Below are 54,432 nucleotides of genomic sequence, written 5' to 3' on the forward strand. Positions count from 1 at the left end.
TAAAGAGCGTGCCGATCAACCCGGTGTTTTGAGTTGTCTCAAGCGAGGTGCGTATTCTACCGAGTCGCACCGCCGTGTCAAGCATTTTGTTTCAGAATTTTGCAATCAACTTCCTGAAACCCGCTTCACACTCAGTTGAAGATATCCACTATTTATGATTTAAGATCAACAGCTTGAATTGTCATCAACCGACTTGTTTCGTGTCACTCTCTGCGATCACGTCCCAAGCGAGGCGCGAATATTACAGAGGACATCAGAGGAGGTCAACAGGTCTTTGAAAATAATTTTCAAAGACCTGTTAAGAGGTTCGTTACAGGTAGAACAGATGGTGCTTTTTCTTGCCCAGCTTGACCAGGAAGAATCGCTCATAGCGCGCATTGGCAACAGAGAAGAGCTCAGCGGTCGCCATGTTCAGCTCAGCACCACAACTCAGATCATTAATCTGTACCGCGTTACGCTGCAACGCATCTTTTACCTGCTTGCCATTAGTCGCCACACCAGCATCAACCAGTAAACTGGTCAACGGCAACTCAGTCAGATTGTCCGGCAATTGTGTCGCTGGCAGGCCATCCAATTGCAACTGCTCAAAGTCAGCCTGACTCAACGCCCCCAAATCACCAGAGAACAATGCCTCAGTAATGCGACGCGCCGCTTCCAGCGCTTGCTCACCATGTACCAGGCGCGTCACTTCTTCCGCCAGAATGCGTTGCGCTTGTGGACGTCCTTCTGCCGCTTTATCTTCAGCTTCAATCGCATCGATCTGCGACACGTCCAGGAAAGTAAAGAACTTCAGAAAACGATATACATCAGCATCAGGTGTCTGTAACCAGAACTGATAGAATGCATAAGGTGAAGTCTTGTTCGGAGACAACCAGACAGCACCGCCTTCTGTTTTACCAAACTTGGTACCATCGGATTTTGTAATCAGCGGCAATGTCAGGCCATGCACCTGGGCACCGTTCATACGTCGGGTCAGATCAATGCCACTGGTAATATTACCCCACTGATCCGAGCCTCCGATCTGCAAAGTACAACCGTAACGCTGATTCAGCACCTGGTAATCATATGACTGCAAAATCTGGTAAGTGAACTCAGTAAAGGAGATTCCCGAATCTTCACGCTCAATGCGCTGTTTTACCGACTCTTTGGCAATCATTTTGTTGACCGTAAAGTGCTTGCCGATATCCCGCAGAAAACTCAGGACATCTACACTGGCAGTCCAGTCATAGTTGTTTGCCAGCAACGCCCCGGTCTCGTCATCAAAACGAATAAACTGACTGATCTGCTGCTTAAGTTTTTCACTCCACTGTTGCACGATTTCAGCAGAATTCAGCTGTCGCTCCTGCGCCTTGAAGCTGGGGTCACCAATCATACCGGTCGCACCACCCACCAGCGCAATCGGTCGATGACCGAACTGCTGAAAGCGCTTTAACATCAGCAAAGGCACCAGATGGCCAAGATGCAAACTGTCTGCCGTCGGATCGAAGCCACAATAAAGCGTTACAACCTGCTCACTCAGATGAGCAGACAAAGCTGCTTCATCTGTAGTTTGTGCAATCAGGCCGCGTGCTTTCAAATCTTCAATCAAAGGTTGTCTGTTCATCATCCATCTGTCCGGAAAAAAAATTATTCAGAACCGCGCATTCTAACGCTTGAGACAGCACAAAGACAAACAGGTTACTGCCGCTCACCACGCTTTCTGTTAGCATTCACCTGAATAACCTTGGCCCTGAACAGAGGATATGGACATGCCACCTGCAGATTATTTTATCGGCCTGATGTCGGGCACCAGTCTGGACTCGATTGATGCGGTACTGGTTTCCTTTGAACAGGGCTCGCTGACACTGCATGACAGCCAATCCACACCTCTGCCTGCATCCCTGCGCCAACAGATACTGGCACTCAACACATCCGGCACGGATGAAATTGAGCAGCTTGCCGAACTGGACCCTGAGCTGGGGCGCCTGTTTGCCGACGCCTGCCTGGCGTTACTGCACAGACACCAACTCAAACCCGCCCAAATACGTGCTATCGGCAGTCATGGTCAGACCCTGCGCCACCGCCCGACCAAAGGCTACAGTCTGCAAGTCGGCGATCCGAATGTGATTGCCGAACAGACCGGCATCACGACCGTAGCAGATTTTCGCCGTCGTGATCTGGCTGCAGGCGGCCAGGGCGCGCCTCTGGTGCCTGCATTTCACCATCAGTGTTTTCACAGCCCGAACCACAATCGTGTTCTGATCAATATTGGCGGCATGGCGAACATCACACTACTGCCCGCAGACCCGGAGAAACCCGTCATTGGCTATGACACAGGCCCCGGCAATGTACTGATCGATACCTGGATACAGCAACAGCGTGACCTGCCTTATGACAAGGATGGCGCCTGGGCGGCCAGCGGCAAGGTCATCGATAGTTTACTGAACCGCTGGTTAAGTGATCCATTTTTCAGCGCACCCTACCCCAAGAGCACAGGCCGGGAGCTGTTTAACGAGCGCTGGCTGCAGCGTCACATCCAGCCTCAGATGCAAGCAGAGGATATTCAGGCAACCCTGACAGAGCTCACGGCACGTTCCATAGCCATAGCAATTCAACAACATGATTTAATCTCACCCGAGGTGTATCTCTGCGGCGGCGGCAGTCACAACAACAGCTTGAAGCAACGCCTTGAGCAGCATCTCGGATTCGGTACTCAGTCAACAGCGGTACTGGGATTGCATCCGGACTGGGTCGAGGCTTGTGCCTTTGCCTGGCTGGCCTATCGTACCATCAACCACCAGAGCGGAAATCTGGCGGCTGTTACGGGAGCCAGAGGGGAACGTATACTGGGTGGCATCTACCTGGCCTGAGCCAGACGGGAGATGCCACCTCGACAAGGATCACATCAGATCGAGAAGGAAGAACCACAACCACAAGTGGTCGCAGCATTGGGGTTTTTGACACTAAATTGCGCGCCATGAAGACCTTCCTGATAGTCAACTTCAGCGCCGACCAGATACTGAAAGCTCATGGGATCGACCAGCAACGTTACACCATCGGTGACAATCGCTGTATCATCTTCTGCCTGCTGTTCATCAAAGGTGAAGCCATAGGAAAAGCCTGCACAGCCACCGCCGGTAATATAGACCCGCAACTTCAGGTTATCATTTTCCTCTTCATCCATCAGCGCCCTCACCTTTGCAGCAGCAGAAGCGGTGAACCGAAGATCAACATCATGCATTGTCTGTGACATCACTTACTCACTCTTGAAACAGGCTGGCATTCTGCCTTAACCAAGCATTTTGGTCAACTATTGATGCCATTATGTTCAAAGCGTGCAGGTGCATCAAGGCATCAATGCAACCTGCTGCAAACCTTCAGTTTCCGGACGCTCAAACATGATATTCATTACCTGAATCGCCTGCCCCGCGGCTCCTTTCACCAGGTTATCAATCACCGCAAGCACCACTACCGTGTCATCTTCCTGTGGACGATGTACACTGATGCGGCAGAAATTCGAACCTTTCACACTGCGAGTTTCAGGACAGCTGCCAGCAGGCATCACATCGACAAACGGCTCATTGGCAAAGCGCTCTTCGAACAGCTCCTGCAAACCCGGATCAACCGGATCACGCAACACAGAATAGAGTGTTGTATGAATACCCCGAATCATCGGCATCAGGTGAGGCACAAACGTCAGTCCCACCGGACGACCTGCCATAGCCGTCAACCCCTGACGGATCTCTGGCAGATGGCGGTGCCCTGGCACACCATAAGCTTTGACACTTTCACTGGCCTCACACAGAAGCGTACCAACACTGGCTCCCCGACCGGCACCACTCACGCCGGACTTACAGTCAGCAATCAGCCGCCGCGTATCCACCAGTTGTTTTTCCAGCAATGGCAGGAAGCCCAGTTGAGCCGCTGTTGGATAACAACCGGCACAACCGATCAGTTGAGCTTCACGAATGGCAGCACGATTCACCTCGGGCAAACCATAGACGGCTTTTTCAACCAGATCAGGACAGGTGTGCGTATGGTTATACCACTGCTCCCACAGCGGTACATCCTTGATTCTGAAATCTGCACCCAGATCGATAACTTTAACGCCACGCGCCAGCAGTTCAGGGGTCATATTCATGGCAACGCCATGCGGGGTCGCAAAAAATACGACATCACACTTGGACAGGGTTTCGATATCGGGCACGCTGAATGCCAGATCAAGATGACCACGCAGGCTCGGGAACATATCTGCAACGGGAATACCGTCTTCAGATCGGGATGTAATCGCTTCGACTTTAACGCCCGGATGCGCTGACAAAATCCGCAGCAGCTCAACACCTGTATAGCCGGTTCCACCTACAATACCTGCTTTAATCACCCTAAACCTCCAATTTACCCGGTTCCGCGAAGAGATCTTCCGCTGACCGCCAAGCCGACAAAAATGCTATGATACTCACCCTGTGTTGCAATAACTATCACTCTAGACGCTAGATTTCAAATAGGATCAGACCTGCATCATTAAAGCTGCTACTGGTTTAACGTATACTCTTGCAAATGACAGTTATTCTTAACGCTTTTGTTTTAATTCCATAAAGGATCGGTGACATGTCCAGATCAGAATCACTTTTTCAGGCAGCCCAGGTACACATTCCAGGCGGTGTGAACTCCCCGGTACGCGCATTCAAGGGTGTTGGTGGCACCCCGATATTTTTCAAAAGCGGCCAGGGTGCCTATATCTTCGATGAAGATGATCGCCGTTACATCGACTATATCGGCTCCTGGGGCCCCATGATTCTGGGACATGCGTTTCCGCCCGTCATTGAAGCCGTCCGCAAGACCCTTGATAACGGTCTGGGCTTTGGTGCACCGACTGCCATCGAAACAACCATGGCTGACAAGGTCTGCGAACTGGTGCCATCGATGGAAATGGTACGCATGGTCAGCTCAGGTACTGAAGCGACCATGAGCGCTATCCGCCTGGCACGCGGTTACACTGGCCGGGATAAAATCGTCAAGTTCGAAGGCTGTTATCACGGTCATTCTGACTCCCTGCTGGTCAAGGCCGGCTCAGGGGCACTGACACTCGGTGAGCCAAATTCACCGGGAGTCCCTGAAGCGCTGGCAGCACACACCATCACCCTGACGTTCAACGACATTGAATCAGTCAAACAAGCCTTTGCAGAAGTGGGTGATCAGGTGGCCTGTATTATCGTGGAACCGGTCGCCGGTAACATGAACTGCATCCCGCCCGTGCCCGGCTTTCTGGAAGGCTTACGTGAGATCTGCGACCAGTATGGCAGCGTGTTGATTTTTGATGAAGTCATGACCGGCTTTCGTGTGGCACTGGGAGGTGCTCAGGCACACTATGGTGTCACACCCGACCTGACCACTCTGGGCAAGGTAATCGGCGGCGGCTTGCCGGTAGGTGCCTTTGGCGGCAAAAAAGCGATCATGTCTCACATCGCCCCTCTGGGACCGGTATATCAGGCAGGCACTCTGTCCGGTAATCCGCTGGCGATGGCCGCAGGTCTGGCGATGCTGAATGCCTTGTGTGAGCCTGGTATTCATGAACAACTGGCAGCCAAGTCCGAATATCTGACAGCCGGTCTTCAGGCTCTGGCCGACAAGCATGGCATCCCCTTCACAACCACCTGCGTAGGCGGGATGTTCGGCTTGTTCTTCACTTCGGCAGAAAGCATCACCTCATTTGCAGAGGCAACAGCGTGTGATACTGCGCGCTTTGGACGCTTCTTCCACGGCATGCTGGAGCAAGGCGTCTACCTGGCACCCTCTGCATTTGAAGCGGGCTTTTTATCTAACGCACATACTGAAGCCGATCTGGATGCCACCCTTGCGGCAGCTGATCAGGTGTTTGCCCAACTCAGTTAAGAGAGCAGAGTATGCTGGAAAGTCTGACAAGCCTGATCCTGTTATGCACCAGCCTGTTCTCGGCAATCTGGTTGCTGCACCGGCATAAGCAGGCAGTTGAAGCGCACCACTACCGGGTGCGTGTCTTTGCGCTGAGCTGCCTGTTTATCAGCAGCTATGCGCTGTGCCAGCTGCTGCTGCGCGATCCGGGCAGCCATACCGGCACCTTGCTGCAAATGACCGAGAACCTGAGCATCTATGTGGCACTGCCTTTTATTGCCACAGTGTTCGTTGCCCTGGCCAAAGGCTGGCACTGGTCGATGGCTGGCTGGGGACGCTGGCTGCTGGGATTAATCGCGTTCTTTGAGCTTACCCGGCGTACCGACTATGGTATCAGCTACAGCTATACTCTTTCGATACTGGTGCTGCTCGCCCTGCTGTTCAGCCTGCTGCTGATCAAACCCGTTACAGCCCGGCTGTTGCTGGCCGCAGGCACCCTGCTGCTGGCAGGCGGCACCCTGCTGTTCAGCCCCTTGCCATTACTAATGCCGCAGGGACACAGCGCCGGGTTCATGCTGCTACTGGCGTTCAGCTTGCCTTTATTGAGCGCCAGCCTGGACCAGCAGCTCCAGTCCAGGCCCGTGCCGAATCAGTAACGAGATGCTTGCTGGCGGGCATCATCAGCGCCCGCCAGATCTCCGGCTTCAGTCCGGATCTGACTGATCAGCGCCCAGAGGCGGCGCAAGGATGCATTCTGACCGGAAGCTACATCAATCCCCCGTAGAGCAACCTGTTCTGCATCCATAAACTGTCCCAACTGACGTTTCACATCAGCCAACTGGTAATAGACTTCTGGTTCACGTGGCGCTATACGCTGAGCCCGCTCAAGGCGCGTCTGCGCCGCACGCAGATCACCCTGAGCCGTTTCCTGTTTGGCGGTATCCAGCAATGCCACCACCGCAGCATTATCCACACTCGCTGGAGACTCGGCAGGAGACGGTGCTGATGGGGAGGAAGCTGGAGCTGTAGGCGTAACCGGAGACGGCTGCCAGACCTCATCCGCTGGCGGCAGAATCTCCCGCTGTGCACGCACTATCGGCTCCACCTCCAGTGGGCGCACGCCAAGACCCGGATCCATAGGTGTTACCACGACACCCGACGGCTCTGTTTGCACGGGCTGCTGAACCGCAGCCGCACCACTGGACCGATCTTCCACCGGAATGTTACTAAAGGGGTTTGAAGTGGCGCAGCCTGTCAGCAACAACCCTCCTGCCAGAGCAACACCCAATTTTCCACTGTTCATTCAAGACTCCTTAGCGAAACAAGTTTCTGAACCAGCCACCTGATTCGGTTTCTTCAGGGGCTGACGGCCCCGGACGTACAGAAAACTGACCACAATCAACACTGGCAACAGGTTCAGTGCCCTGAATAAAGGGCAACTGCCGCGAACCTTCACAGATCGGGTCAGACAAACGTCCGGATCGCTCATCAATCCACTGCGTGGTAATACTGGCCGGGCGGCGCGAGACCAAAGGCTCCGGTTTCTCCTGACGCATAAACGCAGTCCATACCGGTAGTGCGCCCCCGGTTGATGCAAAGGGCAACGGCCGGTTATCGTCACGACCAACCCAAACAACAGCCAGGCGATTCCCGGTAAAACCGGCGAACCAGCTATCACGCTGATCATTACTGGTTCCGGTCTTGCCGGCAAAATTCAGTTCGGACGGCAACTGCTGATAAGCACTGCGCGCCGTACCACTACGTCCGACTTCCTGCATCGCATGACGGATCAGATAAATAGGCTCAGCCGCAACCTGCTGACGCAACTGGAAAGGGTAACGAGACAGCTCTTCACCCTCAGCTGTCGTCACCATCCGGATCGAACGTAACGGCATACGGAATCCATCCGCCGCCAGGGTTTGATACACCTCCGCTATTTCCAGCGGCGTCATTTCCTGGGCACCCAGCATCAATGAAGGTAACGCCTGAATGTTACGCTCAACACCCAGACGACGCAGCACGTCGATGACTTTTGACAAGCCGATTTCCAGCCCCAGATTGACCGATGACTGATTAAAGGAACGCGCCAGCGCGGTAATCAATAACACATCACCGTGACTTTGACGGTCAAAATTTTGCGGTGACCAGATATCACCATTTGGCAACCGCAGTTCGACGGGCTCATCTCTGACGATGCTGGCCAGCGTATACCCTTGCTCAATAGCCGCCAGAAAAATTGCAGGCTTAATCAGGGAACCCACAGCCCGGCGTGCATCCAGCGCCCGGTTAAAGCCTTCAAACTGAGTTTCTTTGCCGCCCACCAGCGCCAGCACTTCTCCGGTACGCGGATCGGTGACTACCATGGCACCCTGCAGTTCACCGGCACGCTCACCATGCCGACTCTGCAACTCATTGAGCACATCCGAAATCGATGCATCCGCATGTGATTGTGCCAAAGGGTCCAGCGAGGTATAGATCAGCAAGCCTTCGGTGCTGAGATCCTCGTCACGATACTCCTTGAGCAACTGTCGCTTCACCAGATCCAGATAGGCGGGGTAGCTGCCCGTGTGCATCCGGCGGCTTTGACGGACCCCCAGTGGCTCTGCCACAGCCGCATCACGCTCGGCCGCACTGATATAGCCATGTTCAGCCAACAGATTGATAACCAGATCACGGCGTGCCTGAGCCCGCTCCGGGTTACGACGCGGATCATAGAAGGACGGTCCTTTAACCAGAGCCACCAGCAAGGCGACCTGATGCAATTCCAGCTCAGATGCCGGACGCCCGAAATAGAACTGACTGGCCAACCCGAAGCCATGCACGGCACGTATACCGGATTGTCCCAGATAGACCTCATTCAAATAGGCTTCCAGTATCTCATCCTTGTCATAGCGGAAGTCCATGGCCAGCGCCATGGGCAACTCCAGCAATTTACGTGACAGTGTACGATCCGATGTCAGGTAGAAGTTTTTAATCAACTGCTGTGTCAGTGTGCTGCCACCCTGTACAAAGCGCCCTGCCCGTGCATTTACCACCGCTGCTCGCAACATACCCTTGGGCGACACACCGTGATGCTGGTAAAACTCACGATCTTCCACCACCAGCAAGGCATCCTTGAGATAAGGTGGTGCATCCTGTAAACGGATCAGGTCACGATCTTCATTGGAGCGGGGATAAATACCACCGATCAGCGCTGGTTCCAGTCGTACCAGCGCGACATCCTGCTGCTGCAGCTCATCGTGGATACGCTGAATACGACCATTGCCGAACTCGATCAACAGACGCCGGGAAGGCTCAACTTCGTCGGGGAAGGCGAAGCCGCGCGTCATGACCCGCACCCGCGCACTGGCGAACTCTACGCTGCCCGGACCGGTCACCGCACTGACCGTACGGTACCCCAGCAATCCCAGCTCCTGTCTCAACTGTTCAGGTGACAGGCCTTGTCCGGCATACATTTCCAATGGACGTGCGTAAACCTTCGCGGGCAGCTCCCAGCGCTTCCCCTCGAATTTTTCACGCACCTGGCCGTCGACATAGATCAACAGCACCGCACAAAACACGACAAATAACAGGCCCAGCTTTAACAGCAGACCCAGTAAATACCCTGTAATCGAGCGACGCTTTTGTGGCTGACGTCGACGTGACTGACTTTTTTGGACTCTCTTTTTTGGCATCGGGCAAGTATAATCGCTGTCAACTTGGTGCAACAGCAGAAAAGTAATGTTTTATAAACTGATCAGCACTCTACAGAATCCGGAGCATTTCCCGCACCCTTGCGGGACAATCGAAGTGATCGAAACGCCCATCTCATGGATCGTTTTGACCGGTGATTTCGCCTATAAATTCAAAAAACCGGTAAATTTCGGTTTTTTGGACTTCACCACACTGGATCAGCGACGTACCTATTGCGAAGAAGAGCTGAGACTGAATCAGCGCCTGGCACCCGACATCTATCTGGATGTTGTCCCGGTCAGCGGCACAGAAGACGCACCCCGACTGGGTGATGCATCTGCGCCTTTTGAGTATGCAGTCCGCATGGCGCAGTTTGATCCGGAACAACGACTGGACCGCCAACTGGACCGGCAACTGTTTGAAGCCAGCTGGATCGACATGCTGGCTGAGCAGATCGCCGAGTTTCATCAACGCATCCCGATTGTGGCCCAGGACAGCCCCTGGGGTGAGCCGGATACACTGTGGGAATTTATCGCCGATAACTACCGCGTATGTGCCACCCAGATAGACAATCTGGATGACTCCTCTCGTCTGCACCGACTGCTCAACTGGACAGCGGCCAGCTTTCGCGAACTGGAAAAAAATCTGCGCAACCGCAAGCGTAAAGGTCACATACGCGAATGCCATGGCGACCTGCATCTGGGCAATATCACCCTGTTTCATAACGCTCTGCGTCTGTTCGACTGTATCGAATTCAATCTGCAGTTCCGCTGGATCGATACTTTTTCAGATCTGGCATTCCTGCTCATGGATCTGGAAGCCAACAACCAGCCTCGCTGGGCTAACCGCTGTCTGAACTATTATCTGGAACTGACAGGCGACTATCGTGGCGTACCGCTGCTGAATCTCTATAAAGCCTATCGTTCCATGGTCAGAGCCAAGGTTGCCTTGATCGGCGAACAGCCCGACTGGGACACCTTCCGGCACTATCTGCAGCTCACTGAGCAATACAGCCGCAGTAATCCACCCGTGCTGTATCTGATGCATGGTGTCTCAGGCAGCGGCAAAAGTTACCTGAGCAGCCAGTTGGTTGAAGCCATCGGTGCCATCCGGCTGCGCTCGGATTGTGAGCGCAAGCGCCTGCATCGTGAACTCAGCCGCCAGGGCGAAAATCTGGAGCTGTACGGTGCCGATATGAATATGCGTACATTTCATCACACATCCGACCTGGCAAAAATGCTGCTGAAAGCGGGACAGACAGTAGTGGTTGATGCCACCCTGATCCGCAAACGTACTCGCAGCAACTACATTGCCCTGGCTGAAAGCCTGGGTATTCCGGTACGCATCATCAGTTGCAGTTGCAAGCTGCACCTGATCGAGGCCCGCCTGGCACGACGCCTGGCTGATGGAAAAGACCCATCTGATGCAGACATAGATGTGATGCACCAACAGCTCACCTCCGGCCAGCCTCTGACACCTGAAGAGCAGATGCTGACACTGCCGGTTGATACCGAGAATGATGAAGCCATCGAGCAACTGCTGGCCCAGTTACGGGCTCAGAATCTGCTGAACCAGTAACAGGATAAGCATGCAGCTGATTTGTCACACCGATGCCCTGAACGAGGGTGAAGCGCGCGGCTTTGAAACCGCAGGACGAGCACTGCTGGTGGTCCGTCGCCAACACCAGTTTTACGTCTATGAAAACCGCTGCCCGCACCGGGGCATTCGCCTGGAATGGCAAGCAGACCAATTTCTGGATTATGAAAAGCAGTTTATCCAGTGCGCCACGCACGGCGCACTGTTTCGTATTGAAGATGGCGAGTGTATTGCCGGCCCCTGTCCGGGAGAGCGCCTGATACCCTGCCAATTTCTACAGCAAGACAACTGTCTTTACCTTATCCCCTGATCCGCTGCGCCAGACGCTGCAAGGCTTTCTCGATCTGATCCAGCCTGGTGGTGTAGGAAAAACGCACATAGCGTGACGCATTAAACTGACCAAAGTCTGCACCTGGCGTCACCGCGATATGATTTTCTTCCAGTAAAGACCAGCAAAAGGCAAAACTGTCATCCGTCAGATGCGAAGCATCAGCATACACATAGAACGCACCTTCCGGCATGGCGGGAATCGCAAATCCCAGATCACGCAGACCTTGCACCAGGAAATCTCGCCGTCCTTCAAATGCGGCACGGCGGGCTTCAAAAATTTCCAGACTCTGGGGCGTAAAGGCTGCCAACGCCGCATACTGTGAAACTGTTGGCGGTGAAATAAACAGATTCTGCGCCATCCGCTCCATAACCTTGATCGCACCTTCCGGAGCCACCAGCCAACCCAGACGCCAGCCTGTCATACCGAAATACTTGGAAAAACTGTTTACCACAAAGCATTCCGGATCAACCTGCAAGGCCGTCATGGCATCCACACCATAGGTCAGGCCATGGTAGAGCTCATCGACGATCAACTGCCCACCCAACTGCCGCACTCGCTGTGCTATAGCCTGCATTTCATCTACCGGCACCAGTGTACCGGTAGGATTGGACGGTGATGCCAGTAATACACCGCGGGTTTCCGGCTGCCAGTGCTCTGCAATCAGTGCATTGGTTAATTGAAATTTTTCAGCAGGACCGGTCGGCACCAGCTGCGCAGACGCATTCAGAAAATGCAGGAACTGACGGTTACAGGGGTAACCGGGATCACTCGTCATAATCCGCTGCCCGGCATCGACTAACGAGGCAAAGGCCAACAACAGCGCACCGGAAGCCCCCGGTGTCACCAATACCTGTTCGGGGCTGATCTGCACACCATAACGCTGATCATAAAAAGCCGCGATCCGCTCACGCAGTTCAGGTATGCCTGAGGCAGGAGTATATTGTGTCAATCCGGCACGCACAGCCTGTATAGCTGCCTCAGCCACTGGCTCCGCGGTGGCAAAATCAGGCTCACCAACCTCAAGGTGCACAACATCACAACCTGCCGCTTCCAATTCTCTGGCACGCTTTAACAGATCCATGACTTTAAAGGATTCAATACTGGCAGCACGCCGGGAGCTTTTTGTATCGTTCGATGCCATCCTGCTCTACACCCTGAAAAAACAAACAATTGTACAATAAGTATCGCAGTTTACCCGTTCAGCAAACGGAATTGAACGAAGAAACTGATGTCAAACACTGGTGTATTGAGTCATCATCTGGTAATTTCAGCGCCTTTTAAAATCTCCGGAAAGCGAAATACCAGAGAAACAGCCCTTGAACAGGGGCAAATCTGACTTAACGGAGTTTTTCACTTTCAGTCTGATGTGAGGCGACGTCATGCCAGCGAACAATGAATCTCAGATTACTCACCCGGCCCCCTACCAGGCCAGCGAAGGTGAGGAGTACATGAACGATGCGCAGAAAGAGCACTTCCGCGAGATACTGTTAGCCTGGAAACAGGAACTGATGGAAGAAGTCGACAGCACCATCACGCACCTGAAGGAAGAGGCCACCAATTTCGCCGATCCAACAGATCGTGCCAGCCAGGAAGAAGAGTTCAGCCTGGAGCTGCGCACCCGTGATCGCGAGCGCAAACTGATCCGCAAGATCGATGAAGCACTGGATCGTATCGACGATGATGACTACGGCTACTGCGAAGCCTGTGGTGTCGAGATCGGTATCCGTCGTCTGGAAGCACGTCCAACCGCAACGCTCTGCATCGACTGCAAAACCCTGGCTGAAATCAAGGAAAAACAGCTCGGCGGTTAATCGGCAGTATCATTTTGAGCTACACGGGCCGTTTCGCACCTTCTCCGACCGGCCCCCTGCACTTCGGATCATTACTGGCCGCCCTGGCAAGTTATCTGGATGCGAAACAGCAGCAGGGGCGCTGGCTGCTTCGTATTGAGAACCTCGACCCTCCACGTGAAATGCCCGGTGCCACCGACTCGATTCTCCGAACACTGGACAAGTTTGGCCTGCACTGGGATGGTGAGGTTATTCAACAAAGCCAGCGTAATGACTATTATAACAGCCTGGTCTGCCAGCTTCAGACTGACAAACTGGCCTATCGCTGCAGCTGTTCACGCTCTCAACTCAAACAACGTCATGCCTTGCATTGTTATGATGGCCGCTGCTGGCAGCATCCACCACCCAGTGATCAGCCCCATGCCATCCGGGCGCGGTTTATGCGCAAGACACTGCGTTTTTCAGATCGGATTCTGGGCGAACAATCGCTGCAACCCGAACACCAGGGCGACTTTATTATTTTCCGCAGGGACCAGTTGTTTGCCTATCAACTGGCAGTAGTAGCAGATGATGCGGCCCAGGGCGTCACGCATGTTGTCCGTGGGGCAGATCTGCTTCAGGAAACCTTTGCCCAGCTGCAACTACAGCAACACCTGTCACTGCCAACACCCAGTTATGCACACCTGCCCCTGGCCTTGAACCCCGCGGGACAGAAGCTCAGCAAGCAGAACCTGGCCCCGGCAATCGAGTCCCGTCCGGTGATACCAACCCTGCTGAAGGCATTGCGTTTTCTGCAACAACCCTTGCCACCTGAGCCATTCAGCCTGACCGTTGAAAGCCTGTTACAATGGGCCGTGCGCCATTGGTCTGTCGAGCAGATACCCGGAACGCCCGCCATTCACCTGGAGGATTAAGATGCATCAGCACCGTGTACTTCTGCTTCTGCTTCTGCTTCTGCTGGGGGTCATACTTCTGCCGCCTATCGTCCATGCAACCCTGTACCAGGGCCCGGTCTGGCTACCCTTTGCACTCTGGGCCAGCATCATTCTGCTGACCGGCCTATTCAATCACACAGGCAAACGACTATGACACTGAACCTCTCGGCACTGCTGTTGATCGGTGTCAGCTACCTGCTACTCCTGTTTGCCACCGCCTACGCGACAGAGCGTGGCTGGATACCGGCGCAGATCATTCGCCACCCCCTCACCCATGTACTGTCTCTGGCTGTTTACGCCAGCGCCTGGACCTTTTACGGTGCTTTCAGCATCGCTACAGAAGCCGGGTTCACCTTTCTGGCCTCCTATTTAGGTGCGACTGCTACCTTTGTGCTGGCCCCATTGATCCTGCTACCGATACTGCGCATTGCCCGCAGCCACCAACTGAGCTCTCTGGCTGATCTGTTTGCCTTCCGCTATCAGAGTGCCCGAACCGGCAGCTTTATTACGCTGCTGGTACTGATCATCAGCATGCCCTTGATCGCTATTCAGATTCAGGCATTTTCCGACAGCCTGAGTCATTTTGATGAACGCGTATCCAGCCATCATGTAGCAATCATTTTCTGCTTGATCATCTCGGTATTTTCAATGCTGTTCGGTGCTCGCCAACCCTCAATTCGCAGCCGCCATGATGGCCTGATGGTTGCGATCGCACTGGAGTCTGTCGTCAAAATCAGTGCGCTGCTGATGATGGCTGCAGTCATTGTTTTCTCACTGTTTGAGAGCCCAACCGCGCTGACTCAATGGCTCAGCGACCACCCGGAACAGCTGCAACGCCTGCAGGCTCTGCCATCAGGTAACAACTGGCAAATTCTTCTACTTGCTTTTTTTGCGGCAGCCTTTATCACCCCCCACATGTTTCATTTGATGTTCAGTGAAAACGCCTCCGAACGCAGCCTACGGCTGGCCAGCTGGGTGATGCCGCTGCTACTGCTGCTGATGGCCATCTGTCTTCCGGTGTTACTCTGGGGTGCGGTCAGGCTTGATGTAGCCCAACCCGCTGACTTTTTGCTGATTCGACTGGGACAGGCACTGCAACAGGACTGGTTTGTGATTGCAGCATTCCTCGGCGGACTGTCGGCATCCAGTGGCGCTATCATCGTCGCCAATGTTGCGCTGGCGTCCATGCTGCAAAACCACGTACTACTCCCGCTTATCAAACTTCCCGATACCGACCGTTTTTACAGCTGGCTGTTATGGATGCGCCGCAGCTTGATCCTGTTGGTGATGATCGGCAGCTATCTGGTATACCTCTTTGTCGGCAACCGCTTCCCGCTGGCACAACTGGGCCTGATCACCTTTATCGGCTTTTTGCAGTTTTTACCCGGCCTGCTGGCAACACTCTATTGGCAAAAAGCCAGCCGCAGCGGCTTTTTGCTGGGTCTGTGTGGCGGCATGGCAATCTGGTTCCTGGCCATTCTGGCACCTCTGCTCAGCACACAGCTGGAGGTGATCTCCCCGGCATTGCTCGATCAATGGTACTGGTGGGCCATTATCTCTCTGACCATTAACATATTACTGCTGGTGTTTGGCTCCTGGCTGGTGAAGCCCTCGGCAGAAGAGGAAGAAATGGCGGTTGCCTGCGTCCTCAACGCACTGCCCCGCCCCCAGTCCAATTTCAATCCGGACAATGACTCGATCGAAGATCTGCTCTTCAGGCTCAGTACCCGTCTGGGCGCCACCTCAGCCCAACGTGAAATTGAACGAGCCCTGCAACTGCTTGATCTGCCGATGACCAACAAACTGCGTCCTCTGGATCTGCTGCGTCTGCGCAACATTCTGGAAAACAACCTCTCCGGCATCCTCGGTCCGGCAGAAGCCACGGCACTCCTGCGCCCTCAACCGCTCTCCAGTGGCAACGCATTTCGTGGCCGAGAGATTCACCTGCTGGAAGAACAGCTGGAAAGTTACAGTGAACGCCTGTCAGGACTGGCTGCTGAATTGGACAAAATTCGCCGTTACCACCGCTCTACACTGCAACACCTGCCCATTGGGGTTTGCACACTGAATGAGCGCCAGCACATTTTATTCTGGAATCAGGCAATGGTGGATTACACCGGCATTCTTCCTGAAGCGGTACTGGGTCTGAAGCCTCAAGAACTGCCTCAGCCCTGGGCACAACTTCTCAGTCATTTCAGCCAGCAAAATACCACCTATCAACCTGCAATACGTGTTGAGCTGGAAGAGCAGCAAGCCTGGTTCAGCCTGCATAAAACCGACCTTGAAGACGGGCAGCAAGGACGCATCATTCTGATTGAAGATGAAACAGAGCATAAGCTGCTGGCCAACCGACTGGCACACAGTGAACGCCTGACCTCGATTGGACGTTTTGCTGCCGGTGTCGCACACGAAATCGGCAATCCGGTGACCGGCATTGCCTGCCTGGCACAGAATCTGAAACTGGAAACAGAGCAACCCGAAGTACTGGAAACCGGTGAAGCCATTCTGGAGCAGACTCAACGAATCAGTCGCATTGTTCAGTCCCTGATACGCTTTGCACATACCGGACAAACCGAAAACATCGACCACCTGAGTGCCATCTCGCTGAATCGCTGCATTGAGGAAGCTGTCGACCTGATGCGCTTTGATGAAACCCGCCGTTCGGTCAGGATCCTGACACAATTGCAGCCAGACCTGTGGTGCACCGGTGACTATCAGCTGCTGTTACAAGTGTTCGTAAACCTGCTTAACAATGCCTGCGATGCTTCTCCGGATCAGGGTAAAATCGAGATCAGTGCACAGATTGAAGAGAGCTGGGTCGAAGTACAGATTGTCGATGAAGGCAGCGGAATCAGTGCAGAGAATCAGGAGCGCATTTTTGAGCCCTTTTTCACCACCAAAGAGCCTGGAAAAGGAACCGGACTGGGGTTAGCATTGGTCTACAATATAATTACTGAACATTGTGGTAACATTGAGTTCATCAGCCCTGCCGACAAAAAACAGAAAAAAGGCACTCAGGTAATTATTCAGCTTCCCGTCTGGACGGAACATGATTCCCCGTCCGGTCAGGGATTAGAGTAACAGGTCCCAATATGAGCCGAATTCTGATTGTTGAGGATGAAAAGGTCATCCGTGCCGCGCTGAAGCGCCTGCTCCTGAAACATGGCTATGAAGTCGATGACGCTGGCAGTGTCGCCGAAGCCTTGCCCCTGGCAGAAAAACACACCTACCAACTGATCATCAGTGATTTGCGCTTGCCCGGCGCACAGGGTACGGATCTGATTCCGTACGCGGGGACAACCCCGGTGCTGATCATGACCAGCTATGCCAGTATGCGCTCCGCTATCGATGCTATCAAGCTGGGGGCCGCCGACTATATTGCCAAGCCGTTTGATCATGACGAAATGCTCAATGTCATTGCCAAACTGATTCAGCCTCAGACAACCATTGAACCGCTCGAGTCGACACCCGAGAACGGCCTGCGTCCGTTGTTAAACGGGTCCTGCCAGGCCATTCAGGATCTGATCAAGCGCATCAACAAAGTGGCACAAACCGATGCTACAGTGTTGATCCTGGGTGAGTCCGGTACGGGTAAGGAACTGGCGGCCAAAAGCATTCATCAACTCAGCCAGCGTGCCGGATCACCGATGATCTGTGTCAACTGTGCAGCCATTCCCGAGACCCTGATTGAATCTGAACTCTTCGGACATGAAAAAGGTGCCTTCACCGGTGCCGACACCACACGCAGTGGTCTGATTGAAGCCGCCGATGGTGGTACGCTGTTTCTGGATGAAATAGGAGAGCTGCCACTGGAAGCCCAGGCCCGATTACTGCGTTTCCTGCAGGAAGGCGAGATCCGACGTGTTGGCTCGGTACACCCCAAACGCGTCAATGTCCGCCTGATTGCAGCGACCCATCGTGATTTGAAAAACCTGGCTCAGGCAGGGCAATTCCGCGAAGACCTCTATTACCGTCTTTACGTCATGGAACTGCGCATGCCGCCGCTCAGAGAACGTGGTGATGATATACTGGAGCTCGCCCAGGTATTCCTGCGTGAGCAATGCCTGAAGCACAATGTCAGCCTGAGCTTCAGCCCTGAGGCCTTGAACACCATGCGTCAACATCACTGGCCAGGCAACGTCCGCGAACTGCAAAATGCGATTGAACGCGCAGTCATCCTCGCAGACGGTCACAGCATCACAGCGGAACTGCTGGGACTGGAGCCAGAATACGCGTCAACACCGCCCAAAGCGCAGACCCCATCCACCAGCCAGCCAGATAAAGCCGAACACACACTGGATGACTATTTTCTGAAGTTCGTACTGGAACATCAACATCACATGAATGAGACAGATCTGGCCAAGAGCCTGGGCGTCAGTCGAAAATGCCTGTGGGAAAAACGGCAAAAACTCGGGATTCCGCGTAAAGGCCGCAATGCGGCCCAAGCCTAATACTTAAGTCTAACTCGATGAAAAATAAGTTGTTTTTAGTGTTACCTTTCTACACACTTAGGTAACACTCGCTGTGCAGAAGGGTAACACTCCCGATCAACCACCTGATACAAGATCGGACAAAAAACAACAAATCCCTTAAGAATTAAATAATTAAAAAAACTGGCACGCAATCTGCTCTATTACAGAGCAATAATAAGAAGAATTTCATCTCGGCAGCCATAAAAATAAAAACGCCGAAAGAAAACCGACTGACACGCCTTGAATAAAAATAACAACGAGGCTTCGCTGATTGCAGAGTGACAACAACACTCAGGACAGTGCTCAAACAACAACAAGCTTTGTTGCACTCTGCTCTCAGCACCCCACTCATTTTCTGCAACAAATACTCACCAACTGGCAGCAAACTAACACCCTGAAGCGCTAAGCTGGTATCATCACATCCACAATTTTCATCCTGTCATTTCTGGAAGAATAACACCTGATGCAAGAGTTGCTTATAATTCTGCTGTTGATCGTTTGTGCTGCACTGGCCTATCGCCTGATGCCCCGGCACAAGACGCCAGCCGATGATCAAACCCCGGGCAAAACAACAGCCAATACCACAGCGCCAGAACAGGTATCGACTCAGGTTGTTGCAGAGTACCTGCCACTGGGACACAAACGGATTATTCCCGAGAAGGCCCATCGCATCCCTCGCCAGCGCCTGGATGACAATGCCATGAAGGTGGTTTATCGCCTGCATGATGCCGGACACGACAGTTTTCTGGTCGGTGGCTGTATCCGTGACCTGTTACTGGGACAGAAGCCCAAAGATTTTGATGTAGCGACCTCGGCACATCCTGAGGAAGCGGTTGAACTGTTTCACCGGGGCCGCCTGATCGGGCGACGCTTCAAACTGTTGCATGTCCGCTTTGGCCGGGAACTGATTGAAGTGGCTACCTTCAGGGCAGGCCATGACAGTGAAGACAATGATGATGGCGAGCAGGGACGACAGGCAGCCAACGGCATGATTCTGCGTGATAATGTCTACGGTACCATTGAAGAGGACGCCTTGCGGCGTGATTTTACTGTCAATGCACTGTATTACTGCGCCAAAGACTACAGTATTTACGACTTTGCCAATGGCTATCCTGACCTGCAGCAGCGCATCATCCGCATGATCGGTGACCCGGCGTTGCGTTACCGGGAGGACCCGGTACGCATGCTGCGTGCCGCACGCTTTGCCGCCAAACTGGGGTTTGAAATTGAGCCGGCGACCGCTGCGCCCATTCATGAACTCTCCGGATTGCTGGCCCGCATAGCACCCGCACGACTGTTTGATGAAGCACTAAAACTATTGCAGTCCGGCTATGGCGCCGCCGCCTATCGGCAACTGCAACGCTTTGATCTGTTCCGTTATCTCTTCCCGCTCACACATGCACAGCTGGAAGCATCGGACTGGCCGATTGCCGCACTGATTCAGCAGGTACTGAAAAATACTGACCGTCGTCTGGAACAGGGCAAGAGTGTGACACCTGCCTTCATGTTTGCAGCATTGCTTTGGTACCCGCTCTACCAACGCTACCTGGAAATTCTGGATGAAGATGAACTGCCGCCACTCCAGGCCCTGCATGAAGCAGCCAACCAGATTCTGTCAGCCCAGGTCAAAGCCACAGCAATACCAAGACGCTTCTCAGCACCGATGCGTGAGATCTGGGAGCTACAGCTTCGCCTGCCGCGCTATCAGGGCAAACGTGCTGACCAGCTACTCAGCCACCCCCGTTTCAGAGCCGCTTATGACCTGGTTCTGCTGCGTGAATCCGCCGGAGAAGACCTCCAGGGGTTAGGACAGTGGTGGACTGACTACCAGCATGGCAATGAAGGCCAGCGCCGTGACATGCTCAGTGACGTCAGTACGGATGAGCGTCCCCGCAAACGACGTCGTCGACGCCGCAAACCAAGCAGCGGTTCACATGACTGACATTCGCTGTTTTATCGGTCTTGGCAGCAATCTGGAAGACCCCTTGCAACAGGTACAGCGTGCACTGCAGGAGCTGGGTGAGCAGCCGGATATACACCTGCAACGTCACTCGCCGCTGTATCGCTCTGATCCGGTTGGTCCCGCAGGACAGCCGGACTATATCAATGCCGTAGCCGAAATATGGACGTCACTGGAGCCTCTGGCACTGCTGGACCGACTCCAGTGGCTGGAACTTTGCCATCAGCGCGTGCGCCTGCAACACTGGGGACCTCGCACGCTTGACCTGGACCTGCTACTCTATGGTGACTTAATACTCGACACTGAGCGTTTGACCGTACCTCATCCCTATATGACCCAACGCAGCTTTGTTCTCTATCCGCTGGCGGATCTGGAACCTGAGCTGACTCTGCCCAATGGCCGCACATTAAATCAATATCTAGCGGATTGTCCAATGGGCACTCTGGAGCAGTTACCGCTATAATATGGCGTTTACTTGCAGATCGAATTAGTCTGGAACCCCTCTATGAGTAACATCACACTTCACACACTGACAAGTCTGAAACAGAAAGGCAGCAAGTTTTCAGTATTGACTGCATACGATGCAACCTTTGCACACCTGATCAGCTCCGTGGGTGTCGAAATGATTTTGGTCGGTGATTCACTGGGTATGGTCCTTCAGGGCCATGACAGCACCCTGCCCGTCACCCTGGATGAAATGGCCTACCATACGGCTGCTGTTGCCCGTGGTAACCAGGGCGCCATGATCATGGCTGACCTGCCTTTCATGAGCTATGCCACGCCTGAGCAGTGCATGCAGAGTGCCGGCAAGCTGATGCAGGCAGGTGCACAGGTTATCAAACTCGAAGGTGGTGCCTGGCTGGCTGAGAGCATCAGTCTGCTGGCCGATCGTGGCGTCCCTGTATGCGCGCACCTGGGTCTTACCCCTCAGGCTGTCAATCGCCTGGGCGGTTATCGTGTACAGGGTAAAGATAGCGCCAGTGCACAACAAATGATCGAAGATGCACGGTTACTGGAACAGGCAGGCGCCAGCCTGTTGCTGCTTGAATGTGTTCCCAGTTTGCTGGCAGCAGAAATCACCCGCAACGCTGATGTCCCGGTCATAGGCATTGGTGCAGGACCTGATACCGATGCTCAGGTGCTGGTCATGCACGATATGCTCGGCATCACGCCAGGCCGCAAACCTCGCTTTACTCGCAACTTCATGGATGGCGCCAGCAGTATTGAAGATGCATTTCGCCGCTACGACACCGCCGTCAAGCAAGGCAGCTTCCCGAACCAGGACGAGAGTTTCTAACCCGCATGCAAACCTTTGACTCTATTGCCAGACTACGGGACGAACTGCGTCAGCACCGCCTCGCCGGACGCAGCATTGCACTGGTTCCCACCATGGGTAACCTGCATGCGGGCCATATCCGCCTGATCGAAACAGCTGCACAATCAGCTGACGTCGTTGTTGCCAGTATCTTCGTCAACCCCCTGCAGTTCGGGCGCAACGAAGACCTCAGCAGCTACCCGCGCACACTGCAAGAAGATCAGCGTAAACTGCAGGCGGCAGGCTGCCATCTGCTGTTTGCACCCGATGAGCAGGAGATGTACCCACGCGGTCGCGACAGTCAAACCCGTGTTGAGGTCCCGGTACTCTCTGACCTGTACTGCGGTGAAGCCCGTCCCGGCCACTTCAGCGGCGTCACGACAGTAGTCTGCAAGCTTTTCAATATTGTCCAGCCGGATATCGCCGTGTTTGGCGAAAAGGACTATCAGCAACTGCGCATTGTCCGCAAGATGGTCAATGATCTGTGCATGCCGATCGATATTCTCTCCGTACCGGTGGTGCGTGCCGATTCAGGCCTGGCGCTCAGCTCCCGTAATGGCTACCTGTCACATCAGGAGCTGGAAAAAGCACCGGCACTGCAAGCCATTATTCGCCAGGCGGCAGAGGCCCTGCACCAGGGCCGACGTGACTTCAGTGAACTGGAACATGAAGCGATTCTGCAGCTGGAAGCTGCCGGATTCAAACGTGACTACTTCCGCATAGTTCGCCGCAGTGATCTGTCACCTGCCACTCAGGATGATGCCGCACTGGTCATTCTGGCTGCCGCCTGGATGGGGCCGGCCCGACTGATCGACAATATGGAACTGGATCTCTGATCCAGTTCCATCCCCCACCCCGACAATGGTCTATGCGTCAGCAGCTTGACGCACTAAGTGATTTCCCTCAGACTGAAATCAGTAGTCATCTATCGTGGCACAGGCTATTCTAGTCTGAAGCCCGAACATTCAGTCAAACCTATGAGGAATACCCATGCGTGAAGTTGTAATCGTTGCGGCTGGTCGAACAGCTGTTGGTGCGTTCAATGGTACCCTGGCCTCCCAACCGGCTGCCATGCTTGGCGCCACTGTCATTAAAGGCCTGCTGGAAAAGCACTCTATCGATCCGGCAAATATTGATGAAGTTATCATGGGCCAGGTACTGACAGCTGGCTGTGGACAGAACCCCGCACGTCAGGCTCTGATTCATGCCGGTATCCCTCAGGAAGTGCCCGCATTGACCATCAATAAAGTGTGCGGTTCCGGCCTCAAAGCCATTCAAATGGCGGTTCAGGCCATTCGCTGCGGCGACACTGACATGATCGTTGCTGGCGGACAGGAAAACATGTCCATGTCTCCACACCTGCTGCCAAATTCCCGTAACGGAGCACGCATGGGTGACTGGAAAATGGTTGATTCGATGATCACCGATGGTTTGTGGGATGCGTTCAACAACTACCACATGGGTATCACCACCGAAAATATCGTCGACAAATACGGCTTTACCCGTGAAGAGCAGGATACCTTTGCAGTGGCTTCACAGAACAAGGCAGAAGCGGCTGTCACCTCAGGTCGCTTCAAGGATGAAATCATCCCTGTCACCATCCCGCAGCGCAAAGGTGATCCACTGGTCTTTGACACAGATGAGCAACCACGCCTCGGCTGCACCCTGGATGCACTGGCCAAACTGCGCCCGGCCTTCAAGAAAGACGGCACGGTGACAGCAGGTAACAGCTCAACCATTAACGATGGCGCTGCCGCGGTGATTGTCTGCTCTGCTGAAAAAGCGGCTGAGCTGGGCCTGAAGCCTCTGGCACGTATCAAGGCTTACGCTTCAGCTGGCGTTGATCCTGCCATCATGGGAACCGGCCCTATTTGTGCGACTCAGAAAGCACTGGAAAAAGCGGGCTGGAGTGTTGCTGATCTGGAACTGGTCGAAGCCAATGAAGCCTTTGCCGCTCAGGCCATGTCCGTAAACAAGGATCTGGGCTGGAATACAGACATCGTCAACGTCAACGGTGGTGCAATTGCTCTGGGTCACCCGATTGGCGCGTCCGGTTGCCGTATTTTTGTCAGCCTGCTGCATGAAATGAACAAGCGTGATGCCAAAAAAGGCCTGGCGACCCTGTGTATCGGGGGCGGTATGGGTACTGCACTGGCCGTTGAGCGCGATTAATAGAACCTGCCGTATCGCGCAATGCGATACGGCTCGCTCAATCTCAGGGGCGCGTGACTATCGCGCCCTTGCCAACCCCCTCGTAAGCCCGCACTTCAACAACAGAGTCGGGATACTCTTCCGCAACTTTCTCCGCCAGATGCTGTGCAATCTGCTCAACAGTGGTTTCAGTATCCATCATGTAACAGCGACTGACCGGCAAAGTCAGCTGAAAGTCACCCTGAGGTGCCTGATAGCGAAACACAGCCTGCCCTTCTTCAACTGCCTGCAAGTGCGCGCGCGTACCTAAATAGATATCCTCAAACTGCTGTGCCCAGAAGAGCTCCAGATCCTGACGGCGTTTCTGGTCTACCCGGATCTGTACACGGGAACGGTGGCCATGCGCAATCCGCTGACAGTTACCCTTATGCTGCTGCAAACCATGACTGTAGTGGTAAAACGCACCCTCAATCGATTCCGCAACAAAACGCAGCGCCAGTGACTCCACCTGTTCCGGGAACAGTGCCAGTAACTGATCTTCACACCAGCGTGCCACAGCCTGTTGCTGAATAGTGTCAACCGGAATCAATGCAATTGCCTGCTCCGGTGCCTGGCACACAAAGGTACCGCCATCCGGATAAGGCCAGCTGACGCGCGTCTGTCCGTCAAATTGCTCAACAGCCAGGCCCGGCATGCCCGTTGCAACCACCAGCATATGATCTACATGCGCATCCAGCCAGGTCTTGATGCGTTTTTTCACCACACCAAAATCACAGATCATGCCCTGCTCATCGAGCTTACCTTCCAGCACCAACTGCACTTCCCAGGACTCCCCCATTAAACCGCGCTGCGGGTGCAGGTAGGAGAAATCCACATGAGTCAGGTTATCAACGAATAGCTTCACACAGGCCTCTTCAGCATCGCTTGAATAAGCCTTTATTCTAGCGGAAAGCCCGGTGTATTTCATGATACAAACTGTAAGGGATACCTGGCTGCCGGGTTGCGTTATAATCACGCTTTTTCAGCAATAGGGTACGCTATGCGTCTGGATAAATACCTGGCCCAAACCACCGGGTTGTCACGCAAAGAAGTCAAAAAACGCTTGCACGCCGGACTGGTTGAGGTGAACGGCCAGCCAGAACGTGACAGCGGCCGTCATGTCGGCAGCGAAGATCAGGTGTTTCTGGATGGTGAATCCCTGTCAGAGCCCAAACCTCGCTACATCATGCTGCATAAGCCAGAGGGCTTCGTCTGTTCCAATGATGATCCAACCCATGTCACTGCGCTGACCCTGATCGACCTGCCCGCCGCCGAACGGCTGATCATTGCAGGGCGCCTGGATCTGGATACAACCGGCCTGCTGTTACTCACTGATGACGGCCAATGGTCACACCGTATCACCTCTCCCAGACATAAATTGTCCAAACGCTACCGTGTGCAGCTGGCAGAGCCCCTGATTGCCGATGCCGAAGCACAAATTGAACGTGGCATTTTGCTGAAACACGAAGCCAAACGGACCAAGCCAGCTCAGCTCCAGCGCCTGAGTGACACTGAAGCGCTGCTGACCTTGACTGAAGGCCGCTATCATCAGGTCAAGCGCATGTTCGCTGCACTGGGCAATCGGGTTGTGGCACTGCACCGCGAACAGGTCGGCAGTATCCTGCTCGACCCGGATCTGGCCCCCGGTGAATACCGTGACCTGACAGACGCTGAAGTCGCCTCTGTTTACACCGAGCCTTCCCGCTGATGAACCCGACAGATCCGGCAACAACACTATTGCATCAATATATTGCACAAGCACCGGCAGATAGCCTCTGGTGGGTGGATGAGAATATTCTGCTGATTCCAGAACAGCGCCCGGGAATTCGTGCCATCACCAATCGCTATGACCTGTATCAGCAACTCAAAGCGCGACAGTGGCAGGTCACATTCAACGACTTCGATAGCGGACAGATCCTGCCCGCCAGTCTTTCCTGCGTGTTACTGCGCTTGCCGAAAGAAAAAGCCCTGGTGCACTACCTCATCAATCAAACAGCACGTCTGTTGAGACCCGGTGGTGAGCTCTGGCTGATTGGAGACAAAAGTGAAGGGGTACGTGGATTCAACAAGCGTGCTGCCGAACGTTTAGGCGGCCCGTTATCCGAACACAAGGTCAGTGCCGGCCTGTGGTTTGCCCGTATCAGCCATGATCCGCAACAGGCCGGTAACGATCTCGACGATCAGCATTACACCGAAACACGTCCGGTCACAGACCGTCATGGCTACAGTTTTATCAGCAAACCGGGTTTGTATGGCTGGCAAAAGGTCGATCCTGGCAGTGCGTTTCTGATAGCCGAGCTACCCACCATGCTGAATCAGCCATTCCCCCTCTCAGGCCGTGTGCTGGACCTGGGCTGCGGCTTTGGCTACCTCAGTCTGCAAACTGCCGGCACCCAGACCCAACTCACCTGTACCGACAATAACGCTGCGGCGTTACACTGCTGCCAGGCCAATCTGGAAGCGCAGGGAATCCTGGCAGAGGTGGTTGCGTCGAATGCTGGCGACACACTGCAAGGCCCTTATGACATCCTGCTGTGCAATCCGCCGTTTCACAGCGGCTTTGCCACCAACCTTGATCTGACCAGCCGCTTCATAGCGGCCAGTGCCCGACTGCTCAGCCCGCAGGGACAAGCCTGCTTTGTGGTCAACAAACACATTCCTCTGGAACAGAAAGCACAGCGTTATTTTGCTAGAATCCGGCTGTATGCCGATAATGGACAGTTTAAACTCATTCACTTGAGTCAACCCAAACACTCACAGGACGCATCATGACATTTGAATACTTACGTCAATCGCTGTTTTTCTTCAGACAGCACCTGATCACTCTGGCCGCCATTCAGCTGCCTTTTCTGGCACTCATCGGCATTCTCGGATTTATTCTGCAGGGTAATATGACCGGTGCATCCGGTGAGTCCGCTGGCAGTTTTCTGCTGCTGGGCCTGTTGCAGCTGGGTCTGCTGCCGCTCTACTGGGGGGCCACTATTTTTTACATGCAGTCAGTGCTGGATGGCAAACCCCTGTCGCCCATGAGCGCCATCAGTCTCGGGATGACCTGCTGGGGCAGGCTGCTGCTGACGTATATTCTGAACGGATTAGCAGTCTTGCTGGGTCTGATTGCCCTGGTTATCCCGGGAGTGATTGTCGGGGTACGCCTGGCCTTTGCAGATTACATCTGTGTACTGGAAAACAAATCAGCCACTGAATCCCTGAAACAAAGCTGGTCACAGACGCAGTCCTATTTCTGGATGCTGCTGCAAGGCTTTATCCTGATTTTCCTGTGCCTGTTTTTGCTGGAAATGCTGATTCAACAACTGTTTGGTTCCACACTGATCGCACTGGTGCTCTCTTTACTGGTGGATTTTGGCGGGGTAATGCTGACCGTATTCGGATTCCGCGTGTTCAGCGCGATGCGGGAAGGGCAATAACTCAGAAAGTTCACGGGTCCCTGCCATGCAGCAGGAACCCGTGAGGATCACGGGTGTGGTAATCAGTTACCGACAGACTCGTCTTCTTCCATGTCTTTCATGGACAGCTTGATACGTCCACGAACGTCGACATCCAGCACTTTGACCTTGACGATATCATCCATTTTTACGTAATCAGTCACTGCCTTGACGCGCTCATTGGCGATCTGTGAGATATGCACCAGACCGTCTTTACCCGGCAGGATATTCACAAACGCACCAAACTCTTCCAGACGTACAACCTTACCTTCGTAGATCTTGCCAACTTCGGCTTCAGCTGTAATCGCCAGAATACGGTCAACCGCTGCTTTGGCGTTTTCCTTGTTGTCTGCGTAAACACGCACCGTACCGTCATCTTCGATATCGATCGCTGCACCGGTTTCTTCAGTCAGTGCACGGATAGTGGCACCGCCCTTACCGATCACATCACGGATCTTCTCAGGATTAACTTTCAGCTGAGTCATTGCAGGCGCATTGTCTGGCAGCTCAGGACGGCTGTAGCCGATAACCTTCGCCATTTCACGCAGGATATGCTTACGCGCATCCATGGCCTGCTCCAGTGCGATCTCCATGATCTCTTCAGTAATACCGGTGATTTTGATATCCATCTGCAGTGCAGTGACACCATTCTCGGTACCGGCAACTTTGAAGTCCATGTCACCCAGGTGATCTTCATCACCCAGAATATCGGTCAGGACAGCAAAACGCTCACCTTCCTTGACCAGACCCATCGCAATACCGGCCACAGGTGCTTTAAGCGGTACACCGGCATCCATCAATGCCAGAGAAGCGCCACACACAGAGGCCATGGAGCTGGAACCGTTGGACTCAGTGATCTCAGACACCACGCGAATGGTATAAGGGAACTCTTCCAGTGTGGGCAGCATCGCCTGCACACCACGACGCGCCAGACGACCGTGACCAATTTCACGACGACCCGGACCTGCCATACGACCGGCTTCACCGACAGAGTAAGACGGGAAGTTATATTGCAGCATGAAGTTGTCTTTACGCTCACCTTCAATCGCATCGATGATCTGCATATCACGCGCAGTACCCAACGTACAGGTTACAATCGCCTGAGTTTCGCCACGGGTAAACAGTGATGAACCATGTACGCTGTGCAGGGTGTTAATCTCGACATCAATCGGACGAACAGTCTTGGTATCACGACCATCGATACGTGGCAGACCATCCAGAATGCGGCCGCGTACGGTGTCTTTCTCGATGCTGCTGAAGACTTTTTTCACTGCATCTGCAGAAGGTGCATTCTCTTCACCCGTCGCCAGGCTGGTGACGACTTCATCGCGCAATGCACGCACATTATCCTGACGCTGGACTTTATCAGCGACCTGGTAAGCATCACTCAGGCGCGTGCCTAACAGCTGCTGAACCTGAGCAGTCAAGGACTCGTCCTTGGCGGCAGGCTGCCAGTCCCAGGTAGGCTTCGCAGCAACAGCCGCGAATTCATTGATCGCCTGGATCACCACCTGCATTTCCTGGTGCGCAAAGAGTACCGCACCCAGCATTTCATCTTCGGTCAGCTCTTTTGCTTCTGACTCAACCATCAGTACCGCATCTGTTGTACCGGCAACCACCATGTCCAGCTCAGAAACAGCCAGAGTGGCGTAGTTGGGGTTCAGGATATAACCCTGATCTTCAGTGAAGCCGACACGCGCTGCACCAATCGGTCCCTGGAACGGGATACCGGAAACAGCCAGTGCTGCAGAGGTACCGATCATGGCCGCGATATCCGGATCCGTACCTTTGTCAGAAGACATCACCTGACAAACCACCTGGACTTCATTCATGAAACCCTTAGGGAACAGCGGGCGGATCGGACGATCGATCAGACGTGACGTCAGCGTTTCCTTTTCGGTAGGACGCGCTTCACGCTTGAAGAAGCCGCCAGGAATACGTCCAACTGCGTAGTATTTTTCCTGGTAGTGTACAGACAAGGGGAAGAAATCCTGACCTTCTTTGGCCTCTTTCACACCCACAACAGTACACAGTACCTGAGTTTTCTCATCGATAGTGACCATCACGGCACCAGTCGCCTGACGGGCAACCTTGCCTGTCTCGAGGGTTACGGTCTGCTGACCGTACTGAAAGGTTTTAGTAATCGCTTGCACGATAATCTCCTGTGTTTAAGTAAGATATCAGCACCACAAACCAATCATGCCATTCTTTGAGCCAGTACTCAGCTGCACGCTGGTGGCAACATGCACCTGAGTACGGGCCGGATGATTGTCAATGTTTCAGTGCTGAAAAAAAGAGGGCCATACATCGTATGGCCCCGGGTAACACTTCAGCTTAGCGACGCAGACCCAGACGCGCGATCAGCTGCAGATAGCGATCAGCGTCTTTACGCTTCAGGTAATCCAGCAGCTTACGACGCTGGTTAACCATGCGAATAAGACCACGACGTGAATGGTGATCCTGTTTGTTGGCCTTGAAGTGATCCTGCAAACCAGTGATGTTTGCAGTCAGCAGGGCGACCTGCACTTCAGGGGAACCTGTATCACCAGGAGCACGACCGAATTCAGCGACGATTTCGGCTTTCTTTTCTGTTGCTAATGCCATTTTTCTCTCCTTTAACAATATGCACACAGCCGTAAACTGGCTGCTGGTTGGTAGACGCGCAGAGCCGGGCATATTTCCAGTACTGCGTCAGTGGCAACCCTCAACAAGAGGATCAGCCGTATTCGTTACAATGGAGCGGTATCGGTGCGTACCAGTCGCTTGCCCTTGAGGTGTCCCAGGGCATCGCTTTCTGCCAGTCCGATAAACTGCCCATCCGGTTGTGCAAAAACGCGCCATTGTGTAGCTGCCGGCAATGCCAGATCAGTCACTTGACGTCCCTGGCGCAAGGCAACAGCCTGCTCGTGAGAAAGCTCACACGCCGGCAAACTGTCAATTGCACTCCAGGGCGGTAATAATAACGCATCCAGATGTTTTTGTATGCACTCGGGTGCATCCGTCTGCAGAACCTGGAGACTGGCATTCAGACTGTCAAAGCCCTGCATTTGAGACGCATCAAAAGCACCTGCCCGAATGCGCCGCAACTGGCTCACATGTGCACCACAACCCAGTAATTCGCCCAGATCCTGGACAATACTGCGGATGTAGGTGCCCTTGGAGCAATGCACTTCCAGATCCAGCTCATCTTCCCGTAGCGCCAGCAACCGGATCGAATGAATCGTCACCCGGCGGGGCCGGACTTCAACTTCAATCCCTTTACGCGCCAGTTTATACAGCGGCTGACCATTCAGTTTCAAGGCTGAATAGATCGGCGGAACCTGCTCTATCTCACCGCTGAAGTGCTGTTGCAGCAATGCCTCAACCTGAGCAACACTCAAATCGGCGGGCAGCTCCCGGGTTTCGATCACTTCGCCATCGGCATCGGCTGTATCGGTTTTCTGACCCAGTTTTGCCGTCGTCAGATAGCCTTTGTCAGCATCCAGCAGATACTGGGAAAACTTGGTCGCCTCACCCAGACAGATCGGCAACAAACCTGTTGCCAAAGGGTCCAGCGCGCCGGTATGACCAGCCTTAGCAGCACCATAGAGGTGTTTAATCTGCTGCAACGCCTTGTTGGAACTCATCCCGGCGGGTTTATCCAGCAGAAAAATGCCGTCAATGGCACGGCCCTTGGGTTTACGTGCCAAAACTTACTCCTCGGTATCGGAGGAGCGCTTTTGCTCCTGCTGATACGCGCGCTCAATCAGGCTGTGCAAGCGGCGTCCACGATCCACACTTTCATCAAAATGAAAGCGCAGCTGAGGCATAACCCGCAGTTTGATACCACGGGACAGCTCTTTACGCAGAAAACCTGCAGCATGATTCAGCACCGCCAGCGATTCTGATACCACCGACGCCTCATTCTGATCACCCAGTGGCAGAACGGTAATATAGGTATCAGCATAGCCAAGGTCTTTACTGACCTTGACATAACTGACCGTTACCATTCCCAATCGGGGATCCTTGATTTCACGCTGGATCAGCATGGCCAGATCACGCTGGATCTGGTCCGCCACCCGGTCGGTACGTTTAAACTCGCGTGCCATATCTCTCCGTTACAGCGTACGCTGTACTTCAATAGTGTCAAAGACTTCGATCTGATCGCCGACTTTAACATCGTTATAGTTTTTCACCCCGATACCGCACTCCATGCCATTTCGGACTTCAGCAACTGCATCCTTAAAGCGACGCAGTGACTCCAGCTCACCTTCGTAGATCACCACGTTATCACGCAGTACACGGATGCGCTTGTTACGGTAGACGGTTCCTTCAATAACCATACAACCGGCAATCTGGCCCAGCTTCGGAGAACGGAATACATCACGCACTTCAGCAATACCGACGATCTCTTCGCGGTATTCAGGTGACAACAAACCAGCCATCGCCTGTTTGACGTCATTGATGATGTCGTAAATGACACTGTAGTAACGCAGCTCCAGCTCTTCACGCTCAACAATGGCTTTAGCCTGATTATCGGCACGCACATTGAAGCCGATCAGAATTGCTGAAGAGGCCAGGGCCAGGTTAGCGTCGGTTTCACCAAAGCCACCGATACCACTGGAGACAATATTGACCTTCACTTCGTCAGTGGACAGATCTTCCAGAGACGTGGTCAAGGCTTCCAGTGAACCACGGACATCCGCCTTCAATACGATATTGAGTGACTTGACGTCACCCGCCTGCATGTTGGCAAACAGGTTTTCCAGCTTCGCCTTCTGCTGTCGGGCCAGTTTCACTTCACGGAATTTACCCTGACGGAACAGCGCAACTTCACGGGCTTTCTTCTCAGAAGATACCACGGTGAATTCATCACCGGCATCCGGCGTACCATCGAGACCGAGAATTTCTACCGGAATTGCAGGACCCGCAGAATCAACAGGGCGACCCGCTTCATCCAGCATCGCACGTACTTTACCGTAGTGCAGACCCGCCAGAACAATATCACCTTTTTTCAACGTACCATTCTGGATCAACAGTGTTGATACGGAACCACGTCCTTTATCCAGACGCGACTCGACCACAACACCTGTCGCAGGCATATCAGCAATGGCTGTCAGTTCAAGCACCTCAGCCTGCAGCAGGACAGCGTCGAGCAGCGCATCGATGCCTTCACCCGTTTTCGCCGAAACATGGACGAACTGGACATCGCCACCCCACTCTTCGGAGATAACGTCGCGCTGTGCCAGTTCATTACGGACACGGTCCGGATCAGCTTCCGGCTTATCAATTTTGTTCACCGCTACAACCAGTGGAACACCCGCAGCCTTGGCATGCTGAATCGCTTCTTCGGTCTGCGGCATCACCCCGTCATCGGCTGCCACTACCAGAATAACGATATCAGTCAATTTGGCACCACGTGCACGCATGGCAGTAAACGCCGCATGCCCCGGAGTATCCAGGAAGGTGACCATACCGTTGTCGGTTTCTACATGATAGGCACCGATATGCTGAGTAATACCACCAGACTCCCCGGCAGCCACTTTGGCTTCACGAATGTAGTCCAGCAGCGATGTCTTACCATGATCAACGTGACCCATAACGGTCACGACAGGCGCACGTGAAGTTGCCTCACCTTCATGCTGTTTCAGACCTTCCAGCAGCGCATCCTCAATTGCATTTTCCTGCAACGGAGTCGCTTTATGGCCCATCTCTTCAACCACCAGTACGGCAGTATCCTGATCCAGCACCTGGTTGATGGTTGCCATCGCACCCATCTTGAACATGACCTTGATTACTTCAGCTGCCTTGACAGACATTTTCTTCGCCAGATCTGCAACCGTGATACTTTCAGGAATACTGACATCATGTATCACCGGAGCTGTCGGCTTTTCAAAGCCATGCTGATTCTGCCCGGGACGACCACGACCTGCAGCACGCTTGGGGCTCTTGCCCGGACGACGTGTGCTGCTGCGCTGATTTTCTTCATTCAGGGCAGGTGCACCCTTGCGTGCAGTGACCGGCTTGCCACGACGTGGCGCTTCATCTTCGTCTCGACCACGACCCCTGGCACGGTTTTCTTTGGTCTTGCCACGCGGTGCCGCTTTCTTGTCTGCAGGCTCATCACCGACAGCCGCTACAGCTGGCGGGTTATCCACAGACGCCACAGCAAGGTTTTCAACCTCTGCTGCAACAGGAGTCACATCAGCTACCGGCTCAGTTGCGGTGGTTTCAACCACAGCATCTGCGGCACGCTCATCGCTCACCGGAGCCGCTTCAGCCACTTCTGCCTGAACGGGTTCAGCCACTTCCGCCACAGGTTCAGCCTGCTCGACTTCTGGCAGCTCAACCTCTTCGGTCATTTTATTGGCGTCATCCAGCTCTTCGCGCTTGACGTAGGTACGTTTTTTCCGCACTTCAACATTGACGGTTTTGCGCTTGCCCGCTGCACCAGCCACTTTCAATTGAGAGGTGGTTTTGCGCTTCAGCGTAATACGACTCGGTTCAGTCGCGCTACCCTCTTCTCCATGTGATTTTTTCAGGTACGTCAGCAGCGCCTGGCGCTCTGACTCGGATACCATGGAGGTTTCGCTTTTACCGTTGATTCCGGCATCCTGCATCTGATTGAGCAAACGCTCAACGGATACACCAACCACATCGGCAAGCTGTTTAACGGTTACTTCTGCCATAAATGGGTTCCTCTTCTCCGTTGACTGTTACTGACTGTCTGAAAACCAGGGTGCGCGTGCTGTCATAATCAATGCCGCGGCCCGTTCTTCATCCAGCCCCTCAATTTCAGTTAATTCATCGACAGACTGTTCTGCCAGATCTTCCATGGTGATCACACCCTTGGCCGCCAACTGGAAAGCCAGCGCACGATCCATACCATCCATGTTCAATAAGTCTTCCGCAGGCTCCGACGCTTCAAGCTGCTCTTCGCTGGCAATCGCCAGATTCAGCAACGCATCCTTGGCACGTGCGCGCAGTGCCTCGACAATGTCTTCATCGAAGCCATCAATTTCAAGCATTTCATCAACCGGTACATAGGCCACCTCTTCCAGAGAAGTAAAGCCTTCTTCAACCAGCACTTGAGCCAGCTCTTCATCGGCATCCAGATGCTCCATGAACAGCGCCAGCACGCGACCGACTTCTGACTGATGTTTTTCCTGTGCTTCGGCTTCACTCATGACGTTCAGCTTCCAGCCAGTCATTTCGCTGGCCAGACGGACGTTCTGACCGTTACGACCAATCGCCATCGCCAGTGCTTCTTCCGCAACAGCGACATCCATAGAGTGACTGTCTTCATCAATCACGATGGAGGCCACTTCCGCAGGTGCCATGGCATTGATCACCAGCTGCGCAGGGTTATCATCCCAAAGCACGATGTCTACACGCTCACCACCCAGTTCATTAGTCACTGCCTGAACACGTGATCCACGCATACCCACACAAGCGCCAACTGGATCAATACGACCATCATTGGTCTTTACCGCAATTTTTGCGCGCGATCCCGGATCGCGGGCTGCGGCACGAATCTCGATCACTTCTTCAGCAATCTCAGGTACTTCCAGGCTAAACAGCTCCACCAGCATGGCCGGTGATGTACGGCTCAGAATCAGCTGAGGACCACGTCCTTCAGCACGTACCTCATCCAGAACTGCACGTACACGGTCGCCCATACGGAAACTTTCACGTGGCAGCAGGTGCTCACGTGGCAACAGCGCTTCGGCGTTATTACCCAGGTCGATGATGACGTTGTCACGCGTCACCTTCTTCACAGTACCGGCAATCAGCTCACCCTGGCGATCACGGTATTGATCAACCACTTTGGCACGCTCTGCTTCACGCACTTTCTGCACGATAACCTGCTTCGCGGTCTGCGCAGCAATACGACCAAATGCAACGGATTCAACCTGCTCTTCGTAAACATCACCCGGTTTCAATGCGGGATCAATTTCCAGCGCTTCTTCCAGCGTCAATTCAGTACCCAACGCCGGTACGGCATCATTGTCCATCACCAGCCAGCGACGGAAGGTTTCATAGTCACCTGTCGCACGATCGATCTGTACACGGATGTCCGCTTCTTCGTCATAGCGCTTTTTGGTTGCTGTCGCCAGTGCGACCTCAATCGCTTCAAAAATGACTGCCTTGGGCACGTCTTTCTCGTTCGAAACGGCCTCTGCAACCAGCAAAATTTCTTTATTCATCTACCCAGCCTCACCTGAATCTTTCACACACTTAAAATTGTGGCACCAGTCGCGCCCGATCAATGAAATCGATGGGCAACAGGTACTCGTGATCATCAACTACCAGAAGGATTTCATCGCCCTCTACACCATTCAGGACACCTTTGAAGCGACGACGGCCTTCAAATGGAACACGCAGCCTGACCTCGAGCTGATGCCCGACATAAGCCTGATACTGGGCCAGCGTGTACAGGGGACGATCCATTCCGGGGGAAGACACTTCCAGCAGGTACTGTTCAGTGATAGGGTCTTCAACATCCAGAATACCGCTAACCTGATGACTGACTCGCGCGCAGTCATCGACGGTGACGCCTTCCGGTCCATCAATATAAATACGCAGGGTGCTGCGCTTGCCTGCTGACTGAAATTCAACGCCCCAAAGCTCAAGACCCAGAGCATTAATGGCGGGCTGAATCAGATTTTCCAGCTGTTTAATCTTAGCGGACACGCTCTCTACCTCTCCGACGCCTGCGGGCGTCCTACTCTCATAATTGCCCTGCCACCAACAAAAAATGGGTCACTTGCGGACCCATTTCTGAACGGCTTAAGCCATAATTCGCCTACGAAAAAGCCCCTGAAGAGGGGCCTTTTTCTTATCCAGACAAGACAATGTGATCATCACACTGTGACTCCTGGCATGAAACCTGACGGAGCCACGCATCTATTCTGGTTGCGCGATCCCCCAGCCTACGAAGTCTGACGGGTGCCAGTAACACTAAAGCGCACACCGGCTTCGTAAAAAACTCACTTATTATAGCAATAGCAGGAGAAACCCACAACCTTATGACGCAGTCGGCGCTGTTGAACCATATACTTTACAGTTGTTTCGACCATCCGCTTTTGCCTGATACAAGGCCTTATCTGCCTGCAACAGCAGATCATCCAGCGAGCGCGCCTGCTCATCCAGCAAACTGATACCAATACTGGCCGTCAGGGTATGGTTGGTAAACGGTACAATAATCTTTTCAACGGCCTGACGCAGTCGTTCAGCGACGATCTGAGCCTGCTCGAGATTGGCATCATCCAGTAACAACACAAACTCCTCACCACCCAGCCGCGCATGCAGATCAGTCTGTCGACAAGCCCGCCGACAGCACTCCGCCACAGACATCAATACCTGATCACCACATTTATGCCCCCAGGTATCATTTACCAGCTTGAAAAAGTCGAGATCAACCATCAGCAACGCCAGATTCCGTTCATGACGACGTGCACGTTCAAACAATGCCGAACCATGATCAAAAAATGCACGCCGGTTCATAACACGCGTCAAGGGGTCATGCGCAGCATCAAAACGTGCCTGCTCACGCTCTTCAAGCGACGCCCCGAGTATCATTGCCATACACACAGTGACAGCAAACAATAACTGCAGATCCAGTACCGGGTAACTATCAAGGTCCAGCAGTGCATAGGTGGCAACCGCAAACAGATTAACCACCAGAGCGGTCAACAACGCAAAGCGCATACCATAGACTGTCGCTGCCCAGGCCACCGGCAACAGAATCAGATACCCGATACGATTGATAATATCCTCCTGACCCGCAACCAGAAAGTAAGCACTGACACTCATCCCGGTTAGCAGCAACAGTGTCAAAGGCCAGGCCAGTCGGTCTTTAAAAACATCACCATGATAGACATGGTGCCCTTCATACAGGTCGATAAACAGGGTAGCCGCCGCCATAAACATCAACACACCTCCCAGGTCACCAATCCAGAAACCGAAGAACAGATGTTTATAGAGTTCCGGCTGCAGTCCTGCAAACTGAATCAGAAGCCCCAACGCAATCGCAGCAGACACAAGCGTCGTAAACGTCAGTATGACAATCAACGCACTGACATCGCGAACTGTTTTGATCGGCAAAGCAAACAGCCGCCAATGGCGAGCAACCAGACCGGCTGCAGAGTAAACCAGCCATTGGCGTAACGACATCGTCAGGTTATCCGCTGACCAATTCCAAAAGACATCAAACGGCAAACCACCAAGCAGGATCGCCACACCCGCCACCGGGATATAACGCGCACCATAATGAAAAACAAACAGAAAAATGACACCCGCAGCAGGGTAAAAAGCACTGACCAGAGGAGCAATTTCAAACAAACTGGCAAAATGCCATGTTAGATAGTAAAGCAGTATCAGAACCAGAGAGCGCGAAATAAATTCCATTTAAACCTGCCGACAACCTGATATAACTGACCGGTAGTGCCGCCGTGAGGACTTACAGAACCAGACAAACGTACATCCAGTATCGGTTATTTAGCAAACCATGTATAGATTTAAACGACGATCGTTTATATAGAAGCAGAGAATAGAGCAGGCAGCCTCTTTCAGAGAGACCACCCGCCAAGGAAGGCAATATCAGGCAGGCGAGATACCCCGCATGCGTTCAGACCGGCGACGCAGCAACTCCACCGTCATCAGCATGGCGACCGACAGCAGCACCAGAATGGTCGCCACCGCCAGAATTGTCGGACTGATAGACTCACGAATACCCGACCACATCTGAATCGGCATGGTCGACTGCTCAGGTCCGGAGATAAACAGCACCACTACTACCTCATCAAACGAAGTTGCGAAAGCAAACAGAGCACCTGAAATCACACCCGGCAACACCAGAGGCAAAATCACTTTAAAGAACGTGATCGTCGGGTTAGCACCCATGGATGCAGCGGCCCGCACCAGACTCTGGTCAAACCCCGTCAGGGTCGCCGTAACCGTTATCACTACAAACGGAATGCCCAGCGCAGTATGCGCCAGAATGACCCCCAAATAGGTTTGAGCCAGACCGATATCCGAGAAGAAAAAGAACATTCCCGCACCGGAAATAATCACCGGTACAATCATGGGTGAAATCAGAATGGCCATCACAACCGAGCGATACGGCATAAACCGGCTGGACAACCCCAGGGCCGCAATGGTCCCAAGGATCGTTGCCAGAATCGTCGATGCAATCGCAATAATGATGCTGTTCTTGATCGAGTGCAGCCAGGCCTGCGAGGTAAAGAAGTCCTGATACCAACGCAGTGAAAAGCCCTCCGGGTCCAGCGAAAGCATCTTCTGCGTAAAGGAGAAGTAAGGCTCCGCATTAAAACTCAGCGGGATAATCACAAACAGCGGGCCAATCAAAAAGCAGAAGATTAATCCACAGATGATTCTGAAGATGTAGTACCAGGCACGCTCAAAAGGCGTAGCATAGGCAGGTACAGCCATAGATGTTTCCTCCTTACCCCAGCTTCAGATTATCTGAACCCACCAGTTTGTTGTAGATCAGATACAGCGCAATCACCAAGCCCAGCAGCAACGATGCAATCGCAGCAGCCAGCCCCCAGTTGAGCGAGACCTGCATGTGGTAAGCAATAAAGTTGGTAATGAAACGGCCCGACTCACCACCCACCAGCGCAGGCGTAATGTAATAGCCAATGGCCAGTATAAATACCAGAATAGCTCCAGCACCAATGCCCGGCACTGTCTGCGGGAAATAGACCCGCCGGAATGCCGTAAAGCCGGTTGCACCCATTGAGCGCGCAGCCCGCATATAGGAAGGCGAAATGCTTTTCATCACCGAATAAAGCGGCAAGATCATAAAGGGCAACAGAATGTGCGTCATCGCCACGATTGTCCCCGTTTCATTGTAGATCATCTGCAAGCGCGACTGATCATCAATTACACCCAACGCCACAAGGATATTGTTCAACACCCCCTGGCTCTGCAAAATGGCAATCCAGGTCGTGGTCCGCACCAGCAAGGAAGTCCAGAATGGCAGCAACACCAGCATCATTAGCAAACTGGCACTGCGCATCGGCAGACTGGCCAGCAGGAAGGCAACCGGATATCCCAGCAGAAAACACAGGAACGTAATCAGAATACTCATCCAGAGCGTTTTGATCATCAGATCCACATAGACTCGTCGCGACTCCGGCTGACGCACAATGGAGCCATCCGCGTCATAGCGCATATCCAGAGCAGCCAGATAATAGCTGAGTGTATACCCACGAGACTCACGCTTGATAACACTCCAGACAGCCGGATCAGCCCAGTTCCGATGTGCATCGATCAAGGTGTCACGCCAGGACTCCGGTGCTTCAACATTGGTAATACGCCGAGCAGTTCCCGTAATGGTTGAACGCATACCGGAATATTCATAATTCAAGCGACTGGCAACACGTCCCAGATTCCGGTTTCGCTGCCCTTCTTTTAAATCATGAGCCAATGCGGCATAGACAGTTTCATCAGGCAACCCTTCACCTTCCCAGGCCTGAATAGCCAGAGCTGTGGTCGGCAAAATGGTACGCACCTCATTACTTTCAACGCTGCGTGTCAGCATGCTGAAAATTGGAAAAATAAATGCAACCAGCAAGAACAGCATCAGGGGTGCCACCAACAGCACCGCGCGTAATTTGTTCTTGAATAACGCCCGCCTGAGGCTCACTTTAAGCGGACGACCATCAGCAGCAACCAGCGGTGCCTGAGCACCGCTGTCACTGTGGTCTGATGGATTAGCGTGCGAGCCAGGCATCGAAACGCTCATTCAACTCATCCTGATAGTCAGCCCAGAAATCATCATCTTTTGGCAGAGCCGTAGCAAAGTTAGGCTCATAGGTCGGCATGTGCGGGGTCATATCAATGCCGGTCGGGATGTGATTACCCACGATAGCAGCCGCACTCATGCGCGCCGGACCATAAGAGATATAACTTGCCTGTGCTGCGTTACGCTCAGTGTCGGTTGAAAAGCGCAGGAAGTCTTTGGCAACATCCAGCTTGCCTCTGGGGACAACCCATCCATCCAGCTCAAACACCTGTGCATCCCAGATGATTTCGAACGGCTGATTTTCATTGACCTGGGCATCAAAGATACGTCCATTGTAAGCAGACGCAAATGCCACCTCTTTATCCGCCAACAGCTGCGGCGGCTGAGCACCTTCTGACCACCAGATCACACTGTCTTTGATGGTATCCAGTTTCGCCAGCGCGCGCTCAACACCTTCTTCGGTCGCCAGCAGGTCGTATACATCATCATGGTCAACACCATCCGCAATCAGCGCCCACTCGAGGTTGTTGATAGGACGACGCTGCAGTGAACGCATGCCAGGAAAGTTTTCCAGGTCAAACACATCAGCAATCGTGGAAGGCTGCTTATCTGCCGGGAACATTTCAGTGTTGAAGGCCACGATATTGGAATACACAATGGTAGCGACAAAGCACTCATCCAACGCACCCGGTATAAAGTCCTCACTGGCAGGGGTACCATCCGGAGCAGGCGACAACAGCTCATCATGGTCGAGCACTTCAATCAAACCCTCAGCGCAGGCGATTTTGGCATCTGCCGGCAACATATCAACCAGATCCCAGGTAACATTACCCGCCTCAACCTGCGCGCGCAGACCTGCCAGACCGGTAGCAGAGCGGTCAATATTGACAATGCGCTGACCTGTTTGTTCTGTCCAGGGCTTGGAGTAAGCTTCTTCCTGGCTCATGGTATATGCACCACCCCAGGACACCACATTTAGTGCCTGCTGAGCCTGTGCAGTTGAAACGACGGCAGTTGCAGAGAGCATCACTGCCGCTGTCAGAGCGGATTTACGAAAAGTCTTGGTCATTTGTAACTCCAGCATTCAGTTAATTAAAGTGGGCATTCAGCCTGTTGTTATTGTTACGCGTCCAATGCGCGGCAATCATTGACAGTCCAGCCAACACTGATGGTGTCACCAGCCATGTAGCGATGGACTGCAGATGAATTCGGGGTTTTCACGATAAAATCTTTATTACCAGCCACTTCAAAGCGGGTCCGCAAATGGTCACCCATATAGATAACCTCTTTGACACGTGCCTGAAGGATATTTGGCAAACTGCCAGGATCGGGATTGATATAAACCCGCTCGGGACGCAGTGACAGCGTGGTCTTCTGCCCCTGACCTCCGACATTCACCGGCAACGCCTGAATCATGTCGCCGGAAGCAAGGCGCACTTCAGCCTGTGTTTCTGTGAGTGACAGCACATCACCGATAAATGCATTGTTTTCACCAATAAAACTGGCCACAAATGCATTTTCCGGACGCTCATACAACTCTTCTGGCGTAGCCAGCTGCTGCACAATGCCATCATCAAAAACGGCAATCCGATCTGACATGGTCAAAGCCTCTGACTGATCGTGCGTCACATAGATCATACTGATGCCCAGGTCTTCATGAAGATGTTTGATTTCAAACTGCATCTCTTCACGCAGATTCTTATCCAACGCACCCAGGGGCTCGTCCATCAGCACCAAGGGCGGCTCAAACACCAAGGCACGCGCCACGGCTACACGCTGCTGCTGACCACCGGACAACTGCGCAGGGCGCCGATCACCAAACTGCTCAAGCTTCACCATCGACAGGGCGCGTTTGACTTTGTCGGCTATTGTGGATTTGGGGATATTTCGAACTTGGAGGGGAAAAGCAAGGTTTTCAGCAACGGTCATATGAGGGAATAGCGCATAGTTTTGAAACACCATGCCAATCCCGCGCTTGTGTGGCGGCAACCTTGTAATCGGTGTACCGTCCAGCAAAATCTGGCCATGCGTGGGAACTTCAAAGCCCGCCATCATCATCAGACAGGTTGTCTTGCCCGACCCTGACGGACCCAGCAGGGTAATAAACTCACCCTGATCCATATCCAGATTAAAATTCTTAACAACCAGTGTCTCGCCGTCGTAAGTCTTTTGCACACTATCAAAGACTACAAACGATTTTTTCTTTTCAGAATCAGCGCCATTCGGCTTTTCCATTGGAAATAATCCTCCCGTCTGTCAGGCGGGGCAGGTGACCTGTAGAGGGCTGTAATCACCCTGCCAGGCCTGTCGTTATTGTTATTTGACTTAGGTATAACCGATCTGGAAAAGGATGTAAAACAACTACAGCGATTTTTTACGGCAAAAATTATACAAATTCCGAGGCTTACACCGCTTCAGACCGCATGATTTCTGACAAAATAGGGAAGAAAAAAAATTTATCCGAAGGCATAAATTTGATCGCAATGACAGCTGCATTGCAGTAGAACAGGGAAGGGATCAGAACAGCAGGATTTAAACACAGGACAAAAACAGACAGTTCTGTTGAATGGTAGCGGGGGCTGGATTTGAACCAACGACCTTCGGGTTATGAGCCCGACGAGCTACCAAGCTGCTCCACCCCGCATCAACATGAACTTAAATGGTGCCGACGGCCGGACTCGAACCGGCACGAGCATAGCTCACCACCCCCTCAAGATGGCGTGTCTACCAATTTCACCACGTCGGCTAAACGCTTCAGAACTGATGACTGAGGATCAGTCAACAGTCGGAATATCACTCGAACTTGCAGCACCGGATGCACGCGGCACTTCCAGTACAGGCAACTCTTCGGCACGCTCTGCGGCAGATTCAATCACCTGTAGCGACGGGATGCCTGCCTGACCCACATTAGCTGCCCGCTCTTTAGCGAAGTAAGCCAATGCAAAGCTAGTAGCAAACAAAATTGCCGCAACCAGTGCTGTAATCTTGACCATAAAGCCGGTGTTCCCGGTACTGCCAAATACAGTCTGGGAGGCACCTGCACCAAACGAAGCACCCGCTTCTGCACCTTTGCCCTGCTGCAGCAGTACCAGAGCGATAATCGCAGCAGCAAGCAATACGTGTACAATCAGAACAAGTGTTTCCATTCTCTCAACCATCTATTGTGCTATTGGCCGCAGCGCGACAAATAGCCGTGAATTCTTCAGATACCAACGCTGCACCGCCGATCAAGCCACCATCAATATCAGCTTGTCCGAACAGCTGTTCAGCATTGGCAGCCTTGACACTGCCACCATACAAAATAATCATCCGGTCTGCCAAAGGCTGACCATAGCGACTGGCAAGCGTCTCGCGTATAAAGGCATGGACCGCCTGAGCCTGCTCGGGTGTTGCAGTTTTACCTGTACCTATGGCCCAGACGGGCTCATATGCCAACACCAGAGAGGAGACAGCATGGCTATCCAAACCCTCGAGCGCCTCTATCAGCTGACTGGCAATGACCTGCTCAACCTGCTGCGCTTCGCGCTGTTCAAGTATTTCGCCCACACACAAAATCGGGGTCAACCCTACACTCAGCACCTGAGCAAGTTTGGTCGCAATACATTGATCGTTTTCAGCATAATCACTGCGGCGTTCGGAATGACCTACCAGGACATAACGCACACCCAAATCAGCCAACATAGCTGCCGAACAATCACCTGTATGCGCCCCGTCCTGACCGAATCGAGACACATCCTGAGCACCAAGCTGAATGACATCAGGGTTTAGCATCTTGCCAACCTGATCCAGGTACACCAGAGGTGGACAGATCACAATATCAATGGCATCTGCCAGATCAGTTAACTGCGCGACCAACGTCTCGACCAGCAGTTGATTCTGCTCGATCCGTCCATGCATTTTCCAGTTTCCTGCTACCAGTGCTTTACGCATTGATAAGGCTCCTCATAAAAGAGGCGCAAATCTTAACTGAGTTGAATTCAGGTTACAAGACCAGACAGGGCTTTTTCCACTGCACCCGCCAACTCCTTACACAAACTCACCACCAGCGCCGAATCCTCACCCTCAACCATCACCCGTACCAGCGGCTCAGTACCCGACGGCCTCAGCAACACACGCCCTCGATCGCCCAGCTGCAGCTCTGCCTGCTGCACTGCCTGTTGCACTGCGCTCACTCCTAGCGGGTCAACCCCCTTAGGCACAGCAACATTAATCATTTTCTGTGGCAGCTTGGCTACCCCCTGCTTCAGCTCTGCCAGCGTTTTGCCGGTATCAGCCATCGCCTTGAGCACCTGCAGGGCAGCGACAATACCATCCCCGGTCGTGCTCAACTGCTTGCAGACGATATGACCTGAGCTTTCGCCACCCAGATCCCAGCCCTGCGCCTGCAACTGTTCCATTACATAACGGTCCCCGACCTTGGCTCGCATAAAGGGTATGGCTTCACGCTTAAACGCTTGCTCGAGACCGAAGTTCGACATCAGGGTCCCCACTACACCACCACTCAGCATCCCCTGGGCACGCATCGCCAGAGCAATGATATACAGCAGTTCATCACCATCGACCACTACACCCTGGTGATCCACCATGATCAACCGGTCACCGTCACCATCCAGAGCAATCCCCAGATCAGCGCCTTCCGCCTCAACAACCTTAAGCAAGGCAGCCACATCTGTAGCGCCGGATTTCAGGTTGATATTCACCCCATCCGGTGAAGAAGCAATTTCGATAACTTCAGCGCCCAGCTCCTGGAACACACAGGGTGCAACATGGTAGGTCGCACCATTGGCACAATCCAGCACTATCTTGAGCCCCTTCAAGCGCAGATTGCCATTCACTGTACCCTTGCAGTATTCGATATAGCGGCCTGCTGCATCTTCAATTCGACGCGCCTTGCCCAGCTGTGCGGAGTTGACCGTAGACATGGACAGATCCATCTGCGCCTCAATTGCCAACTCTATCGGATCTGGCAGCTTGGTGCCCTTGGCTGAAAAAAACTTGATGCCGTTATCCTGATAAGGGTTATGCGAAGCACTGATCACAATACCTGCATCAGCACGGAAGGTACGGGTCAGATAGGCGATAGCCGGTGTTGGCATAGGGCCAGTAAGCAATACGTCCACGCCTGCGGCAGACAAACCAGCCTCTAACGCGGACTCAAACATATAACCGGATATACGCGTATCCTTGCCGATTACTATCTTGCTGCGCCCTTCCCGAGCAAAGACACAACCGGCAGCCCAACCCAGCTTCAACACAAAATCCGGCGTAATCGGAAATACACCCACTTCACCACGAATACCGTCTGTACCAAAATACTTACGCGTCACATCAACTCTCCCACGCTTCCTGACAGGTGGCTAGCCACAAGTTTAACGCATCCACGGTTTCAGGCACATCATGAACACGGATAATCCGCGCACCCTTTTGAGCTGCCAAAAGCGCAGACGCCAGACTAGCTGCCAAGCGCTGTTCTACCGGCTTTCCGGTCACCTGACCCAACATACTTTTTCGTGAAGTACCACTCAATACCGGATAGCCTAAAGCCACTAACTGATCCAGGCGATTCAAAAGGCAGAGATTATGCCTGAGCGTCTTGCCAAACCCAAAGCCCGGATCAAGCAGGATTTGATCTTCCGCAATACCTGCCTGACGACAGCGGGCTACCTGCTGCTGCAAAAAGCCGATAACGTCCGTTACCACATCCTGATATTGGGGCTGAACCTGCATGGTTTGCGGATTATCACCCTGCATATGCATCAGGCAAACAGGCAAACCGACCTCTACCGCTGCTTCAAGCGCACCCGGACGCTGCAGCGCCCGCACATCATTGATCAACCCAACACCCAACGCAGCCGCCTCACGAATCACATCGGGCTGACTGCTATCCAGTGAAATGACCACACCCAGCTGATTCAGACGTTCAACAACCGGCAACACCCGCTCCAGTTCAGCATCAAGGCTGACAGGCTCAGCACCCGGGCGCGTCGACTCACCACCGACATCCAGCACTTTAGCGCCGGCTTCCACCATGGCTTCGGCCTTGCGCAGCACAGCATCAACCGAGAGACGATCCTGACGATAATACTGACCACCATCCGAGAAAGAATCGGGCGTTACATTCAGAATCCCCATCACCACCGGCCGGGAAAGATCAAGACTACGACGTCCACAACGCAATATTGGAATTTCAGGCACTTTCAGGTCCTTATTATGTAAAAAGCCGACACGGAGTCGGCTTTTATGCAGATCAAGGGCTGCGTTTAACGCGGCCCGTTGTCTCTGGAATCCTCATCTGTATCAGGCTCATTCCAGGGGTTTGAGTCTTCCACTTCATCAACATGAACATCAGTTTCATCTACTTCAGCGGCATGTTCAGCATCAACCGGCTCATCCGCAACAGGCATGTCTGCATCTGCTTGCGCTGCAGCAGGTTCTGCTTTGACAGGTTCTTCCTGCCAGCCATCCGGGGCACTGACGGGCTGACGTGCCATCAACTCATCCAGCTGTTTGGAGCCGATAGTTTCATACTTCATCAACGCTTCAGTCATAGTGTCCAGAATATCGCGATTATCTGTCAGAATCTTATAAGCCCGCTGATAGCAATCATCGATTATCTGCTTCACTTCGGCATCAATCATACGCTGAGTTTCTTCAGACTTGGCCTTGGCGCCACCACCCATGCCACGACCAAAGGGATCATCATCCTCTTCAGCATAGAGCAATGGCCCCAGCGTTTCACTCAGACCCCATTTGGTCACCATATTGCGCGCCAGAGTCGTCGCACGCTGAATATCGTTGGACGCACCCGTTGTCACACCCTCTTTGCCCAGAGTCATCTCTTCCGCAATACGGCCACCGTAGAGTGAACAGATCTGGGACAGAATGCCCTGACGGCTATGACTGTAACGATCCTCTGCGGGCAGGAACATGGTCACACCCAGTGCACGACCACGAGGAATGATAGACACCTTGTACACAGGATCATGCTCCGGCATCAGACGCCCAACGATCGCATGACCGGATTCATGATAGGCTGTGTTCAGGCGCTCTTTATAAGACATCACCATGGAACGGCGCTCGGCCCCCATCATGATTTTGTCTTTCGCCTTTTCAAATTCTTCCATGCCAACTGTGCGCTTGCCAAAACGAGCGGCAAAGAGTGCTGCTTCGTTCACCAGGTTCGCCAGATCCGCACCAGAGAAACCAGGCGTACCACGAGCAATCAGATCCGAGCGCACATCATCACCCAGCGGCACTTTACGCATATGTACTTTCAAAATCTGGTCACGACCACGGATATCCGGCAGCCCCACATGCACCTGTCGGTCAAAACGTCCGGGACGCAGCAATGCAGGATCGAGTACATCCGGACGGTTAGTCGCCGCAATAACGATAATACCTTCAGTACCCTCGAAACCATCCATCTCAACCAGCAACTGGTTCAGTGTCTGCTCACGCTCATCATTACCACCACCGAGACCAACACCACGGCTACGGCCAACGGCATCGATCTCATCGATAAAGATGATACAGGGGGCATGCTTTTTCGCCTGGTCGAACATGTCACGGACACGGGACGCACCCACACCGACAAACATTTCAACGAAGTCAGAACCGGAAATGCTGAAAAAGGGCACCTTTGCCTCACCGGCAATCGCTTTGGCAAGCAGGGTTTTACCGGTACCCGGTGAGCCAGCCATCAATACACCACGAGGAATATGACCACCCAGACGCTGGAACTTCCCCGGATCACGCAGGTAATCAACCAGCTCAGCGACTTCCTCTTTCGCCTCTTCTACACCGGCGACATCATCAAAGGTGGTTTTGATCTGGTCTTCGCTCATCATACGAGCCTTGGACTTGCCAAATGACATAGGGCCGCCTTTGCCACCGGCACCACCCTGCATCTGTCGCATGAAGAACATGAAAATCGCAATAATGATCAGGATCGGGAAGGCCGCAACCAGCAACTGAGTCCAGATACTCTGGCCCTCTGGCTGCTTGCCTTCAATCAGAACATTGTTTGACAGCAGATCATCGATCAGTTTGGGGTCCTGAACCGCTGGGCGAATGGTGGTAAAACCCTCGCCTGTCTGACGTTGCCCAGAGATGGTAAAACCGTCAATCAGCACTCTGGAGACACGGCCAGCCTGAACCTCTTCCACGAACTCTGAATAGGAAATTTTTCCGGTTTCAGGCTCGGTACTGAAGTTATTGAAAATTGTTAATAGCACTGCCGCAATCACCAGCCACAGCACCAAATTTTTTGCCATATCGTTCAAAGGTACACCCTCAGTTCTACTTAACTTTATGACCGGCCGGTCATGATACCACAGCTGATACGCTCTGCCTGAATCTTTGTCTCTTAGTATTATCAATCGCCTTCATAGCAAAAGGCTAATTTAATTTACTCTGCTCAGTTCCTCATACGCATAGCACCAGAGGAGGGATCAAAGACTACCAACATTTGACGCAAAGACCAGCCAAATGTTCCGCATTCGGGGCACAAGCTGCATCATATTGCACAAAACCTGAGTCGAAACCACAACGGATCTACTCAGTGGTCGTCCGGTCATGTAAAATCATCTGTTAACCTACTCCGAACACACGAGGCAGCTATTCTAATATGAGCTTAACCCCTGAGCAAAAAAAGCGTTTTCGTACGCTGGGCCACCAACTCAACCCCATTGTCATGGTTGCAGGCAACGGCTTGAGTGAAAACATCCAACTGGAAACAGACCGGGCCCTGGAAGACCACGAGCTTATCAAGGTCAAGTTTGCCGTCGGTGACCGTGAATTGAAACGTCAACTGATTCAGGAACTCTGCCAGATCGTTGAAGCCACTCTGGTTCAGGAGATCGGCAATATTGCACTCATCTATCGCAAGTCAGACAACCCTGACCCCAAGCTTTCCAATCTGCTTCGCTACAAGTAATACGACAAAAAAGCCACCGGCCGCCAGGTATAACCTGTCGAACGGTGGCTCTGCCACACCCGGTCAATTAGCCCAGGTGCAGCACTTCCGTGATCTCGTACTCGGAAACACCACCAGGTGTATTCACTGTAGCAATATCGCCCTCTTCCTTGCCAATCAGGCTACGCGCAATCGGTGAATTGACCGAAATTTTGCGCGCTTTGATGTCTGCTTCATCGTCACCGACGATCTGGTAACGTACAGTCTCATCCGTATCCAGATTGATCAGCTCAACAGTGACACCAAATATCACTTTACCGCTATGCGGAATTTTAGTGACATCGATCACCTGAGCCTGAGAAAGCTTGTATTCCAGCTCACGAATACGGCCTTCAATGAAGCCCTGCTGTTCACGCGCTGCATGGTACTCGGCATTCTCTTTCAGATCACCATGCGCACGCGCTTCAGCAATATCCGCAATGACCTTGGGACGGTCTTTGGTTTTCAAACGTTCAAGTTCTTTACGAAGGCTGGCTTCACCCGCCACCGTCATAGGTACCCGGCTCATGAAAATACTCCTGCGTGCAAATCCTGCAGTCTGCGTACCACTTTCTCTTCACCAAACTTCAGCGCTTCGGTGATGGCCACCGCACCCGCCAGGGTGGTGGTATAAGGGACTTTATGCTGCAAGGCAGTACGACGAATAGCCGCTGAATCAGCAATAGCCTTGCGTCCTTCCGTGGTATTGATGACATAGGCAATTTCACCATTCTTCATCGCATCCACGATATTTGGACGACCTTCCATCACTTTATTGATACGTTCAACGGTCAAGCCATTACTTTCCAGCAGAGCTGCCGTACCGGCGGTAGCAACCAGACCAAAGCCCAACGCAGCCAAATCACGTGCAACTGCCACCACACCCGCCTTGTCGACATCCCGAACCGAGATAAACGCCTTGCCTTTGGCTGGCATTTTTTCACCGGCACCCAACTGAGCTTTCATGAAGGCTTCACCAAAACTCTGGCCAACCCCCATCACTTCACCGGTGGATTTCATTTCAGGTCCAAGAATCGGATCGACGCCAGGGAACTTGTTGAACGGGAATACCGCTTCTTTCACACTGTAGAAAGACGGAATGATTTCCTGGGTAAAGCCCTGCTCAGTCAATGACTTGCCAGTCATGACCAACGCAGCAATCTTGGCCAGCGAGACACCGATACATTTGGAAACAAAAGGTACAGTACGTGAAGCACGCGGGTTCACTTCGATCACATAGATTTCGCCATCCTGATACGCCAACTGCACGTTCATCAGGCCGACAACACCCAGCTCCAGAGCCATCTTGCGTACCATTTCACGCATAGCATCCTGAACATCGGCTGACAGGCTGTAGGGTGGCAACGAACATGCAGAGTCACCTGAGTGAACACCCGCCTGCTCGATGTGCTGCATAATTGCACCGATAACGACGATCTCGCCGTCACACACCGCATCAATATCCACTTCAACGGCTGCATTCAGGAAGTGATCCAACAGCACCGGTGCATCATTGGAAACCTGAACCGCGGTCTGCATGTACTGACGCAACTCGGACTCTTTATACACGATCTCCATGGCACGACCGCCCAGTACGTAGGACGGGCGCACAACCAGCGGATAACCGATCTTGGCGGCTTCAATAATCGCTTCATCCAGACTGCGCACTGTGGCGTTTTCCGGCTGTTTCAGACCCAGGCGTTTCAGCATCTGCTGGAACTGCTCACGGTCTTCAGCACGATCAATCGACTCAGGTGAAGTACCGATAATCGGCACACCCGCCTGCTCCAGTGCAACAGCCAGTTTCAACGGTGTCTGACCGCCGTACTGAACAATCACACCTTTCGGTTTCTCGACTTCCACGATCTCCAGCACGTCTTCCAGTGTAATCGGCTCAAAATAGAGTCGATCCGAAGTGTCATAGTCGGTTGAAACTGTTTCAGGATTACAGTTGACCATGATGGTTTCATAACCATCATCGCGTGCAGCCAGGGCGGCATGTACACAGCAATAGTCGAACTCGATACCCTGTCCGATACGGTTAGGACCGCCACCAATGACCATGATTTTCTCGCGGCCGCTGGGGTTCGCCTCGCACTCTTCCTCATAGGTCGAGTACATATAGGCAGTATCGGTAGAGAACTCTGCCGCACAGGTATCAACACGCTTGTACACAGGGCGGATGTTAAACGCATGACGCTGCTTGCGCAGTTGCTTTTCAGTGACGCCCAGCAGTGTTGCCAGTCGCGCATCGGAGAAACCTTTACGCTTGAGTCGGAACAGCTGCTCCGCCGTCAGGTCAGACAACGCCATCTGCGCGACAGTCTGCTCATCCTTGATCAGATCTTCGATCTGCACCAGGAACCAGGGATCAACACCTGAATAGCCGTAGATCTCCTCAACGCTCATACCCAGACGGAAAGCATCACCGATGTACCAGATACGCTCGCTGCCAGGCTGCTGCAATTCGCGAATAATATCGCTGCGCACATCTTCAGCATTCAGATCAACAATCGGATCAAACCCAGTCGCCCCCACTTCCAGACCACGCAGCGCTTTCTGCAAGGATTCCTGTTGTGTACGACCAATCGCCATCACCTCGCCCACAGATTTCATCTGAGTCGTCAGACGATCATTGGCCTGTGGGAACTTCTCGAAGGTAAAGCGTGGAATCTTGGTAACCACATAGTCGATAGACGGCTCAAACGAAGCCGGGGTGCGCCCACCGGTAATTTCGTTTTGCAGCTCATCCAGGGTGTAACCCACCGCCAGCTTGGCCGCCACCTTGGCAATCGGGAAACCTGTCGCCTTGGACGCCAGCGCAGATGAACGCGATACACGCGGGTTCATCTCGATCACGACCATACGGCCAGTTTCCGGGTCAACACCAAACTGAACGTTGGAGCCACCCGTTTCAACACCTATCTCACGCAGTACAGCGAGAGAAGCGTCACGCATGATCTGATATTCTTTATCGGTAAGCGTCTGCGCAGGTGCCACCGTGATACTGTCACCGGTATGCACACCCATGGCGTCAAAGTTTTCAATGGAGCAGATGATGATGCAGTTGTCCTTCTTGTCACGGACAACTTCCATTTCATACTCTTTCCAGCCAATCAGCGACTCATCGATCAGCAGCTCCTTGGTTGGAGACAACTCCAGACCACGTTCACAAATCTCGATGAACTCTTCACGGTTATAGGCAATACCGCCACCGGATCCACCCATGGTGAAAGACGGACGGATGATTGCCGGAAAACCGATGGAGTCCAGTACCTGCAATGCCTCTTCCATACTGTGCGCAATCGCGGAGCGCGGACACTCCAGACCGATATTTTTCATCGCACGGTCAAAGCGCTCACGGTCTTCCGCCTTATCGATGGCATCCTGCGTGGCACCAATCATTTCCACGCCGTACTCTGCCAGCACCCCTTCACGATCCAGATCCAGCGCACAGTTCAACGCTGTCTGGCCTCCCATGGTCGGCAGCAGCGCGTCGGGACGCTCTTTCTCAATAATCCGGGCAACCGTACGCCACTGAATCGGCTCGATATAGGTGGCATCTGCCATCGCAGGATCGGTCATAATTGTCGCTGGATTGGAGTTCACCAGAATGACCCGGTAGCCTTCTTCACGCAGCGCTTTACACGCCTGTGCACCCGAGTAGTCGAACTCACATGCCTGCCCGATAACAATCGGACCGGCTCCCAGAATAAGGATACTTTTAATATCTGTACGTTTTGGCATCAGTAATAACCAGTCTCAATAATTCTGTTCACGCCGCTGTATGGGCTTGCATCATCTTGATGAACTTGTCGAACAAGGGCGCCACATCGCGCGGCCCTGGGCTGGCTTCAGGGTGACCCTGGAAGCTGAAAGCCGGGCAGTCGGTACGCTCAACACCTTGCAGAGAACCATCAAACAAAGACTTGTGTGTAGCACGCAAGTTTGCAGGCAGCGTGCTTTCCGCCACTGCAAAGCCATGGTTCTGACTGGTGATCATCACCTGTTCACTGTCGAGATCCTGTACCGGATGGTTTGCACCATGGTGGCCGAACTTCATTTTTTCAGTTTTGGCACCAGAGGCCAGCGCCAATAGCTGATGCCCCAGACAGATACCAAATACCGGAATTCCGGTTGTCAGAATTTCCTGGATGGCCGCAATCGCATAGTCACAAGGTTCTGGATCGCCAGGACCATTGGACAGGAACACACCATCTGGCTGCAGAGCCAGCACAGCGGAGGCTGGAGTCTGCGCCGGTACCACGGTCAGCTTGCAACCACGACTGGCCAGCATACGCAGGATGTTATGCTTCACGCCAAAGTCATAGGCCACCACATGGAAGCGCTGATCTTCAGCCGCCAGGTTTGCACAGCCCTTGCCGAGCGACCATTCACCCTGCGTCCACTCATAGGCATCTGCCACACTGGCAACCTTGGCCAGATCCATACCTTTCAGGCCTGGAAAGCCTTTGGCTAATGCAATCGCCTTGTCTTCATCGATATCAGCACCGGCCATGATACAGCCATTCTGAGCACCTTTTTCACGCAGGATACGTGTCAGGCGGCGTGTATCGATATCGGCAATACCGACAATACCCTTGTCAGCAAGATAGGCATCAAGCGCCTGTTCGGAACGGAAATTGCTGGCGATCAGCGGCAGATCACGGATCACTAAACCCGCTGCCCATACGCTGTCAGATTCCTGATCTTCCTGGTTTACGCCCACGTTTCCAATGTGTGGATAAGTGAGTGTGACGATCTGGCGGCAGTAGGAAGGATCGGTCAGGATTTCCTGATAACCGGTCATAGACGTATTGAAAACAACCTCTCCGGTGGTTTCGCCGTCAGCGCCAATCGCAATCCCCCTGAATATTGTCCCATCTTCAAGGGCAAGAATGGCTGGTCGCGTCAATGGAACCTCCCCGCTAATATGCTGCATGCTAAATGACTACTTTCTGATGTGATGAACAGTTGTAAAAAAGCGAGACGCAGCCGAAGCCAGTCTCGCTTTTAGAAATCTGTAGGTTTGCGGAAACTTCCGGCAAAACGACCTTATTTTAGAGCAGAAAGTGTCAAGAGTCCAATACAAGATCGTTCATCTGCACGACTTTCACACTGACAGAAGCCATCAAGACTTCAATTGACTGAAATGCAAAAAGGGCCACCCAACG

At 53.1% G+C, this 54,432-nt stretch carries 46 protein-coding genes and 2 tRNA genes; 19 read left to right on the top strand and 29 right to left on the bottom strand.

Translation table 11 applies throughout. The features are described 5' to 3' along the window. Positions 1-310: 310 nt before the first annotated feature. Positions 311-1,603: a tyrosine--tRNA ligase gene (tyrS, locus tag ADINL_RS13920; protein WP_036549500.1), complete on the bottom strand. Its 1,293-nt coding sequence runs from the start codon at positions 1,601-1,603 to the stop codon at positions 311-313. 145 nt (positions 1,604-1,748) lie between these two features. On the opposite strand from tyrS, the gene ADINL_RS13925 reads away from it, so the two are divergent. Beyond that, positions 1,749-2,849, top strand: a complete 1,101-nt coding sequence (locus ADINL_RS13925; RefSeq protein WP_036549398.1) for an anhydro-N-acetylmuramic acid kinase — start codon at positions 1,749-1,751, stop codon at positions 2,847-2,849. Between the two features lie 35 nt (positions 2,850-2,884). Here ADINL_RS13925 and erpA read toward each other — a convergent pair whose 3' ends face one another. Further along, on the bottom strand, positions 2,885-3,232 hold the full coding sequence (gene erpA / locus ADINL_RS13930; RefSeq protein ID WP_036549401.1) for an iron-sulfur cluster insertion protein ErpA: 348 nt from the start codon (positions 3,230-3,232) through the stop codon (positions 2,885-2,887). A 93-nt stretch (positions 3,233-3,325) separates the two neighbouring features. Further along, complete coding sequence (gene argC / locus ADINL_RS13935; protein WP_036549404.1) at positions 3,326-4,360, bottom strand: N-acetyl-gamma-glutamyl-phosphate reductase; 1,035 nt, start codon at positions 4,358-4,360, stop codon at positions 3,326-3,328. A gap of 227 nt (positions 4,361-4,587) precedes the next feature. Between argC and hemL the strand changes: the two genes are divergently transcribed. Both hemL and ADINL_RS16085 read left to right on the top strand, forming a co-directional pair. Then, a complete protein-coding gene (hemL, locus tag ADINL_RS13940; RefSeq protein WP_036549408.1) occupies positions 4,588-5,871 on the top strand; it encodes a glutamate-1-semialdehyde 2,1-aminomutase in 1,284 nt (427 codons plus the stop codon). A gap of 11 nt (positions 5,872-5,882) precedes the next feature. Beyond that, complete coding sequence (locus tag ADINL_RS16085) at positions 5,883-6,506, top strand: hypothetical protein (RefSeq protein ID WP_051632851.1); 624 nt, start codon at positions 5,883-5,885, stop codon at positions 6,504-6,506. Here the strand turns inward: ADINL_RS16085 and ADINL_RS13950 are convergent. Together ADINL_RS13950 and mrcB are read right to left on the bottom strand one after the other, a co-directional pair. After that, a complete protein-coding gene (locus ADINL_RS13950) occupies positions 6,500-7,153 on the bottom strand; it encodes a tetratricopeptide repeat protein (RefSeq protein WP_036549411.1) in 654 nt (217 codons plus the stop codon). The two genes, ADINL_RS16085 and ADINL_RS13950, sit on opposite strands and share 7 nt — an antisense overlap. Positions 7,154-7,163: 10 nt before the next feature. Continuing rightward, positions 7,164-9,524, bottom strand: a complete 2,361-nt coding sequence (gene mrcB, locus ADINL_RS13955; protein ID WP_036549414.1) for a penicillin-binding protein 1B — start codon at positions 9,522-9,524, stop codon at positions 7,164-7,166. 46 nt (positions 9,525-9,570) lie between these two features. Here mrcB and ADINL_RS13960 point away from each other — a divergent pair, with 46 nt between their 5' ends. Then, the gene (locus tag ADINL_RS13960) at positions 9,571-11,100 is read left to right on the top strand and encodes a bifunctional aminoglycoside phosphotransferase/ATP-binding protein (protein WP_036549417.1); all 1,530 of its coding nucleotides are present in this window, start codon (positions 9,571-9,573) and stop codon (positions 11,098-11,100) included. A gap of 10 nt (positions 11,101-11,110) precedes the next feature. After that, positions 11,111-11,428 (top strand): Rieske (2Fe-2S) protein, encoded by a 318-nt coding sequence (locus tag ADINL_RS13965; RefSeq protein ID WP_036549420.1) that lies wholly within the window; start codon positions 11,111-11,113, stop codon positions 11,426-11,428. On the opposite strand, the gene ADINL_RS13970 is transcribed toward ADINL_RS13965, so the two are convergent. Further along, positions 11,418-12,590 carry a pyridoxal phosphate-dependent aminotransferase gene (locus tag ADINL_RS13970; RefSeq protein ID WP_036549423.1) on the bottom strand — a complete coding sequence of 391 codons (1,173 nt, stop codon included), beginning with the start codon at positions 12,588-12,590 and terminating at the stop codon, positions 11,418-11,420. The two genes, ADINL_RS13965 and ADINL_RS13970, sit on opposite strands and share 11 nt — an antisense overlap. A 238-nt stretch (positions 12,591-12,828) precedes the next feature. Here ADINL_RS13970 and dksA point away from each other — a divergent pair, with 238 nt between their 5' ends. The 10 genes from dksA to ADINL_RS14015 all read left to right on the top strand — a co-directional run bounded on the left by dksA (position 12,829) and on the right by ADINL_RS14015 (position 24,093). Continuing rightward, positions 12,829-13,260, top strand: coding sequence for an RNA polymerase-binding protein DksA (gene dksA, locus ADINL_RS13975; protein ID WP_036549426.1), 432 nt, complete (start codon positions 12,829-12,831; stop codon positions 13,258-13,260). Positions 13,261-13,274: 14 nt separating this feature from the next. Beyond that, positions 13,275-14,153 carry a tRNA glutamyl-Q(34) synthetase GluQRS gene (gene gluQRS / locus ADINL_RS13980; protein ID WP_036549428.1) on the top strand — a complete coding sequence of 293 codons (879 nt, stop codon included), beginning with the start codon at positions 13,275-13,277 and terminating at the stop codon, positions 14,151-14,153. A gap of 1 nt (position 14,154) precedes the next feature. Continuing rightward, positions 14,155-14,328 (top strand): hypothetical protein, encoded by a 174-nt coding sequence (locus ADINL_RS16460; protein WP_161667756.1) that lies wholly within the window; start codon positions 14,155-14,157, stop codon positions 14,326-14,328. After that, a complete protein-coding gene (locus ADINL_RS13985; protein WP_036549431.1) occupies positions 14,325-17,255 on the top strand; it encodes an ATP-binding protein in 2,931 nt (976 codons plus the stop codon). The genes ADINL_RS16460 and ADINL_RS13985 overlap by 4 nt, the downstream gene beginning before the upstream one ends. Positions 17,256-17,266: 11 nt before the next feature. Next, complete coding sequence (locus ADINL_RS13990; RefSeq protein ID WP_036549433.1) at positions 17,267-18,625, top strand: sigma-54-dependent transcriptional regulator; 1,359 nt, start codon at positions 17,267-17,269, stop codon at positions 18,623-18,625. 484 nt (positions 18,626-19,109) lie between these two features. Next, a complete protein-coding gene (gene pcnB, locus ADINL_RS13995; RefSeq protein WP_036549435.1) occupies positions 19,110-20,588 on the top strand; it encodes a polynucleotide adenylyltransferase PcnB in 1,479 nt (492 codons plus the stop codon). Continuing rightward, positions 20,581-21,069, top strand: coding sequence for a 2-amino-4-hydroxy-6-hydroxymethyldihydropteridine diphosphokinase (gene folK / locus ADINL_RS14000; RefSeq protein ID WP_036549438.1), 489 nt, complete (start codon positions 20,581-20,583; stop codon positions 21,067-21,069). The genes pcnB and folK overlap by 8 nt, the downstream gene beginning before the upstream one ends. 42 nt (positions 21,070-21,111) lie before the next feature. After that, positions 21,112-21,903 (top strand): 3-methyl-2-oxobutanoate hydroxymethyltransferase, encoded by a 792-nt coding sequence (gene panB, locus ADINL_RS14005; protein WP_036549440.1) that lies wholly within the window; start codon positions 21,112-21,114, stop codon positions 21,901-21,903. Positions 21,904-21,908: 5 nt separating this feature from the next. Then, positions 21,909-22,757, top strand: coding sequence for a pantoate--beta-alanine ligase (gene panC / locus ADINL_RS14010; protein ID WP_036549443.1), 849 nt, complete (start codon positions 21,909-21,911; stop codon positions 22,755-22,757). 154 nt (positions 22,758-22,911) lie between these two features. Beyond that, positions 22,912-24,093, top strand: a complete 1,182-nt coding sequence (locus tag ADINL_RS14015) for an acetyl-CoA C-acetyltransferase (protein WP_036549445.1) — start codon at positions 22,912-22,914, stop codon at positions 24,091-24,093. A gap of 43 nt (positions 24,094-24,136) precedes the next feature. On the opposite strand, the gene ADINL_RS14020 is transcribed toward ADINL_RS14015, so the two are convergent. Further along, positions 24,137-24,976: a 6-carboxytetrahydropterin synthase gene (locus ADINL_RS14020; RefSeq protein WP_036549447.1), complete on the bottom strand. Its 840-nt coding sequence runs from the start codon at positions 24,974-24,976 to the stop codon at positions 24,137-24,139. 135 nt (positions 24,977-25,111) lie between these two features. Between ADINL_RS14020 and rsuA the strand changes: the two genes are divergently transcribed. From rsuA to ADINL_RS16090, 3 genes are read left to right on the top strand one after another with little or no spacing between them, the layout of a single operon-like run. Further along, positions 25,112-25,819 carry a 16S rRNA pseudouridine(516) synthase RsuA gene (gene rsuA, locus ADINL_RS14025; RefSeq protein ID WP_036549449.1) on the top strand — a complete coding sequence of 236 codons (708 nt, stop codon included), beginning with the start codon at positions 25,112-25,114 and terminating at the stop codon, positions 25,817-25,819. Then, positions 25,819-26,883, top strand: a complete 1,065-nt coding sequence (locus ADINL_RS14030) for a class I SAM-dependent methyltransferase (protein WP_036549451.1) — start codon at positions 25,819-25,821, stop codon at positions 26,881-26,883. Before rsuA ends, ADINL_RS14030 begins: the two co-directional genes overlap by 1 nt. Continuing rightward, complete coding sequence (locus ADINL_RS16090) at positions 26,880-27,536, top strand: YciC family protein (RefSeq protein WP_051632852.1); 657 nt, start codon at positions 26,880-26,882, stop codon at positions 27,534-27,536. The genes ADINL_RS14030 and ADINL_RS16090 overlap by 4 nt, the downstream gene beginning before the upstream one ends. A 62-nt stretch (positions 27,537-27,598) precedes the next feature. Here the strand turns inward: ADINL_RS16090 and pnp are convergent, their stop codons facing one another. From pnp to ftsH, 19 genes are all read right to left on the bottom strand, one after another. After that, positions 27,599-29,707, bottom strand: coding sequence for a polyribonucleotide nucleotidyltransferase (gene pnp, locus ADINL_RS14040; RefSeq protein ID WP_152547692.1), 2,109 nt, complete (start codon positions 29,705-29,707; stop codon positions 27,599-27,601). Between the two features lie 181 nt (positions 29,708-29,888). Then, positions 29,889-30,158, bottom strand: a complete 270-nt coding sequence (gene rpsO, locus ADINL_RS14045; protein WP_036549456.1) for a 30S ribosomal protein S15 — start codon at positions 30,156-30,158, stop codon at positions 29,889-29,891. 125 nt (positions 30,159-30,283) lie between these two features. Continuing rightward, the gene (gene truB / locus ADINL_RS14050) at positions 30,284-31,243 is read right to left on the bottom strand and encodes a tRNA pseudouridine(55) synthase TruB (protein WP_036549460.1); all 960 of its coding nucleotides are present in this window, start codon (positions 31,241-31,243) and stop codon (positions 30,284-30,286) included. A 3-nt stretch (positions 31,244-31,246) separates the two neighbouring features. Further along, positions 31,247-31,642 carry a 30S ribosome-binding factor RbfA gene (gene rbfA / locus ADINL_RS14055; protein WP_036549463.1) on the bottom strand — a complete coding sequence of 132 codons (396 nt, stop codon included), beginning with the start codon at positions 31,640-31,642 and terminating at the stop codon, positions 31,247-31,249. Between the two features lie 9 nt (positions 31,643-31,651). Beyond that, on the bottom strand, positions 31,652-34,222 hold the full coding sequence (infB, locus tag ADINL_RS14060; RefSeq protein WP_036549467.1) for a translation initiation factor IF-2: 2,571 nt from the start codon (positions 34,220-34,222) through the stop codon (positions 31,652-31,654). A gap of 27 nt (positions 34,223-34,249) precedes the next feature. After that, entirely contained in the window at positions 34,250-35,740 is a 1,491-nt protein-coding gene (gene nusA, locus ADINL_RS14065) for a transcription termination factor NusA (protein WP_036549469.1), read from the bottom strand. Between the two features lie 31 nt (positions 35,741-35,771). Beyond that, positions 35,772-36,227, bottom strand: coding sequence for a ribosome maturation factor RimP (rimP, locus tag ADINL_RS14070; RefSeq protein WP_036549472.1), 456 nt, complete (start codon positions 36,225-36,227; stop codon positions 35,772-35,774). Between the two features lie 333 nt (positions 36,228-36,560). Continuing rightward, complete coding sequence (locus ADINL_RS16095; RefSeq protein ID WP_051632853.1) at positions 36,561-37,943, bottom strand: GGDEF domain-containing protein; 1,383 nt, start codon at positions 37,941-37,943, stop codon at positions 36,561-36,563. A 192-nt stretch (positions 37,944-38,135) separates the two neighbouring features. Further along, positions 38,136-38,987: an ABC transporter permease gene (locus tag ADINL_RS14080; protein ID WP_036549476.1), complete on the bottom strand. Its 852-nt coding sequence runs from the start codon at positions 38,985-38,987 to the stop codon at positions 38,136-38,138. Positions 38,988-39,000: 13 nt separating this feature from the next. Further along, positions 39,001-40,305 carry an ABC transporter permease gene (locus ADINL_RS14085; protein ID WP_239644395.1) on the bottom strand — a complete coding sequence of 435 codons (1,305 nt, stop codon included), beginning with the start codon at positions 40,303-40,305 and terminating at the stop codon, positions 39,001-39,003. Next, positions 40,274-41,374 (bottom strand): extracellular solute-binding protein, encoded by a 1,101-nt coding sequence (locus ADINL_RS14090; protein ID WP_036549479.1) that lies wholly within the window; start codon positions 41,372-41,374, stop codon positions 40,274-40,276. The genes ADINL_RS14085 and ADINL_RS14090 overlap by 32 nt, the downstream gene beginning before the upstream one ends. Positions 41,375-41,427: 53 nt before the next feature. Further along, on the bottom strand, positions 41,428-42,540 hold the full coding sequence (locus ADINL_RS14095) for an ABC transporter ATP-binding protein (RefSeq protein WP_036549481.1): 1,113 nt from the start codon (positions 42,538-42,540) through the stop codon (positions 41,428-41,430). A gap of 332 nt (positions 42,541-42,872) precedes the next feature. After that, positions 42,873-42,949: transfer RNA gene (locus tag ADINL_RS14100), tRNA-Met, on the bottom strand. Positions 42,950-42,965: 16 nt separating this feature from the next. Next, positions 42,966-43,051 (bottom strand) — tRNA-Leu (locus ADINL_RS14105). A 28-nt stretch (positions 43,052-43,079) separates the two neighbouring features. Next, a complete protein-coding gene (gene secG / locus ADINL_RS14110) occupies positions 43,080-43,451 on the bottom strand; it encodes a preprotein translocase subunit SecG (protein WP_036549483.1) in 372 nt (123 codons plus the stop codon). A gap of 4 nt (positions 43,452-43,455) precedes the next feature. After that, on the bottom strand, positions 43,456-44,235 hold the full coding sequence (gene tpiA, locus ADINL_RS14115; RefSeq protein WP_036549485.1) for a triose-phosphate isomerase: 780 nt from the start codon (positions 44,233-44,235) through the stop codon (positions 43,456-43,458). Positions 44,236-44,282: 47 nt separating this feature from the next. Then, positions 44,283-45,632, bottom strand: a complete 1,350-nt coding sequence (glmM, locus tag ADINL_RS14120) for a phosphoglucosamine mutase (RefSeq protein WP_036549487.1) — start codon at positions 45,630-45,632, stop codon at positions 44,283-44,285. Between the two features lies 1 nt (position 45,633). After that, a complete protein-coding gene (gene folP, locus ADINL_RS14125; protein ID WP_409673405.1) occupies positions 45,634-46,500 on the bottom strand; it encodes a dihydropteroate synthase in 867 nt (288 codons plus the stop codon). Positions 46,501-46,565: 65 nt separating this feature from the next. Next, complete coding sequence (gene ftsH / locus ADINL_RS14130) at positions 46,566-48,578, bottom strand: ATP-dependent zinc metalloprotease FtsH (protein ID WP_036549491.1); 2,013 nt, start codon at positions 48,576-48,578, stop codon at positions 46,566-46,568. Between the two features lie 353 nt (positions 48,579-48,931). Here ftsH and ADINL_RS14135 point away from each other — a divergent pair, with 353 nt between their 5' ends. Then, positions 48,932-49,240 (top strand): YhbY family RNA-binding protein, encoded by a 309-nt coding sequence (locus ADINL_RS14135; protein WP_036549494.1) that lies wholly within the window; start codon positions 48,932-48,934, stop codon positions 49,238-49,240. A 67-nt stretch (positions 49,241-49,307) separates the two neighbouring features. Here ADINL_RS14135 and greA read toward each other — a convergent pair whose 3' ends face one another. The 3 genes from greA to carA are packed head-to-tail and all read right to left on the bottom strand — an operon-like array spanning position 49,308 to position 54,173. Further along, on the bottom strand, positions 49,308-49,787 hold the full coding sequence (gene greA, locus ADINL_RS14140; protein WP_036549496.1) for a transcription elongation factor GreA: 480 nt from the start codon (positions 49,785-49,787) through the stop codon (positions 49,308-49,310). Further along, positions 49,784-53,005, bottom strand: a complete 3,222-nt coding sequence (gene carB / locus ADINL_RS14145; RefSeq protein ID WP_036549499.1) for a carbamoyl-phosphate synthase large subunit — start codon at positions 53,003-53,005, stop codon at positions 49,784-49,786. The genes greA and carB overlap by 4 nt, the downstream gene beginning before the upstream one ends. 28 nt (positions 53,006-53,033) lie before the next feature. Continuing rightward, positions 53,034-54,173, bottom strand: a complete 1,140-nt coding sequence (gene carA / locus ADINL_RS14150) for a glutamine-hydrolyzing carbamoyl-phosphate synthase small subunit (protein WP_036549512.1) — start codon at positions 54,171-54,173, stop codon at positions 53,034-53,036. Positions 54,174-54,432 lie beyond the last annotated feature (259 nt).

Origin of the sequence: Nitrincola lacisaponensis (assembly GCF_000691225.1) — a bacterium.
GTDB lineage: Bacteria > Pseudomonadota > Gammaproteobacteria > Pseudomonadales > Balneatricaceae > Nitrincola > Nitrincola lacisaponensis.

Coding starts and splice junctions, on each gene's coding strand:
- pcnB (WP_036549435.1), top strand. CDS start 19,110: ATGCAAGAGTTGCTTATAATTCTGCTGTTGATCGTTTGTGCTGCACTG.
- rpsO (WP_036549456.1), bottom strand. CDS start 30,158: ATGGCATTAGCAACAGAAAAGAAAGCCGAAATCGTCGCTGAATTCGGT.
- tyrS (WP_036549500.1), bottom strand. CDS start 1,603: ATGAACAGACAACCTTTGATTGAAGATTTGAAAGCACGCGGCCTGATT.
- ADINL_RS13990 (WP_036549433.1), top strand. CDS start 17,267: ATGAGCCGAATTCTGATTGTTGAGGATGAAAAGGTCATCCGTGCCGCG.
- ADINL_RS13950 (WP_036549411.1), bottom strand. CDS start 7,153: ATGAACAGTGGAAAATTGGGTGTTGCTCTGGCAGGAGGGTTGTTGCTG.
- rsuA (WP_036549449.1), top strand. CDS start 25,112: ATGCGTCTGGATAAATACCTGGCCCAAACCACCGGGTTGTCACGCAAA.
- ftsH (WP_036549491.1), bottom strand. CDS start 48,578: ATGGCAAAAAATTTGGTGCTGTGGCTGGTGATTGCGGCAGTGCTATTA.
- ADINL_RS16090 (WP_051632852.1), top strand. CDS start 26,880: ATGACATTTGAATACTTACGTCAATCGCTGTTTTTCTTCAGACAGCAC.
- rbfA (WP_036549463.1), bottom strand. CDS start 31,642: ATGGCACGCGAGTTTAAACGTACCGACCGGGTGGCGGACCAGATCCAG.
- ADINL_RS13925 (WP_036549398.1), top strand. CDS start 1,749: ATGCCACCTGCAGATTATTTTATCGGCCTGATGTCGGGCACCAGTCTG.
- ADINL_RS14085 (WP_239644395.1), bottom strand. CDS start 40,305: ATGAGCGTTTCGATGCCTGGCTCGCACGCTAATCCATCAGACCACAGT.
- tpiA (WP_036549485.1), bottom strand. CDS start 44,235: ATGCGTAAAGCACTGGTAGCAGGAAACTGGAAAATGCATGGACGGATC.
- erpA (WP_036549401.1), bottom strand. CDS start 3,232: ATGTCACAGACAATGCATGATGTTGATCTTCGGTTCACCGCTTCTGCT.
- carB (WP_036549499.1), bottom strand. CDS start 53,005: ATGCCAAAACGTACAGATATTAAAAGTATCCTTATTCTGGGAGCCGGT.
- dksA (WP_036549426.1), top strand. CDS start 12,829: ATGCCAGCGAACAATGAATCTCAGATTACTCACCCGGCCCCCTACCAG.
- panC (WP_036549443.1), top strand. CDS start 21,909: ATGCAAACCTTTGACTCTATTGCCAGACTACGGGACGAACTGCGTCAG.
- ADINL_RS14135 (WP_036549494.1), top strand. CDS start 48,932: ATGAGCTTAACCCCTGAGCAAAAAAAGCGTTTTCGTACGCTGGGCCAC.
- ADINL_RS16095 (WP_051632853.1), bottom strand. CDS start 37,943: ATGGAATTTATTTCGCGCTCTCTGGTTCTGATACTGCTTTACTATCTA.
- ADINL_RS13960 (WP_036549417.1), top strand. CDS start 9,571: ATGTTTTATAAACTGATCAGCACTCTACAGAATCCGGAGCATTTCCCG.
- hemL (WP_036549408.1), top strand. CDS start 4,588: ATGTCCAGATCAGAATCACTTTTTCAGGCAGCCCAGGTACACATTCCA.
- ADINL_RS14080 (WP_036549476.1), bottom strand. CDS start 38,987: ATGGCTGTACCTGCCTATGCTACGCCTTTTGAGCGTGCCTGGTACTAC.
- ADINL_RS13965 (WP_036549420.1), top strand. CDS start 11,111: ATGCAGCTGATTTGTCACACCGATGCCCTGAACGAGGGTGAAGCGCGC.
- ADINL_RS14015 (WP_036549445.1), top strand. CDS start 22,912: ATGCGTGAAGTTGTAATCGTTGCGGCTGGTCGAACAGCTGTTGGTGCG.
- panB (WP_036549440.1), top strand. CDS start 21,112: ATGAGTAACATCACACTTCACACACTGACAAGTCTGAAACAGAAAGGC.
- greA (WP_036549496.1), bottom strand. CDS start 49,787: ATGAGCCGGGTACCTATGACGGTGGCGGGTGAAGCCAGCCTTCGTAAA.
- ADINL_RS13970 (WP_036549423.1), bottom strand. CDS start 12,590: ATGGCATCGAACGATACAAAAAGCTCCCGGCGTGCTGCCAGTATTGAA.
- nusA (WP_036549469.1), bottom strand. CDS start 35,740: ATGAATAAAGAAATTTTGCTGGTTGCAGAGGCCGTTTCGAACGAGAAA.
- infB (WP_036549467.1), bottom strand. CDS start 34,222: ATGGCAGAAGTAACCGTTAAACAGCTTGCCGATGTGGTTGGTGTATCC.
- ADINL_RS14030 (WP_036549451.1), top strand. CDS start 25,819: ATGAACCCGACAGATCCGGCAACAACACTATTGCATCAATATATTGCA.
- folK (WP_036549438.1), top strand. CDS start 20,581: ATGACTGACATTCGCTGTTTTATCGGTCTTGGCAGCAATCTGGAAGAC.
- ADINL_RS14095 (WP_036549481.1), bottom strand. CDS start 42,540: ATGGAAAAGCCGAATGGCGCTGATTCTGAAAAGAAAAAATCGTTTGTA.
- secG (WP_036549483.1), bottom strand. CDS start 43,451: ATGGAAACACTTGTTCTGATTGTACACGTATTGCTTGCTGCTGCGATT.
- mrcB (WP_036549414.1), bottom strand. CDS start 9,524: ATGCCAAAAAAGAGAGTCCAAAAAAGTCAGTCACGTCGACGTCAGCCA.
- ADINL_RS16085 (WP_051632851.1), top strand. CDS start 5,883: ATGCTGGAAAGTCTGACAAGCCTGATCCTGTTATGCACCAGCCTGTTC.
- ADINL_RS14090 (WP_036549479.1), bottom strand. CDS start 41,374: ATGACCAAGACTTTTCGTAAATCCGCTCTGACAGCGGCAGTGATGCTC.
- ADINL_RS16460 (WP_161667756.1), top strand. CDS start 14,155: ATGCATCAGCACCGTGTACTTCTGCTTCTGCTTCTGCTTCTGCTGGGG.
- ADINL_RS13985 (WP_036549431.1), top strand. CDS start 14,325: ATGACACTGAACCTCTCGGCACTGCTGTTGATCGGTGTCAGCTACCTG.